42 protein-coding genes (2 of these 42 cut by a window edge) are annotated in these 57,671 nt (G+C 37.3%); 40 read left to right on the top strand and 2 right to left on the bottom strand.

Annotated features, from left to right (window positions below):
* The 30 genes from B5D25_RS06310 to B5D25_RS06165 all read left to right on the top strand — a co-directional run.
* On the top strand, positions 1 to 500 hold the 3' portion of the coding sequence (locus tag B5D25_RS06310) for a thiamine diphosphokinase (protein ID WP_078787114.1). It extends 184 nt beyond the left edge of the window; 500 of the gene's 684 nt are visible here — the last part of the coding sequence; the start codon falls outside the window, past its left edge; the stop codon is at positions 498 to 500.
* 2 nt (positions 501 to 502) lie between these two features.
* Positions 503 to 2,035, top strand: coding sequence for a sodium:solute symporter family transporter (locus B5D25_RS06305; RefSeq protein ID WP_078787113.1), 1,533 nt, complete (start codon positions 503 to 505; stop codon positions 2,033 to 2,035).
* 463 nt (positions 2,036 to 2,498) lie between these two features.
* Complete coding sequence (locus tag B5D25_RS06300) at positions 2,499 to 4,343, top strand: polymer-forming cytoskeletal protein (protein WP_242870200.1); 1,845 nt, start codon at positions 2,499 to 2,501, stop codon at positions 4,341 to 4,343.
* 23 nt (positions 4,344 to 4,366) lie between these two features.
* Positions 4,367 to 5,071 (top strand): UMP kinase, encoded by a 705-nt coding sequence (gene pyrH, locus B5D25_RS06295; protein WP_341443630.1) that lies wholly within the window; start codon positions 4,367 to 4,369, stop codon positions 5,069 to 5,071.
* Positions 5,072 to 5,148: 77 nt separating this feature from the next.
* Positions 5,149 to 5,691 (top strand): ribosome recycling factor, encoded by a 543-nt coding sequence (frr, locus tag B5D25_RS06290; protein WP_078787112.1) that lies wholly within the window; start codon positions 5,149 to 5,151, stop codon positions 5,689 to 5,691.
* A gap of 16 nt (positions 5,692 to 5,707) precedes the next feature.
* Positions 5,708 to 6,436: an isoprenyl transferase gene (locus B5D25_RS06285; protein WP_078787111.1), complete on the top strand. Its 729-nt coding sequence runs from the start codon at positions 5,708 to 5,710 to the stop codon at positions 6,434 to 6,436.
* Entirely contained in the window at positions 6,436 to 7,236 is an 801-nt protein-coding gene (locus B5D25_RS06280; protein ID WP_078787110.1) for a phosphatidate cytidylyltransferase, read from the top strand. Before B5D25_RS06285 ends, B5D25_RS06280 begins: the two co-directional genes overlap by 1 nt.
* Positions 7,237 to 7,258: 22 nt before the next feature.
* Entirely contained in the window at positions 7,259 to 8,425 is a 1,167-nt protein-coding gene (gene dxr, locus B5D25_RS06275; protein WP_078787109.1) for a 1-deoxy-D-xylulose-5-phosphate reductoisomerase, read from the top strand.
* 49 nt (positions 8,426 to 8,474) lie between these two features.
* On the top strand, positions 8,475 to 9,512 hold the full coding sequence (gene rseP / locus B5D25_RS06270; protein WP_078787108.1) for an RIP metalloprotease RseP: 1,038 nt from the start codon (positions 8,475 to 8,477) through the stop codon (positions 9,510 to 9,512).
* Positions 9,513 to 10,574, top strand: coding sequence for a flavodoxin-dependent (E)-4-hydroxy-3-methylbut-2-enyl-diphosphate synthase (ispG, locus tag B5D25_RS06265; RefSeq protein ID WP_078787107.1), 1,062 nt, complete (start codon positions 9,513 to 9,515; stop codon positions 10,572 to 10,574). It begins immediately after the preceding gene.
* Between the two features lie 37 nt (positions 10,575 to 10,611).
* Positions 10,612 to 15,714: a PolC-type DNA polymerase III gene (locus B5D25_RS06260; RefSeq protein ID WP_159444096.1), complete on the top strand. Its 5,103-nt coding sequence runs from the start codon at positions 10,612 to 10,614 to the stop codon at positions 15,712 to 15,714.
* 147 nt (positions 15,715 to 15,861) lie between these two features.
* Positions 15,862 to 16,128, top strand: coding sequence for an IreB family regulatory phosphoprotein (locus tag B5D25_RS06255; RefSeq protein ID WP_078787105.1), 267 nt, complete (start codon positions 15,862 to 15,864; stop codon positions 16,126 to 16,128).
* 1 nt (position 16,129) lies between these two features.
* Complete coding sequence (gene ruvX / locus B5D25_RS06250; protein ID WP_078787104.1) at positions 16,130 to 16,555, top strand: Holliday junction resolvase RuvX; 426 nt, start codon at positions 16,130 to 16,132, stop codon at positions 16,553 to 16,555.
* Positions 16,556 to 16,636: 81 nt separating this feature from the next.
* On the top strand, positions 16,637 to 16,897 hold the full coding sequence (locus B5D25_RS06245; RefSeq protein WP_078787103.1) for a DUF1292 domain-containing protein: 261 nt from the start codon (positions 16,637 to 16,639) through the stop codon (positions 16,895 to 16,897).
* A gap of 2 nt (positions 16,898 to 16,899) precedes the next feature.
* Positions 16,900 to 18,564 (top strand): ribonuclease J, encoded by a 1,665-nt coding sequence (locus B5D25_RS06240; protein ID WP_090168485.1) that lies wholly within the window; start codon positions 16,900 to 16,902, stop codon positions 18,562 to 18,564.
* Positions 18,565 to 18,568: 4 nt separating this feature from the next.
* Positions 18,569 to 18,907 carry a YlbF/YmcA family competence regulator gene (locus B5D25_RS06235; protein WP_078787102.1) on the top strand — a complete coding sequence of 113 codons (339 nt, stop codon included), beginning with the start codon at positions 18,569 to 18,571 and terminating at the stop codon, positions 18,905 to 18,907.
* 2 nt (positions 18,908 to 18,909) lie between these two features.
* Positions 18,910 to 19,539, top strand: coding sequence for an endolytic transglycosylase MltG (locus tag B5D25_RS06230; protein ID WP_078787101.1), 630 nt, complete (start codon positions 18,910 to 18,912; stop codon positions 19,537 to 19,539).
* Positions 19,540 to 19,572: 33 nt separating this feature from the next.
* Complete coding sequence (locus B5D25_RS06225) at positions 19,573 to 20,328, top strand: O-methyltransferase (RefSeq protein WP_159444095.1); 756 nt, start codon at positions 19,573 to 19,575, stop codon at positions 20,326 to 20,328.
* A gap of 108 nt (positions 20,329 to 20,436) precedes the next feature.
* The gene (locus B5D25_RS06220; RefSeq protein ID WP_078787099.1) at positions 20,437 to 21,681 is read left to right on the top strand and encodes a peptidase U32 family protein; all 1,245 of its coding nucleotides are present in this window, start codon (positions 20,437 to 20,439) and stop codon (positions 21,679 to 21,681) included.
* A gap of 111 nt (positions 21,682 to 21,792) precedes the next feature.
* Positions 21,793 to 23,514 (top strand): GspE/PulE family protein, encoded by a 1,722-nt coding sequence (locus B5D25_RS06215; protein ID WP_078787098.1) that lies wholly within the window; start codon positions 21,793 to 21,795, stop codon positions 23,512 to 23,514.
* A gap of 84 nt (positions 23,515 to 23,598) precedes the next feature.
* A complete protein-coding gene (locus B5D25_RS06210; RefSeq protein WP_173471950.1) occupies positions 23,599 to 24,654 on the top strand; it encodes a type IV pilus twitching motility protein PilT in 1,056 nt (351 codons plus the stop codon).
* A 165-nt stretch (positions 24,655 to 24,819) separates the two neighbouring features.
* A complete protein-coding gene (locus tag B5D25_RS06205) occupies positions 24,820 to 26,025 on the top strand; it encodes a type II secretion system F family protein (protein WP_078787097.1) in 1,206 nt (401 codons plus the stop codon).
* A 169-nt stretch (positions 26,026 to 26,194) separates the two neighbouring features.
* Positions 26,195 to 26,656: a prepilin-type N-terminal cleavage/methylation domain-containing protein gene (locus B5D25_RS06200; RefSeq protein WP_078787096.1), complete on the top strand. Its 462-nt coding sequence runs from the start codon at positions 26,195 to 26,197 to the stop codon at positions 26,654 to 26,656.
* A gap of 246 nt (positions 26,657 to 26,902) precedes the next feature.
* A complete protein-coding gene (gene pilM, locus B5D25_RS06195; protein ID WP_078787095.1) occupies positions 26,903 to 28,546 on the top strand; it encodes a pilus assembly protein PilM in 1,644 nt (547 codons plus the stop codon).
* Between the two features lie 13 nt (positions 28,547 to 28,559).
* Positions 28,560 to 29,693, top strand: coding sequence for a hypothetical protein (locus tag B5D25_RS06190; protein WP_078787094.1), 1,134 nt, complete (start codon positions 28,560 to 28,562; stop codon positions 29,691 to 29,693).
* 19 nt (positions 29,694 to 29,712) lie between these two features.
* Positions 29,713 to 31,341: a PilW family protein gene (locus B5D25_RS06185; protein ID WP_159444094.1), complete on the top strand. Its 1,629-nt coding sequence runs from the start codon at positions 29,713 to 29,715 to the stop codon at positions 31,339 to 31,341.
* Between the two features lies 1 nt (position 31,342).
* Positions 31,343 to 34,447: a hypothetical protein gene (locus B5D25_RS06180; RefSeq protein WP_078787092.1), complete on the top strand. Its 3,105-nt coding sequence runs from the start codon at positions 31,343 to 31,345 to the stop codon at positions 34,445 to 34,447.
* Positions 34,448 to 34,457: 10 nt separating this feature from the next.
* Positions 34,458 to 35,054, top strand: coding sequence for a pilus assembly FimT family protein (locus B5D25_RS06175; RefSeq protein ID WP_078787091.1), 597 nt, complete (start codon positions 34,458 to 34,460; stop codon positions 35,052 to 35,054).
* 17 nt (positions 35,055 to 35,071) lie between these two features.
* Positions 35,072 to 35,923, top strand: coding sequence for a PilW family protein (locus tag B5D25_RS06170; RefSeq protein ID WP_078787090.1), 852 nt, complete (start codon positions 35,072 to 35,074; stop codon positions 35,921 to 35,923).
* Between the two features lie 18 nt (positions 35,924 to 35,941).
* Complete coding sequence (locus B5D25_RS06165; RefSeq protein ID WP_078787089.1) at positions 35,942 to 41,761, top strand: DUF5057 domain-containing protein; 5,820 nt, start codon at positions 35,942 to 35,944, stop codon at positions 41,759 to 41,761.
* A 334-nt stretch (positions 41,762 to 42,095) separates the two neighbouring features.
* Here the strand turns inward: B5D25_RS06165 and efp are convergent, their stop codons facing one another.
* A complete protein-coding gene (gene efp, locus B5D25_RS06160) occupies positions 42,096 to 42,653 on the bottom strand; it encodes an elongation factor P (RefSeq protein WP_078787088.1) in 558 nt (185 codons plus the stop codon).
* Positions 42,654 to 42,717: 64 nt separating this feature from the next.
* Positions 42,718 to 47,874 (bottom strand): YfhO family protein, encoded by a 5,157-nt coding sequence (locus B5D25_RS06155; RefSeq protein WP_078787087.1) that lies wholly within the window; start codon positions 47,872 to 47,874, stop codon positions 42,718 to 42,720.
* Positions 47,875 to 48,080: 206 nt separating this feature from the next.
* Between B5D25_RS06155 and B5D25_RS06150 the strand changes: the two genes are divergently transcribed.
* The 10 genes from B5D25_RS06150 to recN form a co-directional block, all read left to right on the top strand.
* Positions 48,081 to 48,512, top strand: a complete 432-nt coding sequence (locus B5D25_RS06150; RefSeq protein WP_078787086.1) for an Asp23/Gls24 family envelope stress response protein — start codon at positions 48,081 to 48,083, stop codon at positions 48,510 to 48,512.
* 169 nt (positions 48,513 to 48,681) lie between these two features.
* The gene (gene nusB / locus B5D25_RS06145) at positions 48,682 to 49,089 is read left to right on the top strand and encodes a transcription antitermination factor NusB (RefSeq protein WP_078787085.1); all 408 of its coding nucleotides are present in this window, start codon (positions 48,682 to 48,684) and stop codon (positions 49,087 to 49,089) included.
* Between the two features lie 9 nt (positions 49,090 to 49,098).
* Positions 49,099 to 50,376 carry an exodeoxyribonuclease VII large subunit gene (gene xseA / locus B5D25_RS06140; RefSeq protein WP_242870199.1) on the top strand — a complete coding sequence of 426 codons (1,278 nt, stop codon included), beginning with the start codon at positions 49,099 to 49,101 and terminating at the stop codon, positions 50,374 to 50,376.
* A 153-nt stretch (positions 50,377 to 50,529) separates the two neighbouring features.
* Entirely contained in the window at positions 50,530 to 50,766 is a 237-nt protein-coding gene (gene xseB, locus B5D25_RS06135) for an exodeoxyribonuclease VII small subunit (RefSeq protein ID WP_078787083.1), read from the top strand.
* A gap of 11 nt (positions 50,767 to 50,777) precedes the next feature.
* Positions 50,778 to 51,770, top strand: a complete 993-nt coding sequence (locus B5D25_RS06130) for a polyprenyl synthetase family protein (RefSeq protein ID WP_078787082.1) — start codon at positions 50,778 to 50,780, stop codon at positions 51,768 to 51,770.
* The gene (gene dxs / locus B5D25_RS06125) at positions 51,770 to 53,746 is read left to right on the top strand and encodes a 1-deoxy-D-xylulose-5-phosphate synthase (protein WP_078787081.1); all 1,977 of its coding nucleotides are present in this window, start codon (positions 51,770 to 51,772) and stop codon (positions 53,744 to 53,746) included. The genes B5D25_RS06130 and dxs overlap by 1 nt, the downstream gene beginning before the upstream one ends.
* 10 nt (positions 53,747 to 53,756) lie before the next feature.
* A complete protein-coding gene (locus tag B5D25_RS06120) occupies positions 53,757 to 54,593 on the top strand; it encodes a TlyA family RNA methyltransferase (RefSeq protein ID WP_078787080.1) in 837 nt (278 codons plus the stop codon).
* Between the two features lie 16 nt (positions 54,594 to 54,609).
* Entirely contained in the window at positions 54,610 to 55,458 is an 849-nt protein-coding gene (locus B5D25_RS06115; RefSeq protein ID WP_078787079.1) for an NAD(+)/NADH kinase, read from the top strand.
* A 38-nt stretch (positions 55,459 to 55,496) separates the two neighbouring features.
* Entirely contained in the window at positions 55,497 to 55,949 is a 453-nt protein-coding gene (locus B5D25_RS06110; protein ID WP_078787078.1) for an arginine repressor, read from the top strand.
* Positions 55,950 to 56,063: 114 nt separating this feature from the next.
* Positions 56,064 to 57,671 carry the 5' portion of a DNA repair protein RecN gene (gene recN / locus B5D25_RS06105; protein ID WP_078787077.1) on the top strand. Its footprint extends 48 nt past the window's final position, so only the first 1,608 of its 1,656 coding nucleotides appear in the window; the start codon lies at positions 56,064 to 56,066; its stop codon lies off the right edge, out of view.

Below are 57,671 nucleotides of genomic sequence, written 5' to 3'. Positions count from 1 at the left end.
TGGAAGAATATAAGTCGGAGATCCTTACAAGATTTTCACCTGTGAAGGATTTTACCGACGGTGAAGCTGCGGTAGATAAAGCTATCGAAGTTGTATTAAGCCGGGGCGATCAGAATGAATCTGATATCCCGGAATCATCGGTTGTAATACTTGGTGCAACGGGAAGTCGTCTCGATCATGTACTTGCGAATATTTCCCTTTTAAAGAAGGCGGTTGACGCAGGTGTAAGAGCGGAGATAGTCGACAGGAATAACAAAATACGTATTTTTAATAATTTTGATTCGATAAAGGTCTTTAAGAATAATGGCAAAAAATATTTATCCCTTATGCCTTTGGGAGATAAAGTCACAGGGCTTACTCTCAGTGGTTTTAAGTATGGTGCGACAGATGCGGATCTTTATCAGGGGAGCAGTCTTGCTATATCCAATGAAATAACATCTGATTATGGAATGATCAGTTTTAAGGATGGATATTTGATCGTAATGGAGACTGATGATTAGATATGACAGCACTTTTGATTACAACAATTATATATCTTTCGACGCTGTTTATAATTGGTGCAGTTTATCTTGCTAAGATCAGAACATTAAATGAATTCTGCATCGGTGCGAGAAAAGTCAAAAGCGTTGATATAGGTTTTTCGGCCCAGATATCCGAGCTCGGAGTATTCATAGTTATCCTGATACCCGCAAATATTTATCTTATGGGTGTAGGTTCGGCATGGATAATCGCCGGTTTATTCCTGGGTGTCTTATTCACATGGTATCTCATGTCATATCGTCTAATGAGATATTCCAACAAATATAAAAATGCATATACACTTCCGGCATATTTCGGAAAAAGATACGGAAAAAGAAGCGATATACTTTCGGTTGCCTGCGCATCTATCAATATATTATTTGATATACTTATGTGCGCATCGCTTATAAGACTTCTGGCTATTATCACATCCGCTGTATTTGGCCTCAGTCTTAGATTCAATATAGTTATCATTTTCCTCACATGCATCGGTCTTGTGATGATAGGAGGATATTCCGGCAGTACAAAGATGAATTTTGTAAATGCCATACTTGTAATCATGGCGCTTCTTGTACTTCCGATAGTCTGTATGATACTTTTTAAAGCGGACGAACTTATCGTCGCGCTTATGAACAGTAGAGTATCAGGCGGTGTAACAAGATATCTTAACCTTATGGCTATTAAGGGGGATGATATCTCAATCATGAAGATACTGAGTCAGCTTTCCTGGGGACTTACTTTATTTGGCCTTCCGGGCATGATGGCGAAATTTATGTCTATTGATAAAGCGAGAACAGTTAAGCATGGCGGCAGAAATGCATATCTTATAACATTGTTTGCATTATTCTTTGCAACACTTAACGGGGTTTTGGTTAGAGCATTTATCTATCCGGTAATCCTTAGAAGTGACGGTTTTATGAATGTGCCGTCCTTAACTGTAAATAAACTTAAAAGCATGAGTATTGGATATCAGATTGCAGGAGGAATCCTCTTTGTAGGCATGATCGCTGCGGTTCTGGCTATGATCATTTCTAAGATGGCCTCAGGTTTTACGGTAATGTATTGTGATATTATCAAAATGAGGATACTTAAGAAATACAGGATAAAGAAAAATCTCCTTGCCATAAGGATAACGGCAGCAGGAGTGGGCGCTGTAATACTTGGACTTTCATTTGTTGAAATAGAGCCATATAAAGTCATCAGACTGCTGATAATATGTGCATCGGGATTCTTTGGTGCAGTAACACTTTTATCGCTGTATGATAAGAGAATGAATAAATACGGTTCACTTGCCGGAATGATATCAGGTTTATTCATATCGCTTTTCTGGAGTTTTATCGAAGTTATAAAATACGATGACGGATTACAGACTCTTGAAAATTATACAGGATTAAATGCGATAATACCTTCATTTGTGATATCGGTGATCGTGGCATTCATTGTTTCGCGATTAACACCTGATGTGACAGATAAAGTTAAAAGTGAATTTGACGAGGTTAAGAACAGAATCAGTTAAAACGGATTTCACGAAGTTGAGAACAGAATCAGTTAAAAACAGTAAAATTTTAATGAGACTAATAACAAATCGGTTGAAAAACAGTAAAATTTGCGAGAAAAATAAGTATTTTCTGTAATCTTTACAGAAACTTATTTATAGTGTCATACTTTGTTCATATTTGAGGTTTATATTTAAATCATAGTTTTTTTCATGATTCTCTCACAAATTTCTAGATAATATGTATTTTCGCGAGCCACTCTGTGTGATGCAGGGTGGTTCGTTTTTTATATCCTCCAAAAGAAGAATTTTTTTATGTTTAAGCACACTGAAAATTGGCGGTTTTACGGTGATGCATTGCCGGAAAAATAAAGCTGATTTATGTGCCATGTTCACACAACTTTTAATAAAAGTTATGTGGCGGTATATGTCTTCATGTGTTATAATACGACTTGATGTGTTTATTTTTTAGTGAGGATTTAATATGGGCTTAATAAAAAATTTCAAACGAGATTTTGCTCAGGCTGTAAATGAGCTTTTGCCTGAGGAAGATCAATCCGAAAAGAAGGATAAGAGAAAAAAGGATAAAAAAGAAAAAAAGAAAAAAGAGCAGAGTCCTGCAAGACCATATGAAGGTCAGTATAATACATCTGCCGATGCAGATGATCTGCAGGGTGAAACAGAAGAATTGGCAGTTAGTGATCCTCAGGAAAATAGTGGGGTTAAGGATGAGAATATCGTAAGTGATGACAGATTTGAGCAGAGTATTTCTGCAAATGAGAAGGCGACAGGTGATATTTATTCCGGAACAGAACGCACACTTGGGGGCGTAAATGAAGTTTTTGATGATGTAGAGTATCCGATTGATGATGGAGTTAAAGAGTCTCCAAATGTCTTCACAGCGGTTTCTGAGGCAATACTCAAAGAGGAAGCTGAAGAAGCTATGCAGAAGCTTAGAAGAAGAGCTGAGGATGACGGTATTATTACAGATGCTGAGTTAGATGCTCTTCCGGATGATCCGGCATATGATTATGACGAAAATCTTGACAGTGATGAATCTGTTATAGCAGATACTCTCAGCGGTTCAAAGATAGCTGACGATGATGAGCTTTATAAATATTCCGATTCAGAGCTCAGTGAGGTTCAGGAAGTAGCTTCGATCATCGATGAATATAATCCTGAAGACTACGAAGAGTCAGAAGAAACTTCGGAAGATAAATCGGGAGAAGTAGAAGTTGAGGTTATAAAACCTGAGAAAGATGCTTCGGATGATTATGCAGCTTCAGAAGAAGCTTCAGGCGTAGATGCAGGAGATGCTTCGGTGGATTCAGATGAGACAGGAATTTCAGATGATATATCAGATGTTGAAGCAGCAGATATTTCCGAAAATACAGAAGCTTCAGAAGAGCCGGATAATATTTCAGAAGAGTCATCAGTAAATGATGAAGAGTCTTCGGTAGAAGAAGTTTCAGACGTAGAAACAGGGGATGCTTCGGAAGGTACAGAATCTTCAGAAGAGAAGAATGTTGCCGACAGGGGTTCAGTTATTTATATCGGACCAAATGTAGACATTGACGACGAAAACACATCAGAAGATGAAACAATTGACGAAGAGATAGATAAAGTAAAATCCATAAGTGAAGGAGATGAAGACAGAGTGGCTGAGACAGAAAATGAAGTTGTAGAAAACATCAAAGAAGAGATAAATGATAATGTCAGTGCCGATGCACCTATCGATGCAGAGGAGTTAGCAGGCAGCATCACAGATGCAACCACATATATTACATCAGGAACAACCATTAAGGGTGATATAGAGACAGATGGTTCTCTTGATCTTATTGGAACTGTAAAAGGTAAGGTTACATGCGCAGGCAAGCTTATTGTCGGTGGAACGATCAGAGGTAATGTTAACGCCGGAGAGATATATGCAAGCCAGGCTAAGATAAGAGGCGAAGTTGTTTCAGAAGGCTCTATCAAGATTGGTGTAGGTTCTGTTATCGAAGGAAATGTCAAAGCTTCATCAGCTGTTATAGCCGGTGCTGTTAAGGGTGACATCGATGTAGACGGTCCTGTAATAATTGATTCAACAGCCATTGTCGTAGGTAATGTTAAGACAAGATCTGTTCAGGTCAACACAGGAGCAGTTATCCAGGGATTCTGTTCTCAGGGTTATGCTGAAGTTGATATTGATAATATTTTCACTAAAGACGAAGATGATAGTGCTGAAGTAAATGATTCGAGTGAAGCAGAAGATAATAATTACAATGCTTCAGAGAAGAAGAATAATCAGCAAAAGAATTACAATTCAAAAAACAATAAAAGAAAATAAAGATCTCAGGGAGATATGTAGTTATGAAAATGGATAGAATAATGCTTAAACTCAGCGGTGAGGCACTTGCCGGAGACAAGAAAACAGGTTTTTCGGCAGATGTGGTAAAGGATGTGGCGCGCCAGGTAAAAGCCGTTCATGACAAAGGAATTCAGATTGCTGTTGTTATCGGTGGCGGTAATTTCTGGAGAGGACGTACATCTGATGACATGGACAGAGTAAAGGCTGATCAGATAGGTATGCTTGCAACAATAATGAATTGCATTTATACTGCTGATACATTTAGATCGGTTGGACTTAAGTGTCATGTTATGACTCCATTTCTCTGTGGAAGCATAACAGAGCTTTTTGACAGAGATAAGGCTATTGGTTATCTTGAAGCAGGAGATGTTGTTTTCTTTGCAGGCGGAACAGGACATCCTTATTTCTCAACAGATATGGGAATGGTTCTTTTCTCAATCGAGATAAATGCTGATGTTATTCTTGCTGCTAAATCCATTGATGGTGTTTATGACAGTGATCCGGAAGAAAATCCGGATGCTAAGAAGTTTGACAAGATGAAGATGCAGGATATTGTTGATAAACAGCTTAAGGTTATCGATCTTTCAGCAGCTGTTCTTGCAAATGACAACAAGATGCCTATGATGCTTTTCGGACTGAATAAGGAAGACAGCATTGTTAAGACAGTATCAGGTGAGTTTACAGGTACAACAATAACTGTAGATTAATAAATATTTGAAATCAAAGAAAAGTTATACAATAAATGAAAGGCGGCACATTTACATGTGCGGAAAGGTAATTAAAAATGGCAGAGTTTGAAGAGAAAATGCAGAAGGCGGTTGATAATCTTGCTACAGATTATGCATCAATAAGAGCAGGACGCGCAAACCCACATCTTCTTGATAAGATAAAGGTAGAATATTACGGAACACCAACAGCTATGCAGCAGGTAGGAAACGTTTCGGTTCCTGAAGCAAGAACACTTGCAATCACTCCTTGGGATCCAAAGTGCATCAAGGATATTGAGAAAGCTATCATCAATTCAGATCTTGGCGTTACACCAAGTAATGATGGAAAGAGCGTATATATCAAGTTCCCTGAGCTTACAGAGGACAGAAGAAAAGAACTCGCTAAGGATATCAAGAAAAAAGGCGAGGATGCTAAGGTTGTTGTAAGAAATGCTCGTCGTGATGCAAATGATGCTGTTAAGAAGCAGTGCAAGGCCGGTGAGATATCCGAAGATCAGCAGAAGATTGAGGAAGATAAGATCCAGAAGGCAACAGATAAGTATGTTGCAGACATTGACAAGATGGTTGATGAGAAGACAAAAGAAATCATGACAGTTTAATCTGTTAGGAGTATTTATGGAAAAGATCATTGACGGAGAAAAGTTAAATGTGCCGACTCATATAGCTGTTATCATGGATGGTAACGGAAGATGGGCTAAGAAAAGACTTATGCCTAGAAACTTCGGTCATAAGGCAGGAGCCGATGCCCTTGAGCAGGCATGTGAAGATGCGGATCATCTTGGTATTAAATACCTTACTGTATATGCATTTTCAACTGAAAACTGGAAAAGATCTGTAGAGGAAGTAACAGGTATCATGAATCTTTTCAGAAGATATCTTATCAACTCTATAGATAAATCAAATAAAAATAATATGCGTGTCAGGATAATCGGAGAGAGAAGTAAGCTCGCTCCGGATATCATTGAGGCGATTCAAAACCTTGAAGAATCAACTAAGAATAATACAGGACTTCAGTTCACCGTTGCCATCAATTATGGCGGACGTGATGAGATCAGACGTTCTATGATAAAAATCGGGGAGATGATCAAACGTGGTGAAATCTCACCTGAAGATATTACGGAGGATCTTGTGAGTCAGAATCTTGATACATATGAACTTCCTGATCCTGATCTTCTTATAAGGACAAGCGGTGAGGAGAGAACATCGAATTTCCTTCCTTGGCAGCTTGCTTATTCCGAGTTTTTCTTCACGGATACTTTATGGCCTGATTTTGACAGGTCAACATTTATTGATGCCATTAGGCATTATTCAAAAAGAGACAGAAGATATGGTGGTGTAAAATAATGTTTGTTACCAGACTTATAAGTGGAATTGTTTTAGTTATCTTAGCGATAGGAACTCTGTATTTCGGAGGAGCAGTTACATGCATTGCAACCTTATTGATCTCTCTGGTCGGTGTATATGAACTTATGAGAGTTTATAAGATTGAGAAGAAGGCACCGGCAGTTGTAGCATATTTGGGAACAATCGGTTATTATATACTGCTTTTTGTTGATAAGACAGAATTTATCATGCCTGGATTTATCGGTTATCTTCTGGTTGTTTTAGCAATTTATGTGTTGGCATATCCTAAATTCCGTGATTCGGAGATAATGGCGACATTTACTGCATTTTTCTATGTCAGCGTTATGCTTTCGTATGTTTACAGACTGAGAATAATGGAACATGGCGGATACCTGGTTATCCTCATATTCATTTGTTCTTGGGGTAATGATACACTTGCTTATTGCACAGGTATACTTATCGGAAAACATAAGATGTCTCCAAAGCTCAGTCCTAAGAAGAGCATCGAAGGACTTATAGGAGGTATCCTCGGAGCAGGAATCCTTGGAGCTGTATTTGGAATCATTTACAGCAATCACGTAAAAGCTGTTGATAATGCATGGCTGTGGTTTGGACTTATCGGTGCTATTGGTGCGATACCGGCTGTTATAGGCGATCTCGCAGCATCAGCTATTAAGAGAAATAATGACATCAAGGACTACGGAAAACTTATTCCGGGTCATGGTGGAATACTTGATAGATTCGACAGTATGATATTTACTGCACCGATTATTTATTATCTTGTAAATTATCTTATATAATGACATAAGGGTCATAAGTAAAATGAAAAAGATATCAATTATAGGATCTACGGGATCCATAGGTACACAGACTCTCGAGGTTGTAAGAGAGAATAAAGATATTGAGGTTGTTGCTCTTTCCTGCGGAAGGAATATTGAGCTTCTTGAAAAGCAGATAAGAGAATTTAAACCATCCTTGGTTTCTGTGGAATATGAAGAAGATATTAAAAAACTTAAAACTGCCATAAGTGACATGACAGGCGTAACTGTCATGTCGGGCAGGGACGGACTTTTAGCTGTTGCAACCGCTGAAGAGGCGGATATTGTTGTGACAGCTATTGTTGGTATGGTGGGCGTAGAACCAACTATAGCGGCCATAAATGCCGGAAAAGATATAGCGCTTGCCAATAAAGAGACTTTGGTTACAGCAGGTCATATAATCATGCCGCTGGCTAAGGAAAAGAATGTTAAGATACTTCCGGTTGACTCGGAACACTCGGCTATATTTCAGTGCCTCAGCACAAGTTATAGAAGTGATGGAATGAGAAATGAAGTATCAAGACTTTTGATAACTGCTTCAGGCGGTCCTTTTAGAGGAATGAATAATGATCAGTTGAAGAATGTAACTCTTGAAGATGCGTTGAAGCATCCTAACTGGTCCATGGGACATAAGATTACAATAGACAGTGCGACCCTTGTAAACAAAGGGCTTGAAGTTATAGAGGCAAGACATCTTTTTGATGTTACGCCTGATAAGATCGAGGTGGTTGTGCAGCCACAGAGCATAATTCATTCAATGGTTGAATTCGTTGATGGAGCGGTGATGGCACAGCTGGGAACACCGGATATGAAACTTCCTATCCAGTATGCTCTTTATTATCCGGACAGAAGATTTCTTCCGGGAGAAAGACTTGATTTTACCAAAATGAGCGGTATTGTTATTGATACGCCGGACAGAGATACATTTAAGGGACTTGATTTTGCATATAGAGCTCTTAAAGAAGGTGGAATTATGCCGACTATATTTAATGCAGCAAATGAATTTGCTGTCGGATGTTTTCTGAAAAAGAAGATAGCATTTTTAACTATTTATGAAATGATAGAATATGCTATGAATAACATAAAAAATATCAGCAATCCATCGGTTGAACAGATTATGGAAATGCAAAGTACAATTGATGAAGTCTTAAAAATCAGATTTAAGATATGATGACAGGGTAGGCATGATGTGATGCCGATATAGAAGGAAGAACGAAGTAATGAAGATAATAGCTATAATACTTGTATTCGGAATAATAGTCTTTGTTCATGAACTCGGACATTTTCTGGTTGCAAAATTAAACAAGATAAAGGTATTGGAATTTGCGATAGGTATGGGACCTGCCATAGTAAAGTGGGGCAAGAAAGAAACAAAATATTCTCTCAGAATACTTCCTATAGGCGGATATTGTATGATGGAAGGCGAGGATGAGGAAAGTGATGATCCAAGGTCATTCAACAATAAATCCTGTCTTGCGAGACTGGCGGTACTTTTTGCCGGCCCGTTTTTTAATTTCATTTTAGCCTTTGTACTTGGTGTAGTTATATGTCATTTCTGCTATATAGACCCTGCTGAGATTTCAGGTGTTGCAGAAGGAAGTGCTGCTGAAGAGGCGGGACTTCAGGCCGGAGATGTGATAGTTGAGCTCGACGGAAAGAATATATATAACTTCAGAGAGCTTTCATATCATATCGTTTCAGGAAAGCCCGGAGCTTCCATAAAGGTTACATATAAGCGTGACGGCAAGGAAACAACAGTTACTGTTACTCCTAAGAAGGATGAGGAGACAGGAAGATATTATTTTGGTGTTTATTCAAATAACAGAGAAGCGAAGAATTTCGGAGAGAAACTGAAATACGGGTTCCTTGAGGGAAGACTTCAGATAAAGGCGACACTTATTTCACTCAAGATGTTATTTACAGGCGGAGCATCGGTAAATGATCTGATGGGACCGGTGGGCATCGGTAATTACATGAGTGATGTCATAGATCAGGCTGAAAAAGAAGGCGGATTTGCAAATGTTATACTTAATATCCTTAACTTCTGCATTCTTATCAGTGCAAACCTCGGAGTTATGAATCTCCTTCCTATTCCGGCTCTTGACGGAGGAAGAATCCTCTTTGTCCTTATAGAGATGGTTACAGGAAAGAAGATTCCGAAGGAGAAGGAAGCTTTAGTAAATGGTATAGGCTTTGTGCTTCTCATGATACTTATTGTATTTGTATTCTTTAACGATTTGAGAAAGGTGTTCTTCTAAATGTCATATAGAGATAATACAAGGAAGATCAATATTGGAAATGTTACTATAGGCGGCGGAAATCCTATAGCTATTCAGTCGATGACCAATACTCCGACTGCGGATGTTGAAAAGACTGTTCAACAGATACTTCAGCTTGAGAAGGCCGGCTGCGACATTATAAGAGTTACAGCTAATACTGTTGAGGCAGCTGATGCATTTGATAAGATAAAAAGTGAGATACATATTCCGCTTGTGGCAGATATTCATTTTGATTATAAACTGGCTATAAGAGCCATGGAACATGGTGCAGATAAGATAAGGATCAATCCGGGAAATATCGGCGGGAAAGATAACCTTATTAAGGTTGTGCAGGTGGCTAAGGAAAGAAATATTCCTATACGTGTCGGTGTAAATTCGGGATCTTTGGAGAAAGATATCATCAGCAAATACGGCGGTGTTACAGCTGAGGGTATTGTTGAAAGCGCGCTTGATAAGGTAAGACAGATTGAGGAATGTGATTATAATAATATTGTGATCAGTATTAAATCATCAGATGTACTTATGAGCGTAAAGTCTCATAGACTTATAAGTGAAATGACTGATTATCCGCTTCATGTTGGTATTACAGAATCGGGAACATTATATTCCGGAAATATCAAATCATCTATCGGGCTTGGAATTATTCTTGGCGAAGGAATAGGTGATACAATAAGAGTTTCGCTCACAGGTGATCCTGTGCAGGAGATAAGAACTGCAAAACTTATTTTAAAGACGTTGGAACTTAGAAAGGGCGGACCTTCTCTTGTTTCTTGTCCGACATGCGGAAGAACAGAGATACCGCTTATAGAGCTTGCTGAGCAGGTTGAGGCTATGCTTGAGAATTATCAGCATCTTGATATAAAAGTTGCTGTTATGGGATGTGTTGTAAATGGTCCCGGAGAGTCAAAGAATGCTGATATCGGAATAGCAGGTGGTAAAGACGAAGGGCTTGTCTTCAGACATGGAGAGATCATCAAGAAAGTTCCTTCTTCAGAACTTCTCGGAGCATTAAAAGAGGAACTGGATAATTTTGGAAAATAATTTGCTGTAAAGCAGTATTTATAAGAGGATTTTTTTGGTGGAAAGAAAGAATTTTTACACTGTCTTTCCTGATGTGAAATTAGAAGATAAATATAGTGATATATTTGATCATGTAAATGTGGTCAAGATTGTAAATGATTCCGCAAAGGGAGAACTTGATATAAGCTTTGAGGCGGACAGATTGATCCCAAAGGAATATATTTACAGAGCTGAAGAGGTGCTTAAGGAGCACCTTTTTACTTCTAAAGGAAAGACCAAGGTTAAGTTTATAGAGAGATATTTTTTGTCGGATCAGTATAATCCGACAACACTTCTGGAAGTTTACAGAGACAGCTTTCTACGTGAGATTGAGAGAAAAAGTGCATTCGATCATCAGATTATGAAGAAGGCTGATTTTAGTGTGGAAGAAAATCAGATAAATATCACTGTTGATGATAACTTTGTCATCAGAGGTAGAACCGAGAAGATTAAGGAATATCTTGAAGATACATTTCTTAATCGCTTTGGCATGAAAGTTGAAGTGGTATTTTATTATAAATCAGAGGACGGCACCAAAAAGGCAGGCATCAAAAAGGCAGAATCCAATAAGGATGAAGCAGGAGATACCGGTAGCCCGGCTGATATGAACGTTGCTGGGGATAATTCGACTGAATCGTTATCAGAGAGTGGTACAAATCCCGCAGATGCAAATGTTGAGGCAAGTAAATCATCAGAATTATCAGATTCATCAGAATTATCAGATTCATCAGATCTATCAAATTCACCAGATCTATCAAATTCTCGTGAGACTACGGATGGATTAAGTGATATTAGTGAATTTGAATTCGAGAGGATATGTGGTCAGGACGATGATGGGGCGGATGATTTCAGTGATCAGGATTTCGCATTTGTAATAGGCTGCACTCCGGGAATGTCCGGATATTCCGGTGAGAGAAGTGCCGTAGGTAAAATTGATAATGGAATTCCATTTGATATGGGTGATGAAAATGACAGGCTTAGAGATGAGGCCTTTCTTAATTCGATTGTCGGTTATTCTGATGAAAATATTTCGGATGATTATATCATGGCTAACGAAATAAATGCCGCAAATCCTAACGGAATTGGAGAAGCAGGCGCTAATGGAAGTTCCGGTGCAGGAAAGAATAATGATGCCGGAAACAGCAATTCAGGTGCTGCCGGAAATGATAATAAATCAGCCGGCGGTAATTCAGATAATAACGCAAACAGCGGTAATCCTGATCATAAGGATGCCGATAAAAAAGATTCGGACAAAAAGGAAGAAGAAAAGAAGAAGCTTGGTACAGGTCGTGAATATCAGGGAGGAAAATTCGGAGGAAAGAAGAAATATTCATCCGGAGATCCTGACTGCTTTTACGGCAGAAATTGTGAGGGTGAAACGGTTGAGATCAGCCTTCTCGAAGATAATATGGGAGAAGTGTGCATAAATGGCCAGATTCTCACAATGGAAGAGAGAGAACTTCGTACCGGAAAGATTCTTATCACTGCGAATATTACGGATTTTACAGATACTATTGCATTCAAGCTTTTTGTTCAACCTGATGATATAGATGTTATAAGAGAAGCGCTTAAAGTAGGTAATTTTTATAAATTGAAGGGTGTTCCTGCTTATGATGCATACGCAAAAGAAGTTAACATAACATCAGTGTCCGGTATCAAACCTTCTTCAGATTGGAGAAACAGAAGAACTGATGATGAAGAAGAAAAAAGAGTAGAGCTCAATATGCATACCGTTATGAGCGAAATGGATTCTGTAGTTGACATAAAACAACTTGTTAAAAGGGCAAAATCATGGGGCCATAAAGCTGTGGCCATAACAGACAATGGTGCGGTTCAAGGCTTCCCGATTGCGGCTCACGAAGTGTCAATGGACGAGGAATTCAAGCTTATTTTCGGTGTTACAGCTTATCTTGCAAATGATATGAAGACTCTTGTTCTTAACGGACATGGAGAGGATTTTGATAAAGACAATACTGAATTTGTAGTATTTGATATAGAGACCACAGGTCTTTCTTTGAAACATTGTAAGATCATAGAGATCGGTGCTGTAAGGATAGATAAAAACGGTAAAGAGATTGGCAGATTTTCTGAATTCGTTAATCCGGAAGTACCAATCCCTTACAATATCGAAAAACTTACATCAATCACTGATGCAATGGTTGCGGGTGCGCCGACTATAGAGGTGATACTTCCGCAATTCCTTGAATTTTCGAAGGGTGCAGTACTAGTTGCTCATAATGCCGCATTCGATACCGGATTTATCAGAGAGTATTCTACAAGACAGGGATTTAAATATGATTTTACAGCTCTCGATACCATGACTCTTGCGCAGGTATTTATTCCTGATATCGGAAGATATAACCTGGACAGACTCTGTAAATATTTTGGTGTAGAGAATAAACATCATCATAGAGCTTGTGACGATGCTGATGTTACAGGCAAGATATTCGTTAAGATGATGGAAATGATCAGAGAAAAGGGGATAACAACTGTTGAGCAGCTCAATGCATACGGAAGTGTTTCGGCCGATAAGATAAAGAAAGGCCGTGTTTATGATTCGACCATTTTGGTTAAAAATGATGTTGGTAGAGTTAATCTTTACAGACTTATTTCCGAGTCGCATATTAACTTCTTCAATGTTAAACCACGTATGCCTATGAGCCTTGTTGAGCAGTATAGAGAAGGTCTTCTTGTGGGCTCGGGAACTTCGGGAAGTGAACTTTATGAATATCTTTTGAACGGTGCATCTGATGAGGATATTGCGAACCTTGTTAAGTTCTTCGATTATCTTGAAGTTCAGCCGCCTTCAAATGACGAATATATGATAAATGATGACAGAAGCCGTGTAACTTCGAGAGAGGATTTAGAGGAAATCGTTAGAAAGATAGTCGAGCTCGGAGAAGAATACGGTAAGCCTGTTGTTGCAACGGGAAATGTTCATTTCCTTGATCCGGAAGATGATATATACAGAGAAATCGTCATCGAAGGGAATATGAATAAGGGTTCTATGAAAAAGGCTCTTAAAGATGCAGCGGAAAATGGCGAAAGTGTTGAACAGGTTCTGCCGCCTCTTTATTTCAGAACAACAAGAGAAATGCTTGATGAATTCAGCTTCCTAGGATATGACAAAGCAAGAGAGATAGTTATAGAGAATTCCAACAAGATATGCGACATGATCGAGAAGATAAGTCCGGTACGTCCGGATAAGGCTCCTCCGGTTATCGAGAATTCTGATAAGACACTTAGAGATATCTGCTATACAAAGGCCCATGAAATATACGGACCTAACCTTCCTGAGATAGTTGAAACGAGACTTGAGAAGGAACTGAATTCCATTATCGGAAATGGTTACTCCGTTATGTATATCATCGCTCAGAAACTTGTTTGGAAATCAAATGATGACGGCTATCTTGTAGGATCGAGAGGTTCTGTTGGTTCTTCATTTGCAGCTACTATGGCGGGTATTACAGAGGTTAATCCTTTGTCACCTCATTATATTTGCCCGAATTGCTACTATACTGATTTCGACTCGGAGCTTGTTAAGAGCTACAGCGGTATGTCAGGATGTGACATGCCTGATTGCGATTGTCCGAAATGCGGAACGAAGATGAAAAAGGAAGGGCATGATATTCCATTTGAAACTTTCCTTGGATTTAAGGGTGATAAGGAGCCTGATATTGACCTTAACTTCTCGGGCGATTACCAGCCGAGAGCCCATGCATATATAGAGGAAATATTCGGAAAAGGTAAAGCCTTCCGAGCAGGAACCATAGGTACTCTTGCGGAGAAGACGGCTTATGGATATGTTCTTAAATACTGCGAAGCGAGAGGAATAACCAAGAGAAGAGCGGAGATAGAACGACTTGCTGCAAGATGTACAGGCGTAAAGAGAACTACAGGACAGCATCCGGGAGGAATTATAGTTCTTCCGGCAAATGAAGAGATCTATTCATTTACACCTATTCAGAGACCGGCAAATGATATGACAACCGATATTACCACAACTCATTTCGAATATCATTCCATCGACCATAACCTTCTTAAATTTGATATTCTCGGACACGATGATCCTACAATGATAAGAAGGCTTGAGGATCTGACAGGTACGGACGCGAAAAAAGTTCCTTTGGATGATGAAAAGGTTATGTCATTATTCCACGGAACGGAAGTGCTCGGATTAAAGCCGTCTGATATAGGCGGAACGCCTCTTGGCTGCCTTGGTATACCTGAGTTCGGTACTGATTTTGCTATGCAGATGGTTATCGATGCAAAGCCGGAAAGTTTCTCGGATCTCGTAAGAATTTCAGGTCTTTCCCATGGTACCGACGTATGGCTCGGCAATGCACAGACACTTATTGAAGAAGGTAAATGTAAGCTTTCTTCGGCAATCTGCTGTCGAGATGATATCATGGTTTATCTGATCCATATGGGACTTGAATCCGGTGAAGCATTCAGCATTATGGAAAATGTTCGTAAGGGAAAAGTTGCCGGAGGAAAATGTAAGGAATGGGCGCAGTGGAAGGAAGACATGGCTGCGCATAATATTCCGGACTGGTACATATGGTCATGCGAGAAGATTAAATACATGTTCCCGAAAGCACATGCGGCTGCATATGTAATGATGGCGTGGAGAATAGCTTATTATAAGATCTATTATCCACAGGCTTATTATGCTGCGTTTTTCAGTATTCGTGCGGATGCATTCAGTTATGAACAGATGTGTCAGGGAAGAGATAAACTTGACAGATGTCTTGCCGAACTTAGAAAGATAGACAAGAAGGATCAGACGGCGAAGGATGCTGACAGTATCAAGGATATGAGAATAGTCCAGGAAATGTATGCCCGCGGATTTGAATTCATGCCTATAGATATTTACAAGGCTGATGATAAATATTTCCAGGTAATAGACGGAAAGATCATGCCGAGTCTTGCTTCCATCGACGGAATGGGCGAAAAGGCTGCGGCTCAGCTTAAGGCTGCTGCGAAGGATGGCGTCTTCCTTTCTCAGGAAGAACTTCGTGACAGAGCTAAGATATCGAAGACCGTTGTAGATAAAATGGCTGAACTTGGAATACTCGGAGACATGCCTGAACAGGGACAGTTAAGCTTTAGTTTTCTTTAATTATTTATTTTCTTATATTTGCTTTGGTAAACGTAAGAAAACAGAAAACTTGCGTTTAATCTTAAAATAAGATATGATAATGGTTAACTGTGAGTATAAGGGTGTTTTAACAGATATTAATACATTAGCGAATAAGGATGTGATACAATGAACAATCAAAGGACACAGGATGTTGATATAGTAAAAGAATCTACACTTGAAGTACCTGAGATCATCGAACAGGTTTATGCTGCTCTCTCTGAGAAAGGCTATAATCCTGTTAGCCAGATAGTAGGTTATATCATGAGCGGTGATCCGACATATATTACAAGTTACAAGGGTGCAAGAAGCCTTATCATGAAAGCTGAAAGAGATGAGATCATAGAAGTCCTTATGGAAAATTATATAGATACGAAGCTTAGGGACGGAAGATAAAATGAGAGTAATAGGTCTTGATTACGGAACAAAAACAGTAGGAGTTGCTATTTCCGATGAGTTGCTGATAACAGCACAGCCTCTTCTTACGATTGAGAGAGAAAGAGCAAATAAACTTAGAAAAACTGTAGCAAAGATTGAAGAGATCATTTCTGAATATAATGTTGAGGAGATAGTTCTCGGATATCCTAAGAATATGAATAATACGCTGGGAGAACGTGCAGCGGCAACTGATGAATTCAGGGAGATGCTTGAAAGAAGAACAGGGCTTCCTGTTATTCTTGTGGATGAGAGACTTACGACTATTGAGGCTGACAGAATACTTGAGGAAACCGGTGTGGTAGCATCCGGACGTAAGGAATATATCGATAAGATGGCGGCCGCAATTATTTTACAGAATTATCTTGATATGAAGAAAAACGCATAACTTGGAAATTATTATGCATGTTTATCCGGCGGCATTTTGGTCGGTTATTGGTTCGTTGTATTAATGTAAAGGACAAAAGATTTGGAAGAGATTATTTTTGAGACAGAAGACGGTGAAGTATCCTTCTTCATTATTGCAGAGACAAAGCTGCAAGGTAAAAGTTATATTCTTGTGACCGATTCCCCTGATGATACAGAGGACGGTGATTTTATGGTGCTCAGGGACGTTTCGGGCGCCGGAGATGAAGAAGCGATTTACAATGAGATTGAAGACGAAGAAGAAATGATGGCAGTTATAAAGATATTTAATGAACTGCTTGACGATATTAATTTGGAGGTTTAGTTTTGGCGACTAAGAGTAATACGCCGGTGAAGATCATTCCCCTTGGAGGACTGGAACAAATAGGAATGAATATCACGGCCATAGAATATGAGGACAGCATTATCGTTGTGGATTGTGGTCTGTCCTTCCCTGATGACGGTATGTTGGGTATCGATCTGGTTATTCCTGATGTGACATACCTCATTGAAAATAAAGACAAGGTTAAGGGACTTGTTGTTACACACGGACATGAAGATCATATAGGATCGATTCCGTATGTTGAAAAGCAGATCAATATGCCTATTTATGCTACAAAGCTTACAATGGGACTTATTGAATATAAATTAAAAGAACATGAACTTGCGAACAATGTTAAGAGAAAAGTTGTTTCGTATGGACAGACTATAAATCTTGGATGCTTCAGAGTTGAGTTTATAAGAACCAACCATAGTATCGCGGATTCTGCGGCACTTGCTATTTATACACCGGCAGGTATCATTGTTCACACGGGAGATTTTAAAGTTGATTACACTCCTGTATATGGTGGTATAATCGATCTTCAGAGATTTGGTGAACTTGGTAAGAAGGGCGTGCTTGCGCTTATGGCTGATTCAACAAATGTTGAAAGACCGGGATTTACACCATCTGAGAAGACAGTCGGAAAGACTCTTGATCATATCTTTGATGATAATAGAGACAGACGACTTATCATTGCTACATTTGCAAGTAATGTAGACAGAGTTCAGCAGATAATCAATTCTGCTTATAAATATGGCAGAAAGTGTATAGTTGAAGGAAGAAGTATGGTGAATATCATCAATATTGCTTCTGAGCTTGGATATATAAATATTCCGGGCAATACACTTATTGATATAGATGAGGCAAGTAATTATAAAGATGATCAGCTCGTATATATCACAACCGGTAGTCAGGGTGAAGATATGGCTGTATTATCAAGGATTGCTGCATCAGTACATAATAAGATTAAGATCAAACCGGGAGATCTTGTTGTATTTTCATCTCATCCGATACCTGGAAATGAAAAGTCGGTATATAAGATAATCAATGAACTTGAGATGAAGGGCGCAAAGGTTATTTACCAGGATACACATGTATCCGGACATGCCTGTCAGGAAGAGCTTAAACTTATGTATGCACTTACAAGACCAAAATATGCTATTCCGGTTCACGGAGAGTATAGACATCTTAAAGCGCATGCCGAGCTTGCTCATGAGATGGGAATTGAAAGAGAAAATATCAAGATTCTTAAAACCGGAGATGTACTAAGTATATCGGGAGATATGTTGGAAGTTACCGGAAGAGTGCCTGCAGCGGGAGTTCTTGTTGACGGACTTGGTGTAGGCGATGTCGGAAATATTGTTTTACGAGACAGACAGCATTTATCTGAAAATGGTCTTATAATCGTTGCTATCACCCTTGAGAAGGGAAGTGGAATGGTTATGGCCGGACCTGATATTGTTTCAAGAGGATTTGTATATGTCAGAGAATCTGAATCTCTGATCGAAGATTGCAGGATGGTTGTTGAAGAAGCTATCCAGGACAATACAGGACGTGGTTCTGCTGACTGGAATAAGCTTAAGACAGCAATAAGGGATGCCCTTGGAGAATTTCTGTGGAAAAGAACAAAGAGGAGCCCGATGATCTTACCTATCATTTCTGAGGTTTAGTATTATGGAAGAATTAATTGCCGAATGCAAAAAACTGAACGGCATGATTAAAAATTCAATAGAATACAAAAACTATGTTAGTGCAAGAAATCATTTGCGCAGAAACGAAGATCTTGAAAAAAGGCTTCGTGAGCTATATGTTAAAAATCGTGAGATACAGGATTACAGCTACAATGCTTATGAAGAAACTGCGGGGCTTTATGCGTCCAATGATGAACTTCTTCATAATCCATTGGTGGATGAATATATTAGAGCGGAAAGCGCTTTAAGAAGGCTGCTTAAAACTATGCTTGATATAACGGCAGCCGATATAATATTTAATTATCTTGATGAGGGAATTTAATTATGATCAAAATTAAAAAAAGTATGGGGAAAAGAGCAGAGAGAACACTAAAATCAGCTATGTTTTACACATTGGAGCTTTTTATCGATGTACTTTTGGTATATTTCATTGTAAGAGGTTTTTCTGTAGCATTTGATTTTACATATAATGTATTCAGTGATTCGGCAGCGAGTCCGGGATCAAATACAACCGTAACTGTTGAGGTCGGCGAAGATGAGTCGGCAATGGATATTGCAAAGACACTTTATAAGGCTAAGCTTGTTAAGAATAAATACGTTATGGCAGCAAAGCTTTATCTCGGCAAATACAATAAGGATATCAAACCGGGCAAATACAAACTTAAAGCTTCCATGACTTATAATGAGATCATCGAGTCTATGAGTGGAAGAACTGTTATCAGAAAGGTTGTTCAAGATAAGAACAAACTAAAACGAAAGAATCTGGATGATAAATCAGGAAAAGAAGGTGTAAATGGAGCAACTTCCGGAGATTCTGAAAAGAAAGAAGATTCGGACAGCTCTGATTCAGATAGTTCAGATTCGGATAGTTCAGATTCGGACAGCTCTGATTCGGACAGTTCTGATTCAGATGGTGGATCTGATGATTCCGGAGACGGCGATTATGAGGAGTAGATGATAATAGTGAACCAGGGGAGGAGCGGTAAGATGGATTATTCACGCGTTAATTCATTTTTGGAATCATTTATATCAGATGATGAAGGAAAGCTGAATGATATTTATTTAGATGCTCGTGCCAGAGGTATACCGGTTATCAGGAAGAATACTAAGGAGCTTTTAAAGCTCCTTATTCTTATGTCAGGACCGGAAAAGATTCTGGAAGTCGGAGCGGCAGTCGGTTATTCTGCTTTATATATGGATAGTGTATCCAAGGGGAGAGGTATCTCACCGAAGATAGTAACCATAGAACTTGAAGAAGAAAGAGCGGATGAGGCGGAAGAAAACTTCCGCAAAGTTTTAGGTATAGAGACAAAAAATATACGAGATACAATGGAAGAATGCTGTACATCAGGCGGAGATGCATTGGAAAACTATGGTTCGACGAGTGATGATAAATTAAATAACAATATCACCCTTCTTAGAGGGGATGCATATGAAGTGATGAAGAAAATGGATGTTCAGAATTATGGAACATTTGATATGATATTTATTGATGCGGCCAAAGCTCAGTATAAGAATTATATGGAAGAGGCTATAAGACTGAGCCATAAAGGAACGATTATAATTACCGATAATATTCTTTTGGATGGCGAGATCATTGAATCACATTTTCTTGTTGAAAAAAGAGACAGAACGGTCCATGATAAGATGAGAGAGTTCTTAAAAAATATAAAAAATGACGAAAGACTTTCGACAGTGCTTTTATCCGTGGGAGACGGCATGTCGGTATCAATCGTTAACTGAATTTTCGTGATTTATGCTGAGATTTGTAGTGTTTTATGATATAAAATATCCGGCGAATTGATGATAATTCTTGTGGTATAAAAATTCTGAGTATCATTGGAGGAGAGAATGAATAAAGATAAAACTGTAGAATTGCTTCTTCCTGCGGGAGGGCTTGATACTTTGATATGTGCTGTTGATTACGGCGCAGATGCGGTATACATAGGAGGTCAGAGATTTGGACTTCGTGCCAAGGCTGATAATTTTAGTATAGAAGACATGAAAAAGGGCGTTGAATATGCTCATGCTCATGGCGCTAAAGTATATCTTACCGTTAATATTTTCGCTCATAATAATGATATTCATGAGATCCCTGAATATTTCAAAGAGATAAAGGATGTAGGACTGGATGCGGTTCTTATTTCCGACCCGGGGGTTTTTATGCTGGCGAAAAAGTATATGCCGGAAATGGAACTTCATATAAGTACTCAGGCAAATAATACTAATTATGAAACATTTAATTTCTGGTATGGTATGGGTGCTAAAAGGGTTGTTACAGCAAGAGAACTTTCCCTTGCGGAGATTAAAGAGATAAGAGCGAATATTCCTGATGATCTCGAGATAGAAGCATTTATGCATGGTGCTATGTGTATATCATATTCGGGAAGATGCCTTCTTTCGAATTACATGGCCGGAAGAGATGCGAACCGCGGACTTTGTACACATCCTTGCAGATGGAAATATGCGGTTGTTGAGGAATCAAGACCGGGAGAATATATGCCGATTGAAGAAGATGAGAGAGGAACATATATTTTCAACTCTAAGGATCTTTGTATGATAGAACATATTCCGGAAATGATAGAAGCCGGTATATATTCTTTTAAGATAGAAGGAAGAATGAAAACTAAACTGTATGTTGCAGCTGCGGCCAGAACATACAGAGAAGCTATAGATGATTACCTTGAATCACCTGAATTATATAAAAGTAAGATAGAACATTATAAAGAGCAGATATCTGCTTGCACATATAGACAGTTTACAACAGGATTTTATTTTGGAAAGCCTGACAGCGATTCACAGATTTATGATTCCAATACATATGTCAGAAATTATATATATCTTGGAGTTATTGAAGAAGTAAATGATGACGGAAGCGTGCTTCTGTATCAGAAGAATAAGTTCTGTATCGGTGATAATGTTGAAATAATGGATTTCAGAAAGGGTGACATAAAAGCTGAAGTGAAATCTATTCGTGATGAATATGGTCGTGAACAGGAATCGGCGCCTCATCCTAGTCAAAAGTTATATATTAAGTTCAATATTTCGGCAGATTGCCTAAAAAAAGGCATGATAATAAGGATGAATTCTAACTGAAATAATAATATATATACTTTTAAATGTGAAAAAAGTGTGATATAATAAATTGTCTGTATTTACATAATATATATACGGCGGGGGCGATGCCGTGGTGAGAGAGGGAAAAATATGAAAGTATCTGGAGTAAGAAAAAAGATTCGTATAGGCGATCTTCTTGTAGAAGCGGGCGCTATATCTGAGGACCAGCTTCAGCAAGCACTTGAAAAACAGAAAGAAAGCGGCGGAAGAATCGGTAATATCATAATGCAGATGGGATTTATCAGTAGGGAACTTCTGATAACGGTACTTACAGCACAGACAGGTATTGACTACTGCGAGATAAAGAGTGTTAAGGTTGATGATGCGGTTCTTAAACTTGTTCCTGACAGTCTTGTAAATAAATACAAGATAATGCCTGTAGGATATGATGAGAATAATCCTAACATATTAAAAGTTGCAATGGCAGATCCGATGGATCTTGTTGCTATAGATGATATAAGTATAACTTCCGGCCTTCAGGTAGAACCGATGCTTTCCTTTGAAGAAGACCTTAATGAAGTAATCGGTAAGTATTATGGTAGTGCTCAGGCTATGGAAGCTGCTGAGCAGTATAGAAAAGAACAAGCATCCGGTGAAGTTACAGATGAAGAAGCAAGTCAGCTTGATGATGATGTTGATAATTCACCGATCGTTCTTCTTGTTAATCAGATAATAGAAGGTGGAGTAAGACAGAGAGGTTCCGATATTCATATCGAGCCGATGGAAACATATGTAAGAGTTAGATACCGTATAGACGGTGCTCTTAAACAGGTTATGACATATGATTACAGCCTTGCTGCTGCTATTTCAGCTCGTATTAAGATCATTGGCGGTATGGATATTGCTGAGAAGAGAAAACCTCAGGATGGTCGTATCACTATCATGGTTGATAGAAGAGAGTTTGATGTCCGTGTTTCTATCCTTCCTACTGTATACGGAGAGAAAACGGTTATGAGACTTACTTCCAAGGATGGACTTACTAAACCTAAGTCAGGACTTGGATTCTCACCTGCGGAAATTGAAGTATTCGACGGAATCCTCAGTAACCCGCACGGTATTATACTTGTTACCGGCCCTACAGGTTCCGGTAAATCAACAACACTGTATACATCACTTTCTGAGCTTAATACAGAAGATGTTAATATTATCACTGTTGAAGACCCTGTCGAGGCTAACATCGACGGAATTAATCAGGTACAGGTAAATGTTAAAGCGGAGCTTACATTCGCAGCTGCACTTAGATCTATTCTCCGTCAGGACCCTGACATAATAATGATAGGAGAAATTCGAGACGGCGAGACTGCACAGATAGCAGTTCAGGCGGCTATCACAGGACACCTTGTTGTTTCGACACTCCATACAAACTCAGCTGCTTCAACAGTTACACGTATTATTGATATGGGTATTGAACCTTATATCATTGGTGATGCTTTAGTAGGAGTTATCGCACAGAGACTTGTTAGACGTCTTTGTACAGCTTGTAAGTCACCTCGACTTGCGGATGAAGAAGAGATGATAGCTCTTGGTATAGAGGATATGGACGAAGATGTTGTCGTTTATGAACCTGTTGGTTGTCCTCTTTGCAACAATACAGGATATTCCGGACGAATTGGTGTATACGAGATGATGCCTGTTTCTAAAAAACTTCAGGCGGTTATCTCAAAAGGAGCAACAGCTGATGTTATCGAAGCTCAGGCTCTTGAAGAAGGAATGTCTACTCTTAAGATGAGTGCTGCAAAACATGTTCTTAACGGAATCACATCACTTGATGAGATGAAGAAGATCACATACACAGCAGAAGATGAATATTAAATTGTATATATTCGCTCGTTGAGCGTTTAATATAAAGAATAAAATGAAAACAAAGAAAAGTAAGAAAGGACAGGGGAATACAATATGATCGATATGGACGAACTCCTGAGTATGGCTATTGAGAAGAATGCTTCCGATATTCATATTGCAACAGGAATACCACCTAAGCTTCGTATAAATGGTCAGTTGATAGATGTCGATGTACCTCCGCTTTCAGCACTTGATGCGGCAGAAAGTATCGGTATGACCATGAACGACAGACACAAAGCAATACTTAAGGACAGAGGTGAATGCGACTTTGCATATCAAGTAAGAGATAGAGGTCGTTTCCGTGTTAACGTATTCATGGATAGAGGTAATATGGCAGCAGCGTACAGAAAGATCGATACTGTCATTCCAAGACCTGAAGCTCTTGGGCTTCCACCTTCAGTTGTTGAACTTTATAAGAAGAAAAGAGGGCTTGTTCTTGTAACAGGACCTACAGGTTCAGGTAAATCAACAACCCTTGCTTCTGTTATTAATAAAGCAAATGAAAACTTAGCAACACATATTATTACTCTTGAGGATCCTATCGAGTATATTCACAAACATAAGAAATCGATAGTTAACCAGAGAGAACTTGGTATGGATACACTTTCTTTCGATAATGCACTTAGAGCTGCTCTTCGTGAAGACCCGGATATCATCCTGGTAGGAGAAATGCGTGATCCGGAAACAATTCAGATTGCTATTACAGCAGCCGAAACCGGACACCTTGTATTCTCTACACTTCATACAATCGGCGCGGCAGCAACTATCGACCGTATTATCGACGTATTCCCACCTCATCAGCAGCAGCAGATAAGAATCCAGCTTGCGATGGTTATCGAAGGAGTTATCTCACAGCAGCTTCTTCCTACAGCTGATGGAAAGGGACGAGTTGCAGCGTTTGAAGTAATGCTTGCGAGTCCTGCTATCAGAGCTCAGATACGTGAGGCTAAGACACATCAGATTGAGTCAACAATCCAGACATCAAAGGGATCGGGAATGATCACTATGGATGATGCTCTTGTTGATCTTTATAGAACAGGTGTCATTTCCAGAGATATGGCATTTATGTATGCTCAGGATCAGAGTAGTATGCATAAGAATTTGTACTAATATGTCGAAATTGTAAACAAAAAGTAAATTTAAGTATTTATTTATAGAAAAAACTGCCAAATTTTTATCAATTGTTAACAAAAACATTGCAAATTATTCATGTATGTTGTATTATTAACGTAAGATATAGGCAAAAAATCTATAAAGATGTTCGGAGGAATTGGTATGGCACAATATAATTACAAGGCCATGGACGCTTCTGGAAAAACGAAGAAAGGTTCTATAGAAGCTCAAAGCGTTGACCTTGCAAAAGAAAGACTGAGAAAAGAAGGTCTCAGCATTATGGAAATTGATGAGAATAAAGATATTCAGATCAATTTCGGTCGTAAGAAAGTTAAAACAAGAGACCTTGCAGTTTTTTGTAAGCAGTTTGGTTCAATACTTCGTGCGGGTGTTCCAATCATTCAGGCGTTGGACATGCTCGCTGAACAGATGGAGAACAAAACTCTTCAGACAGCACTTAAGGAAGCACAGACACATGTTCAGAAGGGTGGAACACTTGCGGATGCATTTAAGTTGAATCCTGAGATATTCCCACCTATCCTTTACAACATGGTTGCCGCCGGCGAAATGTCTGGTAAACTTGAAGTATGTTTCGAAAGACTTGCAACACAGTTTGAGAAGGATGGATATATTCAAGCTAAGATTAAGAGTGCGATGACTTATCCAATTGTTGTACTTGTTGTTATCGGTGTAGTAGTTGCAATAATGATGATTAAGGTTATTCCTACATTCTCAGATATGTTTGAAGAAATGGGAACAAAGCTTCCGGGGGCTACTCAGATGCTTGTTAACTTCTCTAATTTCCTTGTTCACAAATGGTGGTTACCTCTTTTTATAATATTAGGTATTGTTATAGGAATTAAATTCTTCAAGGTTACACCTACAGGACAGCAGTTCTTCGGAAGTCTTGCTCTTAAGATGCCTGTATTCGGAAATCTTTCTATCAAGACAGCTGCTGCGACATTCGCAAGAACATTCTCAACACTTCTTGCTTCAGGTATTTCCCTTATCGATGCAGTTGATCAGACTGCAAAGGTTATGAAGAATAAGGTTATCAGAGATAAACTTATGGAATGCAAGAGTCAGGTAGCAAAAGGTGTTCCACTTTCTAAACCTATCAAAGATATGGATATATTCCCAATTATGTTACCTCAGATGATGCATATCGGTGAGGAAACAGGTAATATAGAAGATATGATGGTTAAGGTTGCTGATTACTATGAAGAAGAAGTTGACCTTGCTGTTGAATCATTATCGGCAGCGATGGAGCCTCTTATCATGGTTGTCCTTGCCGGAGTTGTTGGTGTTATCGTAGTTGCTATTTACTCACCAATCATGAGTATGTACGATGCGGTAGACAGTTATTAAAATCTCGTTGGTGAATGCATATCAAAAGTTGCCTTATGAAGGCAACTTGATATGATCACATATATGTTACACATAGTTACGATATAATCCGTTAGACGAGGAACGGAATATATATATTATCTAAAACTATGAAGAAAACTAAAAAACAAAATGAAAAGGAGAATCAATTATGAAGAAGACAAACAGAGGTTTCTCACTCGTAGAACTTATTATCGTTATTGCCATCATGGCAATCCTTGCAGCAGCTATCGCTCCTGCACTTATCCGTTACATCGACAAGTCAAGAAGAGCTGATGATGTAACAGCAGCTGGTACAGTATTAACAGGTGTTCAGACAGCTATGGCTGATGAAGATTGTTACTCAGAGATCGCTAAAGCTACAAGTGGTCAGATTATTTGCTCTGTAAAGGGTGGTAAAAAAGGAAACGTTGCTGTAACAGCAATTGGTGATAATCTTAAGAGCGAGATGGAATCAACACTTGCTGGTGGATGTGACATTAAGTACACAAAGGATAAGGCTGCATACTACAACGTAACTGTTAATGGTGAAGTTCTTTCAGTTTACATCGGTAAAGATGCAACTAATACTGAGTGGGAGATTCAGCCTGTTACATGCAAGAAGTATAAGTAAGATTTGCTTATTGTAGTAATTTAAACTGGGTGTAAGGGTTTTAACTCGTCGTAAAACCCTTACATCTTTTAAAAAGATAATTGTTTTTTTGTTTTATGTAACTAAAATATTTAATCTTGAATTAGACTAATTAAGTAAAAAAAAACGGCTTAATTAGTTTTTTGCGGTCAGTAGTTTTACACACTGACAGCGTATAAATGGGGCGAAAGCTCTTTTAAACTACTGATTAGCGAGGGAGGCTATAGGATGGCGAAAAGTAATAAAGTCTTATCAATAGACATCACAAACGAAAGTATTACTATCATCGAAATCTCTGCTTCGCAGAAGAAGCAGACCAATATCCACAGAGTTCTCATGTTCGAGACTCCGGAAGATTCTTATGAAGATGGTATAATCAGAGATCAGGGCAGAATAGCAGGGGAGATTAGATCACAGCTCAGTCAGGCCGGAATTACTAATAAGAATGCTATCTTCGTTATGAACTCTACAAAGATAGTTAACAGAGAGGTAGAGATACCTCAGGTTAAAGAGAATAAGATTGCGGGAATCATCAATGCAAATGCATCAGAGTATTTCCCTGTTAATGTAGAAGATTACGTTGTCGCACATTCTCTTTTGGAAACAATCACAGATGCTGAAGGCAATAAGAAGATGAGAGTAATGGCAGTTGCTGCACCTTCTAATATGGTTAGATCATATTATGATCTCGGTGCTGCTGCAGGTCTCAAGGTTGAGGCGCTTGACTACATCGGAAACTCAATGCTTCAGCTTATCAAAACACAGACAACAGAGCAGGCTACAACAATGGTTATTCAGCTTGGTAGTGAGTCAACTGTTCTTAATATAGTTCAGGGTGACAAGCTTCTCCTTCAGAGAACAGTACCATATGGAACTAATCCGGTTGTTAATGTAGTTATGGAAGAGAGAGGTGTTGATGCTACAACAGCTATGGCACTTCTTCAGAATGATAGAATCATAACTGTTGATTTTGATGATAATGAAGCAACAGGTGCTTTCAGATATCTTATCAACAACATTGGACGTGTTATGGATTATTATGCAAGTAAGAATCCTGACAGCCCTATTGACGATGTATTCCTTACAGGAGACGGTGCTCTCATTAAAGGAATAGACGGACTCTTTAAGATTCAGCTCAATGTTTCCACAAGGGTTATGGACAGTTTATATAATATAAAATTTGATCCGGGTATTGATCTTAAGGTATACAGCCCGGTATATCTCATAGCTCCGATCGGAGCAGCTATGGATCCGATGGGATTCAGCCTCAGTAAGTCAGGTGCAAAAGCTTCAGCAAGTAGTGGAATAAGTACAGTTCCTTTCGTTATCTTTGTTGCACTTTGTTGTATTGCAGTTGCAGCTGCTTGGTTCTTACAGAATAAGAAACTTAAAGAAAAGAAAGATGAAAGAGCAGATCTTAAAGTTAAGATCAAGGCTGCTGAAGAAATCGAAAAAATCATAGCAGAACATGATGATGCTAAGGCTAAATATCTTGATGTTATGACAATGTCAATGATGACAAGACATAAGAATGAGCAGGCACTTGAATTCGTTAATGAAGTTCAGAAGGCTCAGCCTACAAATGTTGTAATCAATTCATACAATTCTACAGATGAAAGCATTGCCATTCCTGGACGTGCTTCTTCATATGAAGATATTGAAGAATTTATCATGAACCTTAAGAAGATTGAATGTATAGATGATGTGTATGTTGCTTCTATTGCTTCTGCAACAGATGAGAAGACAGGTGCATCTGTATATGATTTCTCATTAACATGTAAATTCCAGGAACTTCAGCTTGAAGATATAGTAGGTGAAGAATCAGAGGGAGCAGATGCTCCGGCTGAAGAACCAGCATCAGAGTCAGAATAAGGAGGATTACAACATGAAAAAATCAACTTTACAGATTTTATTAGTATTACTTGGAATCTTAATCCTTGTTCTGGGATATGTATTTGCATATAAGAAGACACAGGATAAGATTGATACAGTTGAAGATGAGTGTGTAACACTCAGAGCAAGACTTGCAGAACTTAATGAAAAGGCAAAACAGAAAGAACAGCTTCTTCAGGAAATTGAAGTATACAATAAAGCTTTCGAGAAGGAACTTACAAAGTATCCTGCAGATCTTAACCAGGAAACAACAGTTGACTTCATGAGAGTCGTTGAAACAAAACTCGAGTGGAAGAATGTAAGTATCGGTTTACCAAGACCGACAGAGTTCTATACACTTGGACAGGGTGCTACTGATGGTGCAGCAGCTGCAGCAACAGTTGAGCCTGAAGATGATCAGTCGTACAGATGTTACCTTGTAACATATCCTGTTACATATCAGGGAACATATGAATCATGGAAGAGTTATCTTGATTATATTGCAAACTATAAATACTTCATCAATATTTCAAGTCTTTCATGTGTTAGAAGTGCTGATGATAAGACAGGACAGGAACTTTATACAGGATCTTTAGCTCTTAACTTCTATGCAGTTAGCGGACCTAACAGAACACCTGAGAAGCCAAATGTAGATGTTCCTAACGGAGTTGGTAATATCTTTACAGGTTCTGGTTCGGTTTCAGGAGTTGTAGCTAGCAAGTATGATGCTGATGGCGGTGAAGCAATCGCTACAGATCATGATATCCAGATTGCTCTTGTAAAAGCAGATAATGATACATCATCAGCCGGTGTAATTGTAGCAGCTGATCCTAACAGAGAGGAAACATTTGTTACTTATGACGGTAATGATGCAGCAACACTTGATATCTCAGTTTATGAGAAGGATGGTAAAAATTATGTAACTTATAAGATTGGTGATAAGCAGTATGAATCAGAGATTCTTTCTTCAGATCTTAAGATTTATGTAGCTTCAAGCCCAAGAGTAGATGGGGATGATAAGAGCGGCATTCAGTGTAATGTTGATAATACTTCTACTATTCCTGTTTTCATCAAGGTTGCTAATGATGATGCTTCATCACCTAGATTTACACTTGGAACAAGATCCGGAAGTGTAAAGGTTTATTAAAGAATTGGAGTGGTGCGAAGTGGCAAAAAAGAAAAATTCAGGCTTCAGTTTAATAGAAGTCGTTATAGCCGTTGCAATACTTGGTCTACTTATCACACCTATCTTGACACAGATTATTCAGTCAACCAATACAGGAAGAAAGGCTAAGGAAAGACAGGCCGCTGTAGAGAATGCTGAATATGTAATGAATTTTATTCAGAGAACTGACAAAGAGGAGCTTGACATCATGAGCTCCTCTGGTGTCAGTGATATCAGTATTACAGGATTCAGTAAGAAAACAAATGCTGATAAAGTAACATGTGAGCTTGTAGATGTAGATGGCAATCTTTTGACTACAGTTGAGTACAATGCTTACATATATACTTTGGATAATACAAAGTTAGGACCAAAATCAAATGAGTATACGAGAAAAGCAATTCTTGATGATTTAAGTAGTTGTGTTCTTGGTAAAAAAGATTCTGCTGATGTAAATAAAAGATATGAAATTCTTTATGATTCATCAGCATACTCTGACTCACTTAAAGAAGATGGCTTTATACTTACAAATGAAGGTTCAATTACTCACACTAACTCAGATGGACTTGTAGATAAGATTGTATGTGTACCTTCAACCGGTGATTATACTAAAGATTATGTTAATCCAAATAATGTTAATATCGGTTTTATCCAGGATCTTGATGCAACTAAGGTTGCAATCATCCAGAGTGTAGCTTCCAATTTTGATAAGCAGGCTTCTGATTCAATCTTTACTCAGAAGATGGATTTCCTTAAAGCAACAAATCCGGATGAATGGAAGAAGCAGGTAACCGGTATTACAGGAACCAACACATTTTCTAATGATGCTCCTGCATGTAGATATATTCATATCTCTAATACAGCTCATAAGAATTTATCAGATAAAATAGATTATTATGAAGTTACATGCGATGTAGCATATTATGATAATTTCACAGTTGGTGGTAGCGGTGCTGAAGCAAAACTTAAATATACAGCATTTGCTAAGAAATTCTATACTTCAAAGGCTCCGGATGTTTTCTTCTATTATGAGCCATATGTTCCGGATGAAACAGATAAATATTATACAACAAATGATTTTATCGAATTTTATAATGATGCTGACACACAGAACGCAAAAGTTTATCTTTTGAAGCCTGATAAGAACCAGCTCGAAGGAACAGATTACGCAGATGTTTATACAGGTGGTGCGACACCGGAGCGTCAGTATATATGTTACAATACAGAGATTGCAGGTAATTTAGTTCCTGTTAATATTAATCTTTCTGTATCGTTAAAGAGTGGCGAAAGTATTGATGCTGCTGTACCTGGACATAAGGATGTAATGACTATTTACACAAATATGTCACTTAATTATGAAGTTGATGGTAAAAAGATGTTCTCCACAGATAAAAATTATATAAGAACCAGTGGAGGCGGTGATGATCTTACTCTAGCAGAACTTAATGCTCTTAGAGATTATGGAAAACCGTCAACTATAGCAAGTCATGAAGATTTACCAAGCAATAAGCTGGTAGATATTAAAAATGATACTCAGTCTAATGATAGACTTTTTACAGTAACAGTTGTTATGGATCCTGTAAGCGGATCTATGGACTCAGTTAGATATACCGCAGGAAAGGGGGTAGATTAAATTGAATAAAAAGGATAGTAAAGGATCTGGAATAATTCTTGTAATCGTAGCCCTCTCATTTCTCGGAATAATAGCGGGAGCACTTTTAACAGCTGCTGCATATGCATATAGACTTAAAGTGGTTGATTATAACTCAAAAGATAACTTCCATTTTGTAGAACAGGCTATGGATGAAGTATATGCAGGACTTGGAACAAGAACAAGTAATGCCATGGTTGAGGCGTACTCTACAGTAGTCGATGAGATGGTTTACTTTGATACTACAAAGAAGACTTATGTTAATATCGGTTCTGATGTTGCTAACCAGAGATTTAAAGATTATTTCATGAACGGCATCAAAAATGATACAGCATATAGAAGTCTTGCACAGTTTAGTAAACTTTGTGAATCATTTATCTCAAATGACTCTGTAAAGGTAATTTCAGATAATATGGTAATAGAATTTTGGGATGAAGACAGAATGAAAAATCCTGGACTTTATTCCGCTGAAGACTGTGTAAGAATAAGAATTACTACAGGTTCTGACGGAAAAACAACAACTGACAACTTTACACTTGGTAAGATAGTTGTAAAGAATGTTAGATTACAAAGAACTGCTAATTACAGCAGATCTTCAGCTAGTGGTTCATTCACACAGACAGTTTCAGCAGATTATGAAATTGTTAGACCTGAATTTGATGTTAACTTCAATACAATTGATGCTAACAAGTCTTCACTTTTTGATTATTGTCTTGTAGGTGACTCAGGTGTTGAAATTAATCAGGTTAAATCATCAGCAATTTCTATAAGTGGTAATATTTACGGTGGTGCAGACTTTTATGATAAAGATTATAACCTTTATGGTGTAACTGATTCTGACACTAAAGATAATTACACACAGTCTCAGACAATTAGCAGTGTTACAGATCTTTCAGGTAAGACTACTGATGTTAAAGTAAAGATGCAGCCTGTTACAAACAGAACAACAAATGATCTTTACAATGCAAGACTTGCAGGTCTTGTTACAGGAAATACTGATGGTATTCTCGATTCAAGTGAGAAGACAGACACTGTTGATGCAGCTTTCGTAAATAATGATCAGTATGCATATAATGGTTATAATGCAAACAGTAGATATTCAGGACTCTTTATTAACGGAGCAAAGGTTAATATCCGTGCTAAGAATATTGTAGTACCTGGAACATTTGCAATTTTAAATGGTGCAGATGTATCGGTGTATAACAGTAATGGTACAACAGTAAGCAAGGCTGCTGTTTGGGCTGATAACGTTGTACTTGATGGTTATACAGTTCCAGGAGGAACTTCAGGAAGTGATACACCAATCGGATCAAGTGCATTATTTGTTGCAAACTTACATGTAAAGGACGACCTTGAAGTTGATTCTGATTATTCAAAGGTTGAACTTGTTGGATCTTACTATGGTTTCGGTAACGGAACACAGGTAAACAGAAAGTTTATACCATTAACAGCAACAGATAAGGTTAATGGTCACAAAGATGACAGAGTAGGAATTGACATTTACAATCAGGGTGAAACACCTGCAACTTCATCTGAAAGAGCTCACTACAAGAGTAGTGCTATCATTATGAACGGTGAGCATTCTTCCATCGATCTTTCTCAAGCTAATAAGTTATTTGTAGCCGGTCAGGCATACATCGAACTTTCAGCTGAGCATAAGGATATGGTTATTGCCGGAAATGAAATCAGATATGCTGCCGGTGATACATCTCAGGTTGTTAAAGATGTCGTATCATATGACAGCAGAGTTGAGGATTACAAAACAGGCGAAAGTGTTGCTGTAAAGAGCAATCAGCTTATATATATTCCTACAGGAGCAGGTACTTACGAAGAGAAGACTGATGCTAAAGGAACATATTATACAATCAAACTTAACTCAACACTTTTAACAAGAGATTCTTCAAATTACAATTTATTTGAAGCATTTTTCAGTAATACAGATGCTGTTCCATGTAAGGGAATCAAACCTGCAGGATCTAACAGAATGTATTATTTCTTCGATTTCGATAGAATTTTCGCAGAAGATAATAAGTCTTATGATTCTGCTGATGAGATGGCTGCTGCTTATGCACAGGCTTATATGGATGAACTTCAGAAGAGTTCTTCTGCAGCATCATCAAACTTTAGCCCAATTCGTCAGTATCTTGATGAAGGGGTAATAAATGAGGAACAGTTTAAAGCCGGAACAATTATTAAACCGGATGAAAACTTATCAAATGAAGTATATACAAGCGGTGCCTTAACATCGATTGTAAGTACAAGTTCAGGAAATGATTATGATATCTACCTTCAGAAGGATACAACAATCTCAAGTCCTACAGAAGGTGCAAGTGATACAATCAAGACATCAAGTGTAGCTAATGCAATGTCAATCGCAAATGATATTACAAAGCACTATGATTATGTAAGATTTACGCTTGATGATGCTGCCGAAGGTTCAGCTGAAGCTGATTTTGTAAATTCATTAGTGACTTCAGCAACATATGGAAGATCTTCTATATCACCAATTAACAGATACTTCGATATGCCTAATTGGGAAGTAAAACCTAACGGTACAGCAAGTGATGAACATGTTCTTCAGCTTTCATCAGGATATAAGGTTTGGATGAGTCAGGAAGATATTATTCTTGATGCTTCTGATTGTGTAGTTGAAAATGGTTTAAAGACATTAAGAGGTATTGTAGTAACTAAGGGAGCTGTATACTTCAATGGAGTTGAGAACTTTGAAGGACTTATCGTAGCCGGTGATAAGATTTATGTAGGTAATGGTGTTAAGTCTATCTCAGCTAATCCGGAGATGTGTAGAGCTATCATCACAGAACTTCAGACTGAGAAAGATCCTGATGCTGAGAAAGTTTTAAGAGCATTCAATGGATTCTCAACTGTATATGATGATTTAACAGTTGATCAGCTTAAGGCAGCTTGTGATGATAAAGGTATCGCTTATGATTCAAGTGATAGTAAAGAAGTTCTTATAACAAAACTTTTATCGTATGATAAAAATGGTGATGATACAGTAAAGGATATTAATACTATTGACTATTCAGATGTTGTTAAATACAGCAACTGGATGAAGAACGTGGAATAGGAGATGGCGCATGAAGAAAACTATTAAACGTAACGACGGCTTCTCCATGGTAGAAATGATCATAGTCCTAGCCATTGTCGCAGTAGTATCTGCAATGTCAGTAATATCAATATCTATTACATATACGGCTAGAGCTAAAGAAGCTGCTTCTACATTTGATTCGGAAATTGCGACGCTTTATGCAAGCTGTAAAGGAATGTCAGTAGATGTTGATAAGAACGGTCTTATACAGGGTGACGAAGAAAATTATGCTTATTGTATAAAATTGTATAAGCCGGCAAGTAAACAGGAAGTATTCCTTTGCCAGGGATATTATGATCTTACTGCAACATCTGTTGCCGGTTCATTTGTATCAACAAGTACAATGAATGGTGGCCTCGGTAAAAATCTTACAAGTTATGTAAAAGTTAATTTTACAGGCAAGAAGGCCGATGGTACTGATGTAACAAATTTTGCTCCGAAGGATGGCAGCGATGCTATCTATATAGCATTTAACCGTAGAGGCGAGTGTATCTATGGGGTTGGAACATATGAATTTAAAAAGACAAGTGGAAAAACCGTTGCACGAAAGTATATTCGTGCAAACGGTAGCCATGGCTCAAAATAAGATAGGAGGTATGAAGCATGATTCTTAAGGCAAAAAAGAATAAAGGTTTCACTCTTGTCGAATTGATAGTAGCGATTGCTGTTCTGGCATTGCTCATAACAGCAGTAGTTACTTTCATGGGTCATGAGTCGGTAACTTTAAAAAAGCAGGAAGCTGATATATCAGTTCAGAATTCCGGACAGGAAACATTAAATGAGTTATCTGATATAATCATTCAGGCTAAAGAGCTGACAATTGAAGGCTATGTATTTGAAGATAATTATGTATATGCTTTCAATAAGAAAAAAGTTGGTGAATCAATAGCCAAGAGTGCTACAGCAGTTAAATATCAGCGTAAGTCGTTAATTCCGGGTGGGGATTCAACAACATTGAATTATGAAGATAACGGATATAAGCATTTCCCAGCATCAGCTACTGTTTCAGGAGATTATCTTAAGACTAAAGTAGGAGATGATCCTTCAGCAACAGTAACATACAAGAATATTTATCTGTCAAAATTGACAGTTAAATACAGTGTTCCTTATGACAGTAATTACTTAGGTACAGGTATTACCGATCCTGGTAATGTAAATGATGAATGTACAGCGATAATCACTTTTAATCAGGAAAAGATTTACATTGAGAAGACATATAAGTATATGACTAAGTTAAATAGTTCCGGTGTAAGTGACAATACAGTATATACATCAAAACTTAATTATGGAACAAGTTCAAACGGAAAGATTATAAGTGCCGCAAGGATTACTGTTGATCCGTTAAATCAGAGTTTAAGTTTAAATCTTGACTTTGCATATCAGAAACATGGGGCATCAATTCAGAATATTATAAATATCAAGAATTCAAATGTCCTTATAGATCCAAAAGAGTAGGAAGGAAGGTGATAATTGATGAGAAAAGTTAACAAAAAAATTCTGGTCATAGCATTATCACTGATGCTCGTTGCTTGTGCATTTGTTACCATACTCTCTTTTTCAATGGCAGCAGATGGTGATAATGGCGGCGCTGCACCTACAGTAGATGCAAAGCCAGCATTTGACGTAGTAACGTATACAAATATTGATAGAATTATTGAGAAGTCACATGAAAGTGGAGACGATCATTATTTCAGAATTGTTGAAGTAACATCAGGAGCAGCTTCTGCGATGGGAGATACTGCTAAATCATTCCCTGTATTTCAGAATCTTGTAATCGATGGTTATAAGACTATTGAACAGAAGATGGCTGATAACAGTATTGATTATAAGGTGTTTTCAACAACAGGAATGGATACACAGGCTTGTATAGATGCGTTATCTGTAGCAGATCTTATCTATCTCCATGTTGACCCAAATAATTATTATGGACAGAGTGATAATGGTATTCCTGAACTTGTTAAGATTCAGTTAGGTAGTTTAGCAACAGCTAACCAGCCTGTACCATTTATCGTTGATGGTCCTATAGCTTCTCAGGATGATGATATCCCAACAAGTACATTCTATAATAATCTTATTACAGATGTATTTAATAAATATAGCGGATTCGCATATTCATGGGATACATCAGCTTCTTTCACAGCTAAGCAGTTTTTCAATAAAGAGGCAGCAGGTCAGTCACTTTATACAAAGCTTAGTGGTAAGATGCGTAATCCTGAATGGACAAAAACTTATATCTTAAGTGATTATGATCCGGCTAATCCTCCTAAAGATAAGGATGGAAATCCGGTAGGAACTCCTTCAGATGCTTCTAAGTCATATTACTATGTTAACGGCTCTGCTAAGTTAGCAAAAGTTCTCGTTATAAATGCTGATGGTTCAGAAACAGGAGCTATTTCAGATAAGACAAAAGAGGGACTTACAGCATCTACTGCTAAGCTTTTCCTTGAGGCTGATATAGCATCAGGAGATGGAAGTATTCCTAAATTTGTAGAAAATAATGCGGAGACAAATGCTAAACAGTATAATGCTTCAAAGACTGTTTATAAGCTGACAGATACAGCAGATCTTTATCCTGCATATGTAGCTCGTGAGACACATCCTACTTATGTAGAATATGATTATAAAGCTTATAATGATTCAAGTCTTCCTACAACACAGTTCGGTTCTTATGATTATATAATCATTGAGGATGGAGCTAAGGGTAAAGCAATTAATAATGATGTATATAATCAGCTCAGAGCATTATTCCTTAGTGGAGCAAGTAATTCAGGAAGAATTATATATGCAAAGAGCCTTATTAATACTTCATCAAGCAATGGAGCTACAAAGTTAACAACAAAGTATGATGCAAACTTTGAATATGTATGTAATAAGGTTATGACTTCTACAGAAGAACCTTTAGCAAAGAATATCCTTGTAACAACACCAAGTCGTATGGCAGGTTATATGTCAGCAAATGATAAGGTTCTTGTTAAGGATATCGCAGATATCATCAATAATGCTTCATACAGACGTATCGGTGGAGGAGATGGAGATTCTTCAAATGTTTTCACAGTACTTGAAATTGAGCCTTCATATCCAATTGATCGTAAGCTTGCAGCTTTGTTTGGTAAGATTGACGGTAATACGAATATAAGAGGAATTACAGATCCTTTGGCTCTTCACAGAACAGCAGGTAATTTATCATTTGCACATGCAACAGGACGTAAGCAACTTGTAAATGGTGGTGGTGATCATAATGCTGAAGGAACAGCTGCTTATGATGCTACTAAAAATGAAACTTGGTATTATCTTCGACATAAAGGAGTTCTTAACGGCGTAACTTCAGATGAGATATCATACGATGGTTCTAAATCGTTAACATCATTCCTTGAAGATGGAGATGTTATTACAAGTGATGATCTTGGAACAGTTACAGATTACTATTCTTGGAAGGTTTCAAAAGCAAAGATTGCACATCTTACAGGACTTAGTATGGATCAGGTTAACGTAGTTCATATGTCTTCATATGAATTTAACTGTACTAAGAAAACTGTTCTTGATAATTTTGATGCAGTATATATCGGAGGTGATAATTCCGGTATTAAGTCTATAGATGCATTTAACAGAAATAAGATGGCTTCTGTTTATGATAAATCATATAATATGTATTTCATTTACGGAGATGCATATGATTATATGGAGAATTACGGTAGGGCAGATGGTTCTGTCGGAGCACTTCTTGGAAATGATATTTCAGAAGCAAAATATGATGAGCTTGATGAATATAGAAGTAAGGGCATGCCAATAATTGTTGCAAAAGATGCGGTTGCAGGACTTGCAAATAATTTTTCGATTGATCCAAAATCTAATATGGCAAAATTACTTGGTAGATTAGAAGCAGATGCTACATCTGGAAAAGATAATATTGTTTGGAATTTTGATTTTGATGATACTATCAAAATTGAAAATTCAGGTGATTATGGAACAACATATGCTGATAAGGATGGTCTTAAGTATGTAACTGTATTTGCAGGATTGGATACTGAAGATTATCTTGGCAATGCATATACAGCACCAGCAGATGGTACAGGTGTAAATGCTGTTGCATTTAAGAATGCGCTTGATAATGGTAGACAGAGACCTAAGCTCATTGTTAAAAATGCACCAATGCAGTATATAGAAGGAAATCCTGATTCATGGATTAAAGATCATCATGTTTCATTCTCATATGAAGCTGCAGGTGGAACCATAGCATCAGCTAAACTTTACTTTGATGACAATGCTAACAGCAGATTCGAAGAAGATGAGTGGGTAGATCAGACAGATGGAAATTCCGGAACTCTTACAAATGATTTTGATGCTGATTTCTTCGGTGTTGTTTATTGGAAGCTTGAGGTAGAAAATACTTACGGTGCTAAAGCATCTGTAACAGGATGTATGAAGATTGCAAGGACTGATCAGGAAAAGATTCAAGTAAATCTTCTTCAGCTTATACCGGAAGATGCATGTGAACAAGAAAGGGATCAGAGAGATGAATCTCTTATTTTCTGTACTGAATGTCAGCAGTCAAGAAAGAATCTTGTAGGCAATAGATTTGGTGGTGGTCATCAAGGCGGAAAATATTCTGAGCATGATATGTTAGGATTATCTTCTGGATTTAATGATAAAACATCGTTTGGAGGTATAACATCAGCAGATGATGCTATCAATAATATCAAAAAATATATTACACAGGCACAGAATTCAACAAGTTCAGTTGCTTTAGTAGATATGCCATCATACAATGATTCTAATATACCAAGAGATTTTAGTCTTAATGTTAAAAATAATCTTGGTGTTCATGAACATAGATTTGGTATTGTAAAATATTTCAATGATCTTACGGTTGAAACAAAAACAGGTGTTGATGATTGGAATACAAACTGGTTTACTGATGTAAAAGATGATTTCAATGTAGATATGGATGTTATGTATATCGAAGAATTTTCAGATTTAGTTGAAGATGTTAATTCTCGATATGCAGGAATGGATACATCTGAAATCAAAACACTCAGAAGTAAATATGATCAGGCTGCGGTTGAGTTTAAGAATGCATATACCGGTATGCAGAAAATAATAAATAATGATGCTTCAAGTGTAACTAATAATGAAAAGGCAGCTATCCAGAAATTTATGTGTCAGTCAGATACTATGAATATGGGTACATATGATAGTATAGTTAAAAAATATCAGGAATCAGGTGTAGACCTTGAGGTTGAATTAAGAAGACTTCAGTCTAATGGAAGCAATTTGAATGGTAAGGCACTATCTGCTAATGCTGTTTCACAGGAAGTTGATTATGAATTGTCATTTGATACATACTCTGAAATGCCATTTTATGATTTCTTTTCACTTTGTGCAGAAAGCGATGCAAATAACTGTCCTGATTTGAGAAAATATGTTAGCTTATATTCTAATTGGAGAGATGCTAAGATTTACGAACAGTTCTTCAAGAAGATGTGGAAGTATTATTCGTTCTGTGCAGCTGTAGATGATTCAGGTAAAGCGAATCTTTCAGAATATACTTGTGTTCTTTTTGGTGCAGCACAGAATTTTGCAGGAGCAGATATGAAGAGTATAGAAGCTAATGATGCGGTCATCCATTATATTAATGATGGTGGTTCAACTATTCTCTTCTATGATACACTTACATCTGATTCAACTGTAACAATGACTAAGAAGCTTTCTAAGTATTTCGGTATGGCAGCATATACAGGAGCTGAGGAGTCTTCTACAGCAGCTGAAACAGTTAAAACACCTGTTGCTGAAGAAAGATATGAGGGTAAAGTTACTATTAAGATAGGTAATCCATATCATTCGACATGGACTGATAAGATTCTTACAACATATACAGTCGATACAGCTGCAGAAAATGTTGATATCGTATTGGATTCTTCGAATAATACTTATGCTGATGTTGGTGATGCATCTGCGTACTTTACAATAACTGATGATGAAACAAGCAATGTAGATAATTACAAAAAGCATAATATTTCAATTAATTATACTATCAATAATGCTCCGAGCTGGGGTTCTCCTGGATTTACAATCTGGGTCAATGGTCAGAATTTAGGAACAGTTAAAGATGCTTCCGGAAGTGTTACATTTAAATCTTCTATAATAAGTGAAGAAGTAACAGACGGAAACAATAACAACAATAACAATAATAATGTTCCTGATGCACCGCTTAAGCTTAATCCAACAAAGCTTACTTATAAAGCAGGTTTAGGGCAGACAGTAGATGGTCATGCTTTTCCTATGACTGATTATAGTTTATATTATCCTACTGATGAATCGCAGGAGAAAAACCATACGGATTTCAACATGGCTCAATATGAAGTTGATGGACATGTACAGACTAATGGTGCAGAACAGAATAATGAGGGTATAGTTACACTTTATCCATTCAATATCGGTAAGACACTTAAGGTCAGTGCTACGATTGAAGGTGACTTCTGTAATGTAGTTAATGAAGATAGTGATAATATAATTGTTTATTATTCATTATCTGGTGGTACACTTGGTACAATGTCAACAAACTATGTTGCAGATCCTAAAGATGGTGGAAATAACTACTTTGTATATCAGTATCAGCCTGGTGGAAATACGGCAGGTATGGTTACATACATAGGTGCAGGTCGTTCAGTACTTACAGGATGGCAGAGAGATAATAATGATGAAAGAAGATTCTTCATCAACCTTATCCTCAACACAGGTAGAAAGAGTACAAGAAAGACAGTACTTAAGCTTTATGACCACAGCTCAACACAGGTTGTAGCTAAGGGTGTTCCTGGTGCTACAAATCTTACAAATGCTGTAATCCTTGAAAATGGTTCTTCAGGATATACAACAACAGTTGTTGAAGGTGGTTATCCGGAATTCTCATACTTATTAAGATCTGATAACTCAGTAGAGATTGAAAATGTTAAGGCATACTACGATCTTGATTATGATGAGACAAATCCTGATGATGAATATCATGAAGGAGACGGAAAGCACATTCTTATCTACGATAGAGATGCTAATACTACAGATAGCACATTGCCATATGTAGGTTCAGGTTTCTTATCATATGTAGATAGAAATACATGTATCTTTGCTTCAGACATGGAAGTAAATGGAGCAAAACCTTCAATGCTTGAACTTAAGGATTCATATCTGTATAACAATGAATATACATATATAGTTCTTAAAGTAACAGACAAGAATGGTAATGTATACTTCCAGAGACTTAAAGTAATTCTTAAACCAAAGCTTCATGAATTAACATGAGTTGATTTTGAGAATTATATATAAGACAAACTACAAGGTCCCACAGAGTAATCTGTGGGGCCTTTTTTATAACTTGTAAGTATGTTGTATTATAATATTTAAAGGTTTAAATATTCGGATATTTTAATATTACAGGAGCATAAGATAATATGGTTTAATATATTACAAAATTAAAGACTATGCGGCTATTTGTGTATAGTTTAGTTATGAGTATGTCATAGATTATTAGTAATGAGATAATTATTGACAGTATAAGAGTGATGAAGAGATATCGGATTATATGCATAAAAAAAATGGGACTTTATAAGTCCCATTTTTTATAGAATGAAGAGCATTAAACTCTTGACATATATTCGCCTGTTCTTGTATCAATCTTGATTGAATCACCCTGGTTAACAAAGAGTGGAACATTAAGTGTAGCACCTGTTTCAACTGTACAAGGCTTTGTAGCGTTTGTAGCTGTGTTTCCTGCAACACCAGGCTCACATTCTGTTACAAGAAGTGTAACGTTGATAGGTGGCTCGATAGCGAATACCTCGCCCTTATATGAACTGATCTTACATGACTCATTCTCTTTAACGAACTTCATATCATCACTAATAAGATTTTCACTTACAGGAACCATATCAAATGTTTCCGGATCCATGAAGTAGAAGAGTTCTCCGTCCTTGTAAGAATATGTCATTTCACGCTTTTCAATATGTGCGGTTTCAAGCTTTTCAGTTGGTCTGAAAGTCTTTTCAACAACACCACCGTTTTTGATATTCTTAAGCTTTGTTCTAACGAAAGCAGCACCTTTACCAGGCTTAACGTGCATGAATTCTATTACCTGATATATATTACCTTCAATTTCTACTGTTACACCATTTCTGATTTCACCTGCTGATATCATATTATTCCTCCTTAGTATGCATATCTTTTCTAATTTTAATATAATAAATAGTTTTTTTCAACTATTAATTTATGTCTGAAATATTTTCAGATGTATTTTCATCAGCTTTATTCGGCTTTCTCTTCTTGTAGATGGTTGTGCAGATTGTAAATCCTATAAAGAAGAGGAGAAAAGCGATACTAACCCATATGCTTATATCTAATCCTGCAATTCGATAACTGATACAAATCTGATGAGTACCTGCTGTTACAGGGATACCGATACCTTTGAAAAGGGATTGTGTTTTAACTTCTTTACCATCAACTTTGACTGTAAATGCATCTTTGTATGGAAGTGATACATATATTAATCCATCTCCTGAAGCATCGATAGTTGCATTTATATCATCATCTTCATCATATATATTATAAAGCACAGAATCAGATAATTTATCATGTATCTTCTGTAAGGTATTTTCATTAAGTTTTGCAAGATAGAAACTGCTTCCGGCATAACTATCATACTGGTCGGCCTGGAACTTAATATATATTGGTTCCTGTTTATCACTATCTTTAGAAGCAAGATGTGTCAATATACCAAAATCCAGATAAAACTCACCCTTAAGCTCATCACCGATAGCAATCACAGTAGTTACATATGCATTTGGATTACCTTCTTCATAATTAGAATAATCGGACATAACATAGCTTACATGTGGATCATTTTGAATCTTTTCAGGATCGGTTTCAAATTCAATTAATTCATACAGATCTTCCCCAACCAACTTGTTTGAAAAATCATTTTGTAATTCAACATATGAATTGTAAGTTTTACCATTAGACAGATCATTATTCATATTAATTAACTCTGAGTCATTTCTGATCAGGAAACCAAATCCAACATTGTAAGGATTTTCATAAAGACTGATGTTATTGATATTGTCTATTTCCTTCATATATGAATAGGTGTCGGACTGTTTCATATATTTATTGGTTAAATTATATTTAACATTTAAGAAAATGTCTGATATTGGATTTGTTAACTTATAATGAATATTATTGGTTATAAGAGGAACGTCTGCTCCAAAATAAGCCATCATATCAAGGTTTTCCTGGTTAATACTTGATGAGAAAAATGATATGGATTCTGTATTAAGTATCATTGAATTATTTGCTTCGGCTGAAAGGTATTCTGTTCTGGCATGATCAGCTTTAACATTATTTCTTTCGCACATTATGGACGCGTTGGTATATGAATCCAACTCTCTGTTGATATGTGTGCTGTAAATAGTATATCTAGTGAAGTTAAATGCTGTAATAAGTAATTCGAGCACAAAAGTTAAAGCAATGATCTTTGAAATACCTTTTTTATCCTTCTTAAATTTATATACTGTGAGAAGTACAGCATAGAAAACTATAAATACAAGACTTATTATTGTTGGGAATGAAAGAAACTTCTTGGCACTGAGTATAAACAGTACACCGATGATCAGTTCCCAGATGTAGAAGAATATAACAGGTTTCTTTTTTAGTTCTTCAGATCTGTTCATTATAAGATCGTATATGATCGTTATAAGAAGGAAAATGAAGAATATAGAGAAGCGATTTGGCACAAATATCTGTCTATGTAATCCGTGGAAAATGTAATTAAGAAGTGGATTACCAAAAGCAATAAACATAAGACCAAGCAGACAAACTTTTTTGATTCTTTCAGACAGTTTAATATTCTTGCAGAACAGATAAATCGGTATCAACAGAACCATTAAAAGTCCGCAGTACATATTAACGGAGAAAGATGATTTATCTATGATAATAGCGCGTGTACCTACCTTACCGAAATTAAAGATATTTAGGAAATCATCTGTAAATTTGATAGAAGGTATGGATGCATCATTTGTCTGATATGGAGACTTCTGAACCGTTGAGAAAAATGATGGTAAAAGGACAGTAGCTGACATGCCGGCTGAAATGATTGAGAAGAATGCTACTCTAAATCCTTTTACAAAGAAATCCTTAACATTATCGAAGTTCTGACACATAAAGTAAAGGAATATAAATTCACACATAAGGAATGCCATATAGAAATCATACATCATTGTATATGTTAAAAGTAGAACATACATAATATACTTTTTCTTATATAGTAAGCGTTCGAAAGCAAGTATAAGAAGAGGTAAAAGTATTGCATTTATGACTAAACTATGATGTGACATAAATGAAATCACATATGCAGACAGACCATATGCAAGTGCAAAAGGAATCAGTCTTAAGTCTTTCTTGGACATATTCTTTTTATTTGGTCTGTGTGTAAGATATATCATGAAACTGAATGCAGGTAATATAAATAATAAATATGCGATAAGTGTGAAACAAAGCGGCATATTTGATAATGAGAAGAAAGCTATCAGATAGAATACAGGTAAAAATGTAAGGATAACTTTACCAAAACTATCTATACCGAGACCTATATTATAATTTATGAAAGAAAAATCTCCTCTAAAGATCTGCTTATAATATCCATAGTAAAATGGGAAGTTCTGTGCAACACCATCGTGAGAAGGGAAGAATCCTATGCCAAAAGGAGCTGTACTTCTCAGGAAGAGATATATTACGAATATAATTGATAATATTGATAATGTAAGAAGATAAGTTCTGTTATTTTCTGCAAATACTGATATTTTACCAATGACCTTTGAATCATCATAATTTGCATGTTTTACGAGAACCTTACCCCAAAGGATACAAACCAAAAGGCAGATAATAGAAATGAAAATGAGTATCGGTATAATACTTACATTTTCAATACTTATATTATTGGAGCCGGAATCAACCTTAACTAAGGCAAAATTGCTGTCTCCTATAGTAAATATCTTTTCCATTGAAGAAGATGCAACATTTTTGCTGTTTACCGGGATAAGAGCATAACCCGGCTTATCAGATGATAGGGTATAATCTTTTTTATCATCAGAGCTTTTTGTAAGCTGAACTCTGTTTATATTATTATAAATATCTTCGAATGATTTTGTATCAAATATGGCAAACTGAAGGTTGGTTTCATGATGGAAAAGAGGTTTTGCCCCTATAGAGTAGAAATAAAATAATTCCTGCTCTGTGTCAGATTCGCCCATATAAGTAATGTTGCCATTTAACAAGCTATATAGGCTTCCCGGTGTGTTAGAGATAAAACTAACTCTATAGCGGTTTTCAGGTCTCTTTACAGGAGAGTTAAGAAGAAAAACAGATACCTGCTGAATATCCATTTCACCCGTGGTGATTTTATATAGATCATTTCCACCTAGAGTGTTATTTGCAAGATAATTAGATGATAAGAATATTTCATCATTATCATATACAAGTCGTTTAATATTATCATTAACGAAGAATCCATTATCAACAACATAATTATTCTTATAAATATCTACGTCATTAAAAGATTCTACTTTCTCAAGGCCGGGATTTATATGATTTGTATGTTTTAAGGCAATTACATAATCATATCCGCAAAGCATATTTGTAAGCGGTGTAGATATATTCTCGTTACTATCAAAGATGGAAATCTTAGAATCTTTACCGTAAGTGTTACGGATATAATCTTCGGCAGCTTCATACTTGCCTACAGACGTATCTGCATAAGTTTTGGATGTCTTTCCGATTTTACTGAGGTTGCCTCCGTATGAAAATGCCATTTCAGCTATAACAATAATACCCAATGCAGTTTTCAGTACTGTATGAGTCATATTATCATTTTTATATAAGAGAATTATAAGGAAATAAACTGCAGCAAGTTCAAGTGCAGTCATAAAAGGTGTCATTGATGAATAATCAGTTGATTTGACCATAGTTATAATTACTATGGATGTAACTATTACAAAAGAGAGAAGAACTGTTAAAGAACGCTGATGTTCAATATTAATAAATACGCTGTGTGCCATATTCAGTGTCATGAATATAAGTATAAATCCAAAAATAGCCGAGAATTTTTTCGGATAGTATAATCCACTGAAGAAATAATTCATTGTAGTGTGGAATGTTGCAATATAAAGAACAGCTGTAAGGATGATATTCTTTAATTTTCTATTGAAATTGATATTTCCATTGGAAGCATACATGAAGATCATAAGTAAAGTAAGGATGCAGGAATATATAGCTATATTGTCGGATTCAACAGCAGCATCGATCTTCATACCTGCAAGCTGGAATTTGAACAGATCGAAAATATTCAATTTAACAAGTGCTTTCGGAAATTCGAGAGAAAGCATCTTACCGATAAGATCACTTCTGAGTGAAGTAACAATGACAACGGAAGCCATACCTATGGCGAGTATATCACTGATGAATTTCTTGATGATAGATACAACGAGATGCTTTGAATTTCTGTAATCCTGAAGGAAGAAATATATAAGTGTAAAGAAAAATACTATTATTGTAATATAGAAATTAAGGAAAAATGACGCAGTAAGAGAGAAGCAGTACATCATCCATTTTCCTTCATATACAAGTTTCTCGATAGCGAGAATAACAAGAGGGAAAAGAGCAACTGCTCCAAGCCATGTTACATTGAGACCACTTCCTATCATATATGCAGATAAAGCATAAGAGATGGAAAGGGCAAGATTGATAATATCGAAATTCTTGATGAAAATACCGAATTTAGACTTTGGCTCATCATTTCCACCTATCTTAATATCGATATTTTTATCGGCTTTGCCGCTTTTTTCCAGAGCAGCAAGTTTCTTAGCTTTTTTGGCTTCTTTTTTAGCCTTAAGAGATTCTATAATTTTGCTGCGACATTTTTCTTCAGTAAGTTTATCTTCTTGTTCTTTCTTCTTTTTGTAATTAAGAAGCAAACTAAAGAAAAGGCCGGCGAGTCCAATCTTAAAAGCATAGAGGATATCTAAAACATCGGCCATGTCGCTTTTTGGAAAAGCGAGTGTTATAAGATTTGTAGGATCTGAAAGATAGAATGCCCATGATTCTTTGATATCATATCCCTGTCCGCTTATGAAACCGGAAGTATTGACAGAATCATCATGAACCTTGTCATGCAGATCGTTAAGAAGATATCTGTATTTCTCAAAATGTCCTGCCGACAGAACGTCTTTATCTCCGAAAGGAGCGAAATGCCCTGTTGCAAGAGCGATGATCGCTATGATAAAAGGAATAAGAAAAGCAAGACTCAGCCGAAGAATGGCGGACTTGTCCTTATTCCTTGTTTTTTTCGTCTCTTTTACTTTGTCACTCATTAGTTTTCCCTCCACTGGATAATATGCAATAATACTTCATAATTGTATCATAAAGAGTGTATTATTTCATTATATAATTGCCTATTTATGACCGGGAAAGTTCATAATAAAGTGATGCATAATATTTCTAGTGATTTATACAGTCGAATAGTGTATAATGTATAAATAGTGATAAAATGTATAAAAATCTGAAAGGGGACTGGTCTATGTCGGAGAATAAGAAGAAATCTAATGATGTATCCGTTAAAAAATCTGTTTCGGATGATTCTGTAAAGATAAATGATGGCAGCGGAGATAATGGCGGATTTATTCAGATAGCCGATGATGTAGTTTCAAGTATAGCCGGACTTGCGATAATGGAAGTAGAAGGTGTAGCAAGACTTACAGGCAATATCACCAAAGATCTTATAACAAAACTTGGCAAGAAAAATCTTGCTAAAGGTATAAGGATTGACTTCGGCGAGAACGGTCTTACTATCGATACTTCTATTGAAGTGAAATTCGGATATAATATAGTTGACGTTTGCAAAGACGTTCAGGAAAAAGTTAAGACCAACATCAGTTCGATGACGGGACTGAGTGTTAAGAAAGTAAATGTCAGGGTATCAAGTGTAGATATTGATGAGAAGGAAAAATAATATCTATTTTTGTATCCGGTAACAAATTATTATTGAAATATTATGCATATTGGCTGTAATATATCAGATTGATAAGCTTCTAAGAAGTATTGTATCAGAATAAGAGCTATAAGTCGTAAAGACCTATTAGCTTTGGACAGCGAATTAATAAATTAGGCGGTAGTATAAAATGACCAGAAGAGAATTAAGAGAGAACATTTTTAAGATTGTTTTCAGAGCAGAATTCCACGGCAAGGACGAAATGACCGAGCAGAGAAGGGAATACATGAAAGATAAAGTTGAAAGTGATGATATTTCAGATAAAGATAATGAATATATCAGAGAAAAGGCGAAGAATGTTATAAGTCATATCGAAGAAATCGATAAAATGCTTGAAGAAGCATCAGACGGCTGGTCTGTTAAACGAATCGGAAAGACAGAACTTGCAATACTCAGACTTGCTGTATATGAGATTAAATTTGATGACGATATTCCATTTAAGGTCGCTGTAAATGAAGCAGTTGAAATCTCTAAGAACTACTGCGAACCTGAAGCATCAGCATTTATCAATGGTGTTCTTGCTAAATTTTCAGAATAGGATATAGACTTGAAGACATATTCGATTGGACAGATTATAAATTATACAAAGAATCTCCTTGTAAATGATTACTTTTTGAGAAGTGTATATATTACGGGTGAGGTTTCAAATTGCAAATATACCAGCGTGGGACATATTTATTTTTCTTTGAAAGATGAAGTGGGTTCCATGCCGGTTGTTATGTTTAAAGGAAGTACTTATCAGGGACTGAAATTTAAACTGTGCGACGGACAGGCTATAATTGCAAAATGTTCCATCGGAATGTATGAAAAAGACGGCAAGGTACAGCTTTATGCAACGGACATTCGTCTTGCAGAAGACACTGAAGGTCGATTAAATGCTGAGTTTTTAAAACTCAAAGAGAAACTTTACAATGAGGGGCTGTTTGACTTCGAACATAAGAAGAAGATAGTCAAATACCCCAAAACAGTCGGAATAGTTACGGCGGCAACAGGTGCTGCCATTCAGGATATTATCAATATTGCAAAAAGACGTAATCCATATGTTCAGTTGATCCTTTACCCATCAAAGGTTCAGGGTGAAGGGGCTGCAGAAACCATAGCAAAGGGAATTGAGGTTCTGGATAATATGAATCTCGATACAATAATCGTCGGACGTGGCGGAGGTTCTATCGAAGACCTCTGGGCATTCAATGAGGAAATAGTTGCAAGAGCAATCTATAATGCAAAGACGCCTATCATTTCCGGCACCGGCCATGAGGTTGACACAACCATAGCCGATTATGTTGCGGATGTCAGAGTGCCGACACCGTCGGCAGCGGCGGAGATTGCGATTCCGGATATCATGACAAGCCTTAATAATGCAGCGCGACTGAGAAGCATTATTGATAATGATTTTTTCAATAAATTAAATTCTTACAAGTCGAGAGCTGAGCTTCTCAGAGAGAAGATAGAGAGAAAAAGTCCTAAGGAAGAATTATCTGCCAAGAAGATGAGGCTTTCTGATTATAGAGAAAAGATAGATAAATTGATGCTTGATAAGTATGATGAATTAAAGCTTTTTCAAAAAGAAAGCGAAAGAAGACTTCATACGGGAATGCGAGATTTATATACTGAGAAGAGGCATAGGCTTCAGCTTGATATTACTAAGCTTAACGGATTATCACCAACAGCAAAGCTTATAAATGGTTTCGGTTATATCACATTTAATGATGAACCTGTGAAGGATGTAACTTCCGTAAGTAAGGGTGATGAAGTGAATATCACATTAAAAAGCGGTATTATCACAGCAGAAGTAAAAAAAATAACAAATCATAACAAGCTGTAACATGAGGTAATATAAATCATGACAAGCTGTAACATTAAGTAATATAAATCATGATAAGATATAACATGTATTAATATAAAGTGATTAGTATAAAACGATAAAAGATAATAAAGAAATTTGCTTTTAAACATTGATCATAAATGAGAGGTAAAAATGGCTGAAAGAGTTAAGAAAACCAAAAAGGAAGATTCGGTTGAAGAGAATTTTGTTATAGAGGATGCGTTTGAAAGACTTGAAGAGATCGTAGCAAAACTTGAAAATCCGGATACCAAATTAAATGAAGCTATGGACCTGTATAAAGAAGGCGTTGTTCTTTCTGAAAAATGCAGAGAGAACCTCGAAGGCGTTGAAACTGAGATAAAGATTTTAAATACTGATAATACAAAATAGGAAGTGAAACTATGGCTGAGAAAACTTCAAAAAAAGTAAATAACAGTAAAAAAAATAAGGACAAGATTAACGAAAAAACCGTTGGCACATACATAGAAGAGACTGTTCTTAAGTTTCTTCCTGAACCTGACGGAATGTCTGATAAGGTCAGAGATGCTATGGTTTACGCGGTTGAAGCCGGTGGTAAGAGAGTAAGACCAACTCTTATGTACCTTACATATAAGGCATTTTCACTTAGCAATAAAGATAAGAAAAAGATCAAGGCGCATGATAAAGTTATAGAGAATTTCATGGCGGCTCTTGAAATGATACATACATATTCACTTATACATGATGATCTTCCGGCACTTGATAATGATTCTCTCAGAAGAGGAAAGCCAACAGTGCATAAAGCATTTGGAGAGGACATTGCTATCCTTGCCGGAGACGGACTTTTAAATTACAGCTATGAAGTTGCCGCAAAGAGTTTTATAGACGCACCGGGAGATGCGGATGTAGAGAAATCAATCCTTATCCTTGCTTCAAAACCGGGACTTTACGGAATGCTTGGCGGTCAGACTCTGGATGTGGTACTTACAGGAAAGAAGCCTGATAAGAAACAGCTTTCATATATTTATTCCAATAAGACAGCAGCACTTCTTGAATGTGCTGTTGCTATCGGCGCAACACTTGCCGGAGTAAGCGGAGAGCTTCTTGATAAGCTTCAGAATGCTGCATACTATGTCGGTATGGCGTTTCAGGTTCAGGATGACATCCTTGACGTAACAGGGGATGAAAAGATTCTGGGCAAGGAAGTAAGCCAGGATGAAAAAAATGGAAAGGTTACATTTGTTACACTTTACGGACTTGATAAGGCCCGCGAATATGTTAAGCAGGCATCAGAACTTGCGACAGGTCTTATTGATGAAGCATATAGTGAAATAATAAATCAAAATGATGACATCAATCCTTATCTCGATATGCTTAAGGATCTTATAATCAAAATGATAACCAGAGAAAAATAATGAAAATACTTAAAGATATTAATAAAGCAAATGATATAAAGAATGTATCTCCGGATTGTATGGATGATCTTGCACAGGAGATACGAAATTTTATCCTTGAAAAGGTCAGCAAAAATGGTGGACATCTTGCGTCTAATCTTGGAGTTGTGGAGCTTACCATGGCACTTCATTTATGTATGAATTTCCCTGAAGATAAGCTTATTTTTGATGTGGGTCACCAGGCCTATACACATAAGATACTCACAGGAAGAAAAAATGATTTTGATACTCTCAGGAAGTTTGACGGACTCAGTGGATTTCCGAAAAGAGATGAAAGTGATGCGGATTCTTTCAATACAGGCCACAGTTCTACCAGTATTTCGGCTGCTGTCGGAATGGTTGCTGCAAGGGAACTCAGAGGTTCCAATGAGAAAATATGCGCTGTTATAGGGGATGGTTCCATGACAGGCGGTATGGTCTATGAAGCATTCAATCAGCTTTCGAGGATCAAGTCCAATCTTGTTATTATTCTGAATGATAATGAAATGTCCATAGATAAAAATGTAGGCGGCGTCTCAAGATATTTGAATAAACTGCGAGTTGGTGAGCCTTATAATGATCTTAAGGCAGGAGTTGAGAATATCCTTAAGAGTATTCCCGATGTGGGAGAGAAGATGGCAAAGGGACTTAAGCGCTCTAAGGACAGTTTAAAGACTCTTTTCGTTAAGGGAAGTTTTGTCGAAGAAATGGGCATAACTTATATAGGACCTGTTGATGGTCATAATATTAAAGAAATGACCAGAACATTCAGAAAGGCATTTAAGCTGAATAAGCCTATTCTTGTTCATGTAAAGACAGTAAAGGGTGCAGGATATAAATATGCAGAAAAATATCCTGAGCATTTCCATGGAGTGGATCCTTTCCTTCTTGAAACAGGTAAAAGCGTAAATAGAAAAACAAGAGCCACAAATACTGATGTATTCGGTAAAAAGTTATGTGAGCTGGGAGCAAAAGATAATAGAATAGTGGCTATCACAGCAGCCATGGCTCAGGGGACCGGAGTCAATTATTTCCAGAAGAAATTCCCTGAGAGGACTTTTGATGTTGGTATAGCTGAACAGCATGCGGTAACATTTGCGGCAGGACTTGCAGCGGGAGGGTATATTCCGGTTGTGGCAATATATTCTTCATTCTTGCAGAGAGCTTATGATCAGATACTTCATGATGTATGTCTTCAGGGGCTGCATGTTATCTTCGCTATAGATAGATCCGGACTGGTAGGTCGAGACGGAGAAACACATCAGGGTATATATGATGATGCTTATCTTGCGGATATGCCGGGACTTAAGGTAATAGCTCCTAAAAATGCATCCGAGCTTTGTGCAGCATTTGAATATGCTGCAAAATGCGACGGACCTGTAGCTATTAAATACAGTAGAGGATTTGCATATAGAGGCCTTGCAACGAATAAAGATTTTTCCGATGAATCGGCTGAAATAATATCAGGCAGTATTGAGATAGAGGAGAAGAATAGTTCTCTTGATGATAAGAAAGATACTTCCGGTGAGATAAAGAAGAGAGTGGCTATAATTGCCTGCGGAAATATGGTTGAAGAATCGGTCAAATTAAGAGACAGACTCATTTCCGAAAGTAATATCGAACCTCTCTTTGTCAGCGGAAGATTTATAAAACCTATCGATGAAGAGTTACTTAAAAATCTGGCAGGTAAGTTCGATATAATTGCATTTGCCGAAGAAACCTGCGAAGCCGGAAGCTATGGTGAGAGAGCCGCAAGTATCATTCTTGATGAACTTTCCAAGATGTGTTCAGGTGAGAAATTTGATACAGGATGCTCTAAGGAGAATATAAGATATCCGAAGATACTCAACTTCTGTATCAAACAGGATATGGTAAGACAGGGTTCGGTGGATGAACTTAGAAATGAATTGGGAATCTCGGCCGATATGATGTATGAAACCATAGTTAAAAATTTATAAAAGGATCATTATGAAGAAAAGACTTGATGTATTACTGTATGAGAAGGGGCTTGCCGATTCAAGAGAAAAGGCAAAGCGTCTTATCATGGCAGGAATAGTTTATGTTGATAACAATAAAGAAGATAAAGCAGGAAGTACATTCGAAGAGACTGTAAATATCGAGGTCAGGGGCAAGACTTTGAAGTATGTAAGCCGAGGCGGACTTAAGCTTGAGAAAGCCATGGATGTATACGGAATAAGACTTGATGGTTATGTCTGTATGGATGTCGGAGCTTCAACAGGTGGTTTTACAGACTGCATGCTGCAGAACGGGGCAACCAAGGTTTACAGTGTGGATGTAGGACACGGTCAGCTTGACTGGAAACTCAGAAATGATGAGCGTGTCGTATGTATGGAAAAGACCAATATAAGATATGTTACACCTGATGACATTTCCGATATTCTTGACTTTGCTTCGATAGATGTTTCATTTATATCACTTACAAAGGTTCTTGGACCTGTAAGAGACCTTCTTAAACCGGGTGGAGAGGTTGTGTGCCTCATTAAACCTCAGTTTGAAGCAGGTCGTGAAAAGGTAGGGAAAAAGGGCGTTGTAAGAGATAGAAATGTCCATAAAGAAGTAATAAAAATGGTTACTGAATTTGCCGGAAATAACGGATTCAGTTTCAAGGGGCTTGATTTCTCACCGGTTAAAGGACCGGAAGGAAATATCGAATATCTGCTCTATATTAAAAAGACAGAAGATATGGATGAGCAGGGTGATAAACAAAGTGAAGATATAGTAAGGATTGATGATTCACGTATAGATGAAGTGGTTACACTCAGTCATGAAACTCTTGATAAATAACAATAGGTATTAAAGCATGAAAAGTCTTCGTAATTTTTTGATATATGTAAATAGCATTAAAGACAGTGACAGAACTTTATCAAATCAGCTGGTGGAGATAATAAAGCGCCACAACGGGACGGCGACTATAGCCAGTGGAGATCAGGATACGGTTCAGGGATGTGTAACTGAAGATAAATTAAAAGACAGAGACGCTATAATCGTTCTCGGAGGAGACGGAACATTTCTTCGTGCGGCTCACGTTACGGGAGGCTCCGATCTTCCGATGATAGGAGTGAACCTCGGAAGAATGGGATTCCTTGCTGAAGTCGAAGTCCAGAGGATGGAAGAGATGGTTCAGCACCTTGTTGAAGGAAATTATAAACTTAGCGAACGAATGCTCCTTACGGGTAAGATAGGCGACGGCAGTTTTAAAGCTGTAAATGATATCGTATTTTACAGAACCGGAAAGCTCAGACTGATAGCACTTAAGGTATATGTAAATGGTGATTATTTTGAAACTTATAAAGCGGACGGCGTTATCATTTCAACTCCGACAGGTTCCACTGCTTATAATCTTTCAGCAGGAGGACCGCTTGTATCACCGGATGCAAAAGTCATGATAGTAACTCCGATATCACCTCATTCGCTTGAAAGTAAGAGCTTTGTATTCTCCAGCGAAGATAAGATTCGAGTAGAAGTATTTGAAGACTGTGCATATGACGGAGTTGGCGTTGATGTATCCTTTGACGGATTTATAAACAGAGCGATCAAAGAAGATGAATATTGTGACATAGAAGTTTTAGGGGATACAGTAAAGTGCATTTCAATCACGGAAAGTAATTTCTATGATATTTTAAGACAGAAGATAAAGCGTATAGACTAAGAGATAGATTTATTAAGTAAAATCGGATGGTATAAATTATGAAAAATGAAAGACAGGACATGATACTCGAGATAATCGCTTCAAAGGATATCGAAACACAGGAGGATCTGAGAGAAGAACTAGTTAATCATGGATATCATGTAACTCAGGCAACTGTATCCAGAGATATAAGAGAGCTTGGGCTGAGAAAGAAGATGGGTTCGGGAAGAAGGCTTGTTTATACAGCAGTTAAAGATGCAAATATGACAGGAAGCGACTCATACAAGTCGGTATTACAGGCAGGCATTTTATCTATGGTTCCGGCTGAAAATCTTATAGTGATCAAGACTGTCTCCGGTGTGGCAATGGCTGTTGCAGCGGCTCTTGATAGACTTGAGATAGACGGATTACTTGGAAGTATTGCAGGAGACGATACTATCTTTCTCGCAGTAAAGAATCATAATTATACAGAAAAGATCATAAAAGAGATAAAGATTAAATCAGAAGAATGATATGTTGACCGCAAAGAATACGCATTGTATAATTACCGAAATATACACAATGTGTAATCTTTGCGTTTTGTTCTTTGAGAGAATTTTGGCTTTATTGAAGGGAATAGGTTAAGTATGCTTATAAATATACATGTTAAAAATCTGGCGCTTATTGATGAGCTGGATATTGAATTCGGCAAGGGGCTGAATATCCTCACCGGAGAGACAGGAGCCGGTAAATCTATTATTATCGGTGCCATAGGAATCGGACTGGGCGGACGATTTAGTAGAGAACTTTTAAGAGATAAAGATAAGGACGGGCTCGTGGAGCTTTCTTTTGATGTGAACAGTGATAAGATTCAGGATGAAGTGATAAAAGAATTCATTTCAGACGGAATGATAACCATTTCAAGAAAACTGTCCGGTGACAGAGTGATAAGCCGAATTAACGGAGAGACTGTCACTGTATCGAAGATTAAAGAGGTTGCGGAGAAGCTTATAAATCTTCATGCTCAGCATGAACAGACGACACTTCTTCAGGAAGATAAACATATAGAGATACTTGATGCATCGGATAAGGGGCTTCAGGCACTTAAGGAAAAGGTTTCCGAAAGTTATAAGGCTTATATGAATAATCATCATGAATTGGAGAAGATGAATGGTTCATCGTCTGACAGATTTAAGAGGATTGATTTCCTTAAATACGAGATAAATGAGATTGATGCGGCAGCCCTTCGTCCGGGTGAAGATGAGGAACTTGAAGCATTATTCCTTAAAATGAATAACAGTAAGGAAATATGCGAGATAACAGAAGAAGTTTATAATATCACAGGATATGATTCATCATCTTCAGCAGGAAATAATATCTCAAGAGCTCTTCAGCGACTTAGAAATATCGAAAAGCTTGATAAAGATGCGGAAGGACTTGTAAGCCTTCTTACAGATGTGGATTCTATTTTAAATGATTTCAATCATTCTCTCAGTGAATATATAGCAGATGCTGAGTTTGATGATGAAACATATAAAGAAACCGAGAGAAGACTGGATCTTATTAATTCACTTAAAGCAAAATACGGTCATTCCATAGAAGATATACTTAATAGCTGTGAAGAAATGAAAGAGGAGCTTTCAGGACTTTTATCATTTGATGAAAAACTTGAAGAACTTAAAGAAAATGATATCAAGCTTGAGAGAGAGCTTGACCGTATATCGGAAGAACTGTCTGCCGCAAGAAAGAAGCAGGCTGAAGTACTCAGTAAGGGCATAAGCGAAGGTCTTGAAAATCTTAACTTTAACAGAGTTCTCTTTTATATGAATTTCGACAGGAAAGAGACATATACTGCAGATGGTATAGATCAGGCAGTATTTATGATATCTACTAACGTGGGAGAAGAAGCAAGACCGCTTCATATGGTGGCATCCGGCGGTGAGTTATCAAGAATCATGCTCAGCATAAAGTCAACACTTGCGGATACGGATAATACGCCGACTCTTATATTCGATGAGGTAGATGTGGGTATCAGCGGCATCACTGCCCAGAAAGTTGCGGAGATGATGAAGAAACTTGCGAAGGATCACCAGATCATTTCCATTACACATCTTCCGCAGATAGCCTCAAAGGCTGATAACAGCTATATCATTGAAAAAGTTGTTAAAGATGAGAGAACATTCACGGGAATCAGGCGAATTGAAGGAGATGAAAAAGTCAAGGAGATAGCAAGACTTCTTGGCGGAGATATTATC

Origin of the sequence: Eubacterium ruminantium (assembly GCF_900167085.1) — a bacterium.
In the GTDB taxonomy this organism is placed as follows: domain Bacteria; phylum Bacillota; class Clostridia; order Lachnospirales; family Lachnospiraceae; genus Eubacterium_Q; species Eubacterium_Q ruminantium.
This window is presented reverse-complemented; position numbering and strand designations above follow the sequence as displayed.

Coding starts and splice junctions, on each gene's coding strand:
- B5D25_RS06305 (WP_078787113.1), top strand. CDS start 503: ATGACAGCACTTTTGATTACAACAATTATATATCTTTCGACGCTGTTT.
- B5D25_RS06300 (WP_242870200.1), top strand. CDS start 2,499: ATGGGCTTAATAAAAAATTTCAAACGAGATTTTGCTCAGGCTGTAAAT.
- pyrH (WP_341443630.1), top strand. CDS start 4,367: ATGAAAATGGATAGAATAATGCTTAAACTCAGCGGTGAGGCACTTGCC.
- frr (WP_078787112.1), top strand. CDS start 5,149: ATGGCAGAGTTTGAAGAGAAAATGCAGAAGGCGGTTGATAATCTTGCT.
- B5D25_RS06285 (WP_078787111.1), top strand. CDS start 5,708: ATGGAAAAGATCATTGACGGAGAAAAGTTAAATGTGCCGACTCATATA.
- B5D25_RS06280 (WP_078787110.1), top strand. CDS start 6,436: ATGTTTGTTACCAGACTTATAAGTGGAATTGTTTTAGTTATCTTAGCG.
- dxr (WP_078787109.1), top strand. CDS start 7,259: ATGAAAAAGATATCAATTATAGGATCTACGGGATCCATAGGTACACAG.
- rseP (WP_078787108.1), top strand. CDS start 8,475: ATGAAGATAATAGCTATAATACTTGTATTCGGAATAATAGTCTTTGTT.
- ispG (WP_078787107.1), top strand. CDS start 9,513: ATGTCATATAGAGATAATACAAGGAAGATCAATATTGGAAATGTTACT.
- B5D25_RS06255 (WP_078787105.1), top strand. CDS start 15,862: ATGAACAATCAAAGGACACAGGATGTTGATATAGTAAAAGAATCTACA.
- ruvX (WP_078787104.1), top strand. CDS start 16,130: ATGAGAGTAATAGGTCTTGATTACGGAACAAAAACAGTAGGAGTTGCT.
- B5D25_RS06235 (WP_078787102.1), top strand. CDS start 18,569: ATGGAAGAATTAATTGCCGAATGCAAAAAACTGAACGGCATGATTAAA.
- B5D25_RS06230 (WP_078787101.1), top strand. CDS start 18,910: ATGATCAAAATTAAAAAAAGTATGGGGAAAAGAGCAGAGAGAACACTA.
- B5D25_RS06225 (WP_159444095.1), top strand. CDS start 19,573: ATGGATTATTCACGCGTTAATTCATTTTTGGAATCATTTATATCAGAT.
- B5D25_RS06220 (WP_078787099.1), top strand. CDS start 20,437: ATGAATAAAGATAAAACTGTAGAATTGCTTCTTCCTGCGGGAGGGCTT.
- B5D25_RS06215 (WP_078787098.1), top strand. CDS start 21,793: ATGAAAGTATCTGGAGTAAGAAAAAAGATTCGTATAGGCGATCTTCTT.
- B5D25_RS06210 (WP_173471950.1), top strand. CDS start 23,599: ATGATCGATATGGACGAACTCCTGAGTATGGCTATTGAGAAGAATGCT.
- B5D25_RS06205 (WP_078787097.1), top strand. CDS start 24,820: ATGGCACAATATAATTACAAGGCCATGGACGCTTCTGGAAAAACGAAG.
- B5D25_RS06200 (WP_078787096.1), top strand. CDS start 26,195: ATGAAGAAGACAAACAGAGGTTTCTCACTCGTAGAACTTATTATCGTT.
- pilM (WP_078787095.1), top strand. CDS start 26,903: ATGGCGAAAAGTAATAAAGTCTTATCAATAGACATCACAAACGAAAGT.
- B5D25_RS06190 (WP_078787094.1), top strand. CDS start 28,560: ATGAAAAAATCAACTTTACAGATTTTATTAGTATTACTTGGAATCTTA.
- B5D25_RS06175 (WP_078787091.1), top strand. CDS start 34,458: ATGAAGAAAACTATTAAACGTAACGACGGCTTCTCCATGGTAGAAATG.
- B5D25_RS06170 (WP_078787090.1), top strand. CDS start 35,072: ATGATTCTTAAGGCAAAAAAGAATAAAGGTTTCACTCTTGTCGAATTG.
- B5D25_RS06165 (WP_078787089.1), top strand. CDS start 35,942: ATGAGAAAAGTTAACAAAAAAATTCTGGTCATAGCATTATCACTGATG.
- efp (WP_078787088.1), bottom strand. CDS start 42,653: ATGATATCAGCAGGTGAAATCAGAAATGGTGTAACAGTAGAAATTGAA.
- B5D25_RS06155 (WP_078787087.1), bottom strand. CDS start 47,874: ATGAGTGACAAAGTAAAAGAGACGAAAAAAACAAGGAATAAGGACAAG.
- B5D25_RS06150 (WP_078787086.1), top strand. CDS start 48,081: ATGTCGGAGAATAAGAAGAAATCTAATGATGTATCCGTTAAAAAATCT.
- nusB (WP_078787085.1), top strand. CDS start 48,682: ATGACCAGAAGAGAATTAAGAGAGAACATTTTTAAGATTGTTTTCAGA.
- xseB (WP_078787083.1), top strand. CDS start 50,530: ATGGCTGAAAGAGTTAAGAAAACCAAAAAGGAAGATTCGGTTGAAGAG.
- B5D25_RS06130 (WP_078787082.1), top strand. CDS start 50,778: ATGGCTGAGAAAACTTCAAAAAAAGTAAATAACAGTAAAAAAAATAAG.
- dxs (WP_078787081.1), top strand. CDS start 51,770: ATGAAAATACTTAAAGATATTAATAAAGCAAATGATATAAAGAATGTA.
- B5D25_RS06120 (WP_078787080.1), top strand. CDS start 53,757: ATGAAGAAAAGACTTGATGTATTACTGTATGAGAAGGGGCTTGCCGAT.
- B5D25_RS06115 (WP_078787079.1), top strand. CDS start 54,610: ATGAAAAGTCTTCGTAATTTTTTGATATATGTAAATAGCATTAAAGAC.
- B5D25_RS06110 (WP_078787078.1), top strand. CDS start 55,497: ATGAAAAATGAAAGACAGGACATGATACTCGAGATAATCGCTTCAAAG.